Origin of the sequence: Streptomyces sp. NPDC058457 (assembly GCF_042720695.1) — a bacterium.
Classification (GTDB): Bacteria; Actinomycetota; Actinomycetes; order Streptomycetales; family Streptomycetaceae; genus Streptomyces.
The window spans coordinates 1-57,226 of the sequence record NZ_JBHXLU010000008.1; the positions used below are offsets into that span (position 1 = coordinate 1).

Annotated in this window: 50 protein-coding genes, 1 tRNA gene and 2 pseudogenes (1 of these 53 cut by a window edge); 9 read left to right on the forward strand and 44 right to left on the reverse strand. The window is 70.2% G+C overall.

Annotated features, from left to right (window positions below; all coding sequences use genetic code 11):
• Positions 1-46: 46 nt before the first annotated feature.
• The 13 genes from nusB to ACFWPS_RS09085 form a co-directional block, all read right to left on the reverse strand.
• On the reverse strand, positions 47-478 hold the full coding sequence (gene nusB / locus ACFWPS_RS09025; RefSeq protein WP_383702647.1) for a transcription antitermination factor NusB: 432 nt from the start codon (positions 476-478) through the stop codon (positions 47-49).
• Positions 479-480: 2 nt separating this feature from the next.
• Complete coding sequence (efp, locus tag ACFWPS_RS09030; protein WP_217553253.1) at positions 481-1,047, reverse strand: elongation factor P; 567 nt, start codon at positions 1,045-1,047, stop codon at positions 481-483.
• Positions 1,048-1,099: 52 nt separating this feature from the next.
• Positions 1,100-2,206: an aminopeptidase P family protein gene (locus tag ACFWPS_RS09035; RefSeq protein WP_383702649.1), complete on the reverse strand. Its 1,107-nt coding sequence runs from the start codon at positions 2,204-2,206 to the stop codon at positions 1,100-1,102.
• Positions 2,207-2,464: 258 nt separating this feature from the next.
• Positions 2,465-3,289, reverse strand: a complete 825-nt coding sequence (locus tag ACFWPS_RS09040) for a Pro-rich N-terminal domain-containing protein (protein ID WP_383702651.1) — start codon at positions 3,287-3,289, stop codon at positions 2,465-2,467.
• A 142-nt stretch (positions 3,290-3,431) separates the two neighbouring features.
• Positions 3,432-4,523, reverse strand: a complete 1,092-nt coding sequence (gene aroB / locus ACFWPS_RS09045; protein WP_383702653.1) for a 3-dehydroquinate synthase — start codon at positions 4,521-4,523, stop codon at positions 3,432-3,434.
• Positions 4,520-5,002 carry a shikimate kinase gene (locus tag ACFWPS_RS09050; RefSeq protein ID WP_383702988.1) on the reverse strand — a complete coding sequence of 161 codons (483 nt, stop codon included), beginning with the start codon at positions 5,000-5,002 and terminating at the stop codon, positions 4,520-4,522. The genes aroB and ACFWPS_RS09050 overlap by 4 nt, the downstream gene beginning before the upstream one ends.
• 32 nt (positions 5,003-5,034) lie before the next feature.
• Positions 5,035-6,219: a chorismate synthase gene (gene aroC / locus ACFWPS_RS09055; RefSeq protein ID WP_383702655.1), complete on the reverse strand. Its 1,185-nt coding sequence runs from the start codon at positions 6,217-6,219 to the stop codon at positions 5,035-5,037.
• Positions 6,220-6,388: 169 nt separating this feature from the next.
• The gene (locus tag ACFWPS_RS09060) at positions 6,389-7,228 is read right to left on the reverse strand and encodes a shikimate dehydrogenase (protein ID WP_383702657.1); all 840 of its coding nucleotides are present in this window, start codon (positions 7,226-7,228) and stop codon (positions 6,389-6,391) included.
• Entirely contained in the window at positions 7,209-8,921 is a 1,713-nt protein-coding gene (gene mltG, locus ACFWPS_RS09065; RefSeq protein WP_383702659.1) for an endolytic transglycosylase MltG, read from the reverse strand. Before mltG ends, ACFWPS_RS09060 begins: the two co-directional genes overlap by 20 nt.
• A 123-nt stretch (positions 8,922-9,044) precedes the next feature.
• Positions 9,045-9,509 carry a Holliday junction resolvase RuvX gene (ruvX, locus tag ACFWPS_RS09070; RefSeq protein WP_089103244.1) on the reverse strand — a complete coding sequence of 155 codons (465 nt, stop codon included), beginning with the start codon at positions 9,507-9,509 and terminating at the stop codon, positions 9,045-9,047.
• 13 nt (positions 9,510-9,522) lie between these two features.
• Positions 9,523-12,195: an alanine--tRNA ligase gene (gene alaS / locus ACFWPS_RS09075; RefSeq protein WP_383702662.1), complete on the reverse strand. Its 2,673-nt coding sequence runs from the start codon at positions 12,193-12,195 to the stop codon at positions 9,523-9,525.
• The gene (locus tag ACFWPS_RS09080; protein WP_383702664.1) at positions 12,195-12,542 is read right to left on the reverse strand and encodes a hypothetical protein; all 348 of its coding nucleotides are present in this window, start codon (positions 12,540-12,542) and stop codon (positions 12,195-12,197) included. Before ACFWPS_RS09080 ends, alaS begins: the two co-directional genes overlap by 1 nt.
• Positions 12,543-12,554: 12 nt before the next feature.
• Positions 12,555-12,995, reverse strand: a complete 441-nt coding sequence (locus ACFWPS_RS09085; protein WP_089103241.1) for a DUF948 domain-containing protein — start codon at positions 12,993-12,995, stop codon at positions 12,555-12,557.
• A gap of 180 nt (positions 12,996-13,175) precedes the next feature.
• Between ACFWPS_RS09085 and ACFWPS_RS09090 the strand changes: the two genes are divergently transcribed.
• Entirely contained in the window at positions 13,176-15,338 is a 2,163-nt protein-coding gene (locus ACFWPS_RS09090) for an ATP-binding protein (RefSeq protein WP_383702666.1), read from the forward strand.
• A 27-nt stretch (positions 15,339-15,365) separates the two neighbouring features.
• Here the strand turns inward: ACFWPS_RS09090 and rpsD are convergent, their stop codons facing one another.
• The 3 genes from rpsD to ACFWPS_RS09105 form a co-directional block, all read right to left on the reverse strand.
• A complete protein-coding gene (rpsD, locus tag ACFWPS_RS09095; protein ID WP_089103239.1) occupies positions 15,366-15,980 on the reverse strand; it encodes a 30S ribosomal protein S4 in 615 nt (204 codons plus the stop codon).
• A gap of 303 nt (positions 15,981-16,283) precedes the next feature.
• On the reverse strand, positions 16,284-17,639 hold the full coding sequence (locus tag ACFWPS_RS09100) for a replication-associated recombination protein A (protein ID WP_383702668.1): 1,356 nt from the start codon (positions 17,637-17,639) through the stop codon (positions 16,284-16,286).
• 59 nt (positions 17,640-17,698) lie between these two features.
• On the reverse strand, positions 17,699-18,355 hold the full coding sequence (locus ACFWPS_RS09105; protein WP_383702670.1) for a vitamin K epoxide reductase family protein: 657 nt from the start codon (positions 18,353-18,355) through the stop codon (positions 17,699-17,701).
• Positions 18,356-18,544: 189 nt separating this feature from the next.
• Here ACFWPS_RS09105 and ACFWPS_RS09110 point away from each other — a divergent pair.
• Positions 18,545-18,688 (forward strand): annotated as a pseudogene (locus tag ACFWPS_RS09110) (ABC transporter ATP-binding protein); the annotation flags it as partial.
• A 71-nt stretch (positions 18,689-18,759) separates the two neighbouring features.
• Here the strand turns inward: ACFWPS_RS09110 and hisS are convergent.
• Both hisS and ACFWPS_RS09120 read right to left on the reverse strand, forming a co-directional pair.
• Positions 18,760-20,022 carry a histidine--tRNA ligase gene (hisS, locus tag ACFWPS_RS09115; protein WP_383702672.1) on the reverse strand — a complete coding sequence of 421 codons (1,263 nt, stop codon included), beginning with the start codon at positions 20,020-20,022 and terminating at the stop codon, positions 18,760-18,762.
• Between the two features lie 11 nt (positions 20,023-20,033).
• The gene (locus ACFWPS_RS09120; RefSeq protein WP_383702674.1) at positions 20,034-20,744 is read right to left on the reverse strand and encodes an MBL fold metallo-hydrolase; all 711 of its coding nucleotides are present in this window, start codon (positions 20,742-20,744) and stop codon (positions 20,034-20,036) included.
• Between the two features lie 180 nt (positions 20,745-20,924).
• Between ACFWPS_RS09120 and ACFWPS_RS09125 the strand changes: the two genes are divergently transcribed.
• Together ACFWPS_RS09125 and ACFWPS_RS09130 are read left to right on the forward strand one after the other, a co-directional pair.
• On the forward strand, positions 20,925-21,746 hold the full coding sequence (locus tag ACFWPS_RS09125; protein ID WP_383702676.1) for a peptidylprolyl isomerase: 822 nt from the start codon (positions 20,925-20,927) through the stop codon (positions 21,744-21,746).
• 135 nt (positions 21,747-21,881) lie between these two features.
• Positions 21,882-23,111 (forward strand): DUF349 domain-containing protein, encoded by a 1,230-nt coding sequence (locus tag ACFWPS_RS09130; protein WP_383702678.1) that lies wholly within the window; start codon positions 21,882-21,884, stop codon positions 23,109-23,111.
• A 63-nt stretch (positions 23,112-23,174) separates the two neighbouring features.
• On the opposite strand, the gene ACFWPS_RS09135 is transcribed toward ACFWPS_RS09130, so the two are convergent.
• On the reverse strand, positions 23,175-25,715 hold the full coding sequence (locus ACFWPS_RS09135; protein WP_383702680.1) for a RelA/SpoT family protein: 2,541 nt from the start codon (positions 25,713-25,715) through the stop codon (positions 23,175-23,177).
• A gap of 316 nt (positions 25,716-26,031) precedes the next feature.
• Here ACFWPS_RS09135 and ACFWPS_RS09140 point away from each other — a divergent pair, with 316 nt between their 5' ends.
• Positions 26,032-26,355: a hypothetical protein gene (locus tag ACFWPS_RS09140; RefSeq protein ID WP_383702681.1), complete on the forward strand. Its 324-nt coding sequence runs from the start codon at positions 26,032-26,034 to the stop codon at positions 26,353-26,355.
• 101 nt (positions 26,356-26,456) lie between these two features.
• Here ACFWPS_RS09140 and ACFWPS_RS09145 read toward each other — a convergent pair whose 3' ends face one another.
• From ACFWPS_RS09145 to pgsA, 14 genes and pseudogenes are all read right to left on the reverse strand, one after another.
• Positions 26,457-26,996, reverse strand: coding sequence for an adenine phosphoribosyltransferase (locus ACFWPS_RS09145; protein ID WP_383702684.1), 540 nt, complete (start codon positions 26,994-26,996; stop codon positions 26,457-26,459).
• Entirely contained in the window at positions 26,993-28,102 is a 1,110-nt protein-coding gene (gene secF, locus ACFWPS_RS09150; protein WP_383702686.1) for a protein translocase subunit SecF, read from the reverse strand. The genes ACFWPS_RS09145 and secF overlap by 4 nt, the downstream gene beginning before the upstream one ends.
• Positions 28,103-28,105: 3 nt before the next feature.
• Positions 28,106-29,908: a protein translocase subunit SecD gene (gene secD, locus ACFWPS_RS09155; protein WP_383702689.1), complete on the reverse strand. Its 1,803-nt coding sequence runs from the start codon at positions 29,906-29,908 to the stop codon at positions 28,106-28,108.
• A 141-nt stretch (positions 29,909-30,049) separates the two neighbouring features.
• Complete coding sequence (yajC, locus tag ACFWPS_RS09160; protein WP_383702692.1) at positions 30,050-30,586, reverse strand: preprotein translocase subunit YajC; 537 nt, start codon at positions 30,584-30,586, stop codon at positions 30,050-30,052.
• 564 nt (positions 30,587-31,150) lie between these two features.
• Positions 31,151-32,224 (reverse strand): Holliday junction branch migration DNA helicase RuvB, encoded by a 1,074-nt coding sequence (gene ruvB / locus ACFWPS_RS09165; RefSeq protein ID WP_351960524.1) that lies wholly within the window; start codon positions 32,222-32,224, stop codon positions 31,151-31,153.
• A gap of 27 nt (positions 32,225-32,251) precedes the next feature.
• Positions 32,252-32,857, reverse strand: a complete 606-nt coding sequence (gene ruvA / locus ACFWPS_RS09170; RefSeq protein ID WP_383702694.1) for a Holliday junction branch migration protein RuvA — start codon at positions 32,855-32,857, stop codon at positions 32,252-32,254.
• On the reverse strand, positions 32,854-33,393 hold the full coding sequence (ruvC, locus tag ACFWPS_RS09175) for a crossover junction endodeoxyribonuclease RuvC (RefSeq protein WP_383702696.1): 540 nt from the start codon (positions 33,391-33,393) through the stop codon (positions 32,854-32,856). The genes ruvA and ruvC overlap by 4 nt, the downstream gene beginning before the upstream one ends.
• 151 nt (positions 33,394-33,544) lie before the next feature.
• On the reverse strand, positions 33,545-34,297 hold the full coding sequence (locus ACFWPS_RS09180; protein WP_383702698.1) for a YebC/PmpR family DNA-binding transcriptional regulator: 753 nt from the start codon (positions 34,295-34,297) through the stop codon (positions 33,545-33,547).
• A gap of 52 nt (positions 34,298-34,349) precedes the next feature.
• The gene (gene pdxT / locus ACFWPS_RS09185) at positions 34,350-34,955 is read right to left on the reverse strand and encodes a pyridoxal 5'-phosphate synthase glutaminase subunit PdxT (protein ID WP_383702700.1); all 606 of its coding nucleotides are present in this window, start codon (positions 34,953-34,955) and stop codon (positions 34,350-34,352) included.
• A 20-nt stretch (positions 34,956-34,975) separates the two neighbouring features.
• Entirely contained in the window at positions 34,976-35,881 is a 906-nt protein-coding gene (pdxS, locus tag ACFWPS_RS09190) for a pyridoxal 5'-phosphate synthase lyase subunit PdxS (protein WP_383702702.1), read from the reverse strand.
• 104 nt (positions 35,882-35,985) lie between these two features.
• Positions 35,986-36,537, reverse strand: a complete 552-nt coding sequence (locus ACFWPS_RS09195) for a hypothetical protein (RefSeq protein WP_383702704.1) — start codon at positions 36,535-36,537, stop codon at positions 35,986-35,988.
• Between the two features lie 139 nt (positions 36,538-36,676).
• Positions 36,677-37,837 carry a glycosyltransferase family 4 protein gene (locus ACFWPS_RS09200; protein ID WP_383702706.1) on the reverse strand — a complete coding sequence of 387 codons (1,161 nt, stop codon included), beginning with the start codon at positions 37,835-37,837 and terminating at the stop codon, positions 36,677-36,679.
• A complete protein-coding gene (locus ACFWPS_RS09205; RefSeq protein ID WP_383702708.1) occupies positions 37,834-38,742 on the reverse strand; it encodes a phosphatidylinositol mannoside acyltransferase in 909 nt (302 codons plus the stop codon). Before ACFWPS_RS09205 ends, ACFWPS_RS09200 begins: the two co-directional genes overlap by 4 nt.
• Positions 38,739-39,474 (reverse strand): annotated as a pseudogene (gene pgsA / locus ACFWPS_RS09210) (phosphatidylinositol phosphate synthase). The gene ACFWPS_RS09205 and the pseudogene pgsA overlap by 4 nt, the downstream one beginning before the upstream one ends.
• 220 nt (positions 39,475-39,694) lie before the next feature.
• Between pgsA and ACFWPS_RS09215 the strand changes: the two are divergent.
• Together ACFWPS_RS09215 and ACFWPS_RS09220 are read left to right on the forward strand one after the other, a co-directional pair.
• Positions 39,695-41,893, forward strand: a complete 2,199-nt coding sequence (locus ACFWPS_RS09215) for an elongation factor G-like protein EF-G2 (RefSeq protein ID WP_383702710.1) — start codon at positions 39,695-39,697, stop codon at positions 41,891-41,893.
• A gap of 195 nt (positions 41,894-42,088) precedes the next feature.
• Entirely contained in the window at positions 42,089-43,732 is a 1,644-nt protein-coding gene (locus ACFWPS_RS09220; protein WP_383702711.1) for a hypothetical protein, read from the forward strand.
• A gap of 113 nt (positions 43,733-43,845) precedes the next feature.
• Here ACFWPS_RS09220 and ACFWPS_RS09225 read toward each other — a convergent pair whose 3' ends face one another.
• Entirely contained in the window at positions 43,846-44,409 is a 564-nt protein-coding gene (locus ACFWPS_RS09225; RefSeq protein WP_383702713.1) for an HIT family protein, read from the reverse strand.
• Positions 44,410-44,476: 67 nt separating this feature from the next.
• Here ACFWPS_RS09225 and ACFWPS_RS09230 point away from each other — a divergent pair, with 67 nt between their 5' ends.
• Positions 44,477-45,136, forward strand: coding sequence for a potassium channel family protein (locus tag ACFWPS_RS09230; protein ID WP_383702715.1), 660 nt, complete (start codon positions 44,477-44,479; stop codon positions 45,134-45,136).
• A 27-nt stretch (positions 45,137-45,163) separates the two neighbouring features.
• Here ACFWPS_RS09230 and thrS read toward each other — a convergent pair whose 3' ends face one another.
• The 3 genes from thrS to ACFWPS_RS09245 form a co-directional block, all read right to left on the reverse strand.
• Positions 45,164-47,140: a threonine--tRNA ligase gene (gene thrS, locus ACFWPS_RS09235; RefSeq protein ID WP_383702717.1), complete on the reverse strand. Its 1,977-nt coding sequence runs from the start codon at positions 47,138-47,140 to the stop codon at positions 45,164-45,166.
• Positions 47,141-47,250: 110 nt separating this feature from the next.
• Complete coding sequence (locus ACFWPS_RS09240; RefSeq protein WP_383702719.1) at positions 47,251-48,486, reverse strand: hypothetical protein; 1,236 nt, start codon at positions 48,484-48,486, stop codon at positions 47,251-47,253.
• The gene (locus ACFWPS_RS09245; protein ID WP_352366764.1) at positions 48,483-49,049 is read right to left on the reverse strand and encodes a DUF4365 domain-containing protein; all 567 of its coding nucleotides are present in this window, start codon (positions 49,047-49,049) and stop codon (positions 48,483-48,485) included. Before ACFWPS_RS09245 ends, ACFWPS_RS09240 begins: the two co-directional genes overlap by 4 nt.
• Before the next feature lie 168 nt (positions 49,050-49,217).
• Between ACFWPS_RS09245 and ACFWPS_RS09250 the strand changes: the two genes are divergently transcribed.
• Positions 49,218-49,943: a 3'-5' exonuclease gene (locus tag ACFWPS_RS09250; RefSeq protein ID WP_383702721.1), complete on the forward strand. Its 726-nt coding sequence runs from the start codon at positions 49,218-49,220 to the stop codon at positions 49,941-49,943.
• A gap of 281 nt (positions 49,944-50,224) precedes the next feature.
• Here ACFWPS_RS09250 and ACFWPS_RS09255 read toward each other — a convergent pair.
• The 7 genes from ACFWPS_RS09255 to ACFWPS_RS09285 all read right to left on the reverse strand — a co-directional run.
• A tRNA-Val gene (locus ACFWPS_RS09255) sits at positions 50,225-50,299 on the reverse strand.
• Positions 50,300-50,338: 39 nt separating this feature from the next.
• Positions 50,339-50,785 (reverse strand): SRPBCC family protein, encoded by a 447-nt coding sequence (locus ACFWPS_RS09260; protein WP_383702723.1) that lies wholly within the window; start codon positions 50,783-50,785, stop codon positions 50,339-50,341.
• Positions 50,786-50,908: 123 nt separating this feature from the next.
• Positions 50,909-53,644 carry a Tat pathway signal sequence domain protein gene (locus ACFWPS_RS09265; RefSeq protein WP_383702725.1) on the reverse strand — a complete coding sequence of 912 codons (2,736 nt, stop codon included), beginning with the start codon at positions 53,642-53,644 and terminating at the stop codon, positions 50,909-50,911.
• Positions 53,645-53,805: 161 nt separating this feature from the next.
• Positions 53,806-54,393, reverse strand: coding sequence for a hypothetical protein (locus ACFWPS_RS09270; RefSeq protein WP_383702727.1), 588 nt, complete (start codon positions 54,391-54,393; stop codon positions 53,806-53,808).
• Positions 54,394-54,400: 7 nt separating this feature from the next.
• Positions 54,401-55,273 carry a carbohydrate ABC transporter permease gene (locus ACFWPS_RS09275; protein WP_383702729.1) on the reverse strand — a complete coding sequence of 291 codons (873 nt, stop codon included), beginning with the start codon at positions 55,271-55,273 and terminating at the stop codon, positions 54,401-54,403.
• Positions 55,270-56,244 (reverse strand): carbohydrate ABC transporter permease, encoded by a 975-nt coding sequence (locus ACFWPS_RS09280; RefSeq protein WP_383702731.1) that lies wholly within the window; start codon positions 56,242-56,244, stop codon positions 55,270-55,272. The genes ACFWPS_RS09275 and ACFWPS_RS09280 overlap by 4 nt, the downstream gene beginning before the upstream one ends.
• Positions 56,244-57,226: the 3' portion of an extracellular solute-binding protein gene (locus tag ACFWPS_RS09285; protein WP_383702733.1), read on the reverse strand. 304 nt of this gene lie beyond the right edge of the window; 983 of the gene's 1,287 nt are visible here — the last part of the coding sequence; the start codon falls outside the window, past its right edge; the stop codon is at positions 56,244-56,246. The genes ACFWPS_RS09280 and ACFWPS_RS09285 overlap by 1 nt, the downstream gene beginning before the upstream one ends.

Consider the following 57,226-nt stretch of genomic DNA (forward strand, 5'->3'; position numbering starts at 1 on the left):
AAGCCCACAGCGAGGCACGCTGCGGGCCCTCCGGCGTTCTGTCGGCTCACGCCTCGCGGCGCAGCGACGGCTTCAGCTCCTTCAGACGCCCCAGAAGCCCGTTCACGAACGAGGGCGACTCGTCCGTCGAGAACTCCTTGGCGAGCTGCACCATCTCGTCGAGGACGACGGCGTCCGGCGTCGCGTCGACCCAGATCAGCTCGTAGGCGCCCAGGCGCAGGATGTTGCGGTCGACGACCGGCATCCGGTCCAGCGTCCAGCCGACCGAGTACTGGGCGATCAGCTCGTCGATCCGCTTCGCGTGCACGGCGTAGCCCTCGACCAGCTGCATCGTGTACTCGCTCACCGGCGGCTGCCGGGTGTCGTCCCGGGACAGCCGGATCCAGTCCGCGAGCACGGTCAGGACGTCGGCCCCGCGCTGGTCGCCCTCGAAGAGAATCTGGAAGGCACGCTTGCGGGCCGTGTTGCGGGCAGCCACGGTTAGCTGTTCACCCGGCCGAGGTAGTCGCTCGTGCGGGTGTCGACCTTGATCTTCTCACCGGTGGTGATGAAGAGCGGGACCTGGATCTGGTGACCGGTCTCCAGGGTGGCCGGCTTGGTGCCACCGGTGGAGCGGTCGCCCTGGACGCCCGGCTCGGTCTCCTGGATGGTCAGCTCGACGGCGGCCGGGAGCTCGACGAAGAGCACCTCGCCCTCGTGCTGGGCGACGACGGCCGTGAAGCCCTCGATCAGGAAGTTCGCGGCGTCGCCGACGGCCTTCGGGTCGATGTGCAGCTGGTCGTACGTCTCCATGTCCATGAACACGAAGTACTCGCCGTCCATGTACGAGAACTGCATGTCGCGCTTGTCGACAGTGGCCGTCTCGACCTTGACGCCGGCGTTGAAGGTCTTGTCGACCACCTTGCCGGACAGCACGTTCTTGAGCTTGGTGCGCACGAAAGCGGGGCCCTTGCCGGGCTTGACGTGCTGGAACTCGACGACGGACCAGAGCTGGCCGCCTTCGAGCTTGAGCACCAGGCCGTTCTTGAGGTCGTTCGTGGAAGCCACGGTTGCGGAATCTCCTGGACTGACGTGGACGACCCCGGGGCGCGCACCTTGCCTAGAGTGCGAGCAGCTCCTTGGTCGTGATGGTGAGTAGCTCGGGTCCGCCGTCCGCCTCGGGGCGCACGACGAGCGTGTCATCGATCCGGACGCCGCCCCGGCCCGGGAGGTGGACCCCCGGTTCGACGGTGACCGGCACGCAAGCGTCCAGTTTACCCATGGCTGAAGGGGCGAGCTGCGGGTCCTCGTCGATTTCGAGTCCGACACCGTGTCCGGTGAGGGGCTGCAGGCCCTCCGCGTGGCCCGCGGAGTCCAGAACCTGGCGGGCGGCGCGGTCGACGTCGCGGCAGGCGGCGCCGGGCACGAGGCTCTCCCGGCCGGCCCGCTGGGCGGCGAAGACGAGGTCGTAGAGCTCGATCTGCCAGTCGGCGGGCGAGGTGCCGATCACGAAGGTACGGCCGATCTCGCAGCGGTAGCCGCGGTAGGTGGCGCCGAGACAGACGGAGAGGAAGTCGCCCTCCTCGACCCGCCGGTCGGTGGGGCGGTGGCCGCGACGGCCGGAGTTCGGGCCGGTCGCCACGGAGGTGGCGAAGGCCGGGCCGTCGGCGCCGTGGTCGACCAGGCGGCGCTCCAGTTCCAGGGCGAGATGCCGTTCGGTACGGCCGACGAGGATCGACTCCAGCAGCTCGCCGAGGGCCTGGTCGGCGATCTCGGCGCCGATGCGGAGGCAGGAGATCTCCTCCTCGTCCTTGACGATCCTGAGCTGCTCGACGGCGCTGCCCAGGTCGGTCAGACGGAGGTGGGGGGCGACGGAGGCGAGGGCACGGTGCCGGGCCACGGTGAGGTGGTGCTCCTCGACGGCGAGGGCGTCGGCGTCCTGGGCGACGGCGAGGTCGGCGGCGGCGACGGCGGGGTCACCGCCGGGGCCTTCCAGGAGGTGCGGCCGCAGGGACTCGTCGGGGCGGGCCCCGGTGGGGCGGTCGTCCGGCGGGCCGGGGCAGACGAGGAGATCCTCGCGTTTGCCGAGGAGCAGGACGGAGCCGTTGGGTGCGGCGCCGGCGAGGTATCTCACGTTGGCCGGGTGCGAGATGACGGCGGAGTGGCTGCCGGCCGCGTGGCAGCGTTCCCTCAGCCTGGTTCGGCGGGCCGCGTACACGTCTGACATGAGTCGAGCGTAGGAGGGGTGGGCGGTTTGTGCCGGTTGAAGGGGGCCGAGTGGGGTGGCTGGGCGCCGTTGTCGGGTGCGGGTCCGTGGGATTTTTTGCGCAGTTCCCCGCGCCCCTCAGGACACCGGTCACCTGTCGGCCGCGGGCCGGTGGGGCCGAGCGCGCAGTTCCCCGCGCCCCTCGAAGACGGGCCGGTGGGGGTTGCTCACACCGTTCCCCGCGCCCTCAAGAACAAGAAGGTGGGTGCAGTCCCCCGTTTACCAGTTCGGGGGGCTTGCTATCGCTCTTGCCAGGACGTCGTCCAGGACTCGGGCTGTGGTCGGAACATCCAGCTGGGAGTTGTCGATGATCGGGAGGCCCGAGCCGTACCAGCCGGCCATGCGGCCGTGGATGCGGGCCACCTCCTCGTCGGTGAGGCGGCGGTTGCCGGTGCGTTCCGCGTTGCGTTCCAGGACGATGTCGAGGCCGGGGAGGAGGACGACGGGGAGCAGGCCGGGGCCCACGTGGCGCTTCCAGCCGCCGAGACCGACGACCGGACGGTCCGGGAAGACCGCGTCGTCGAGGATGCACGAGATGCCGTTGGCCAGGAAGTTGCGCGCGGCGAAGCCGCAGGTGCGGCGGGCGAGGCGGTACTGGGCCTCGGAGTGGTCGTTCCAGCCGGACTGGGGGTCGGCGAAGCCCGAACGGACCCACTCGCGGACGTCGTCGAGGCTGATGTGGGCGGTGGGGACCCGGCGGTGGTCGGCCCAGTACTTGGCCACGCTGGTCTTGCCCGCACCGGCCGGGCCGATGAGGAGGACGGCCAGGGTGGTGGTGGTCGGGTCGGGCGCGGTGGGCGCGCTGGGGATGCCCACCGGGGCGCCCGGCGGCAGCGGGACGTGGCCCGTGGTGTCGGGCGGCGGCGGGGCCGAGGGAAGCGGGGGAACCGGCGGAACCGAGGGCTGCGGCGGCGCGGCCGGCGGTGGCGGCACGGGCACGGAGCCCTGCGGCGCTCCCGGGTGCTGTGCGGCCGGCTGCCAGCCGGTCGGTCCCTGCCCCGGCTGATGGGGCGGCGGCAGCGGAGATCCCACTGCGTGCTGCATCCGGTGCCACTCCGTCTCGTCATGTTCGGCTGCGCTCGTTACCGAACGGTACCGCCCGCGGTCGTCCTTTGGTGAAACGGCCGGGGGCGGCCCGAAGTGCCCGCGTCGCCAGGCGAATCGGGCGGAAGGAACAGCGGCGGACCTACTGCCCGACCTCGCCGTACGCGGCGAGCAGCACGGCCGGGTCCGGGCCCTCCAGGACCGTCGGTTTGGCGAGGCCGTCCAGGACGATGAAGCGGAGCAGGTCGCCGCGGGACTTCTTGTCGACCTTCATCGTCTCGACCAGCTTGGGCCACTGGTCGTAGCGGTAGTGCAGCGGGAGACCGACGGACTCCAGGACCGTACGGTGGCGGTCGGCCGTCGCGTCGTCCAGGCGGCCGGCCAGCCGGCCCAGCTCGGCGGCGAAGTGCATGCCGACGGCGACCGCGGCACCGTGCCGCCACTTGTAGCGCTCGTTCTTCTCGATGGCGTGGCCGAGCGTGTGGCCGTAGTTGAGGATCTCCCGCAGACCGGACTCCTTGAGGTCCGAGGAGACGACCTCGGCCTTCACCCGGATGGAGCGCTCGATCAGCTCGGCCGTGTGCGGGCCCGCCGGGGTGCGCGCGGCCTCGGGGTCGGACTCGATGAGGTCAAGGATCACCGGGTCGGCGATGAAGCCGGCCTTGATGACCTCGGCGAGCCCGGAGACGTAGTCGTTGACCGGGAGCGAGTCGAGGGCGGCGAGGTCACAGAGGACGCCCGCCGGCGGGTGGAAGGCACCCACCAGGTTCTTGCCCTCGGCCGTGTTGATGCCGGTCTTGCCGCCGACCGCCGCGTCCACCATGGCGAGGACGGTGGTGGGGATGGCGATCCAGCGCACGCCCCGCAGCCAGGTGGCGGCCACGAAACCGGCCAGGTCGGTCGTCGCCCCGCCGCCCACGCCGACGATGACATCGGAGCGGGTGAAGCCGGACTGGCCGAGCGCCTTCCAGCAGTAAGCGGCGACCTCGACGGTCTTGGCCTCCTCCGCGTTCGGCACCTGGATGGCGACGGCCTCGTAGCCCTGCCCGGCCAGGTCGGCGCGGAGCGCGTCGCCGGTCTCGGCGAGCGCCTCGGGGTGGACCACCGCGACCCGCTTGGCCTTCTCGCCGATCAACCCGCCCAGTTCGCCGAGGAGCTGACGGCCCACCAGGACCTCGTACGGCTCGGTGCCCGCGGTGCCGCCGACCTGGATCCGGGTGACTGCCTCGCTCATGCTTCCTTCAACTCCAGTGCGTCCAGGGCTGCTTGGGTGACCTCTTCGGGCGTACGGCCGTCGGTCGCGACGACGGCCGTGGCGACCTCCTCGTACAGGTGCCGCCGGGCTTCCATCAGCTCGCGCCACTGCTTGCGCGGGTTGATGGCGAGCAGCGGCCGGGCCGCGTTCAGGCCGGTGCGCTTGACGGCCTCCTCGACGTCCATCGAGAGGTAGACCACCCGGCGGTCGGCGAGCAGGCCGCGGATCTCCGCGTCGAGGATCGCGCCCCCGCCGAGCGCGAGGACACCCTCGTGCTCGGCCAGCGCCGCCTGGACCGCCCGCTTCTCGATCGCCCGGAACACCGGCTCGCCCTCGGCCACGAAGATGTCCGCGATGGCACGGCCCTCGGCGGCGACGATGTCCTCGTCGGTGTCCCGGTAGCCGACGCCGAGCCGCTCGGCGAGCAGCTGCCCGACCGTGGACTTGCCGACGCCCATCGGCCCGACCAGAACCAGCCTCGGTGCGCCGGTCACCGGATGGCCAGGTTGTCGAGGTACGACTGGACGTTGCGCCGGGTCTCGGGGACCGAGTCGCCGCCGAACTTCTCCGCTACCGCGTCCGCGAGGACGAGCGCGACCATCGCCTCGGCGACGATGCCGGCGGCCGGCACGGCGGAGACGTCGGAGCGCTGGTGGTGGGCCTGGGTGGCCTCGCCGGTGGTGACGTCGACGGTCTGCAGGGCACGCGGGACGGTGGCGATGGGCTTCATCGCGGCCCGGACCCGGAGCAGCTCACCCGTGGACAGCCCGCCCTCGGTGCCGCCGGCCCGGCCGGAGACGCGGCGGATGCCCTCGGGGGTGTTGACGATCTCGTCGTGCGCCTTGGAGCCGGGCACCCGGGCCAGTTCGAAGCCGTCGCCGATCTCCACGCCCTTGATCGCCTGGATGCCCATGAGGGCGCCGGCGAGCCGGGCGTCCAGTTTGCGGTCCCAGTGGACGTGCGAGCCGAGGCCGACCGGGACGCCGTACGCCAGCACCTCGACCACTCCGCCGAGGGTGTCGCCGTCCTTGTGGGCCTGGTCGACCTCCGCGACCATCGCCTTCGACGCGTCGGCGTCGAGGCAGCGCAGCGGGTCGGCGTCCAGCTTCTCGACGTCGGCCGGGGTCGGGTACACACCCTGCGGGGCCTTCACGGAGCAGAGCTCGACGACGTGCGAGACGATCTCGATGCCGGCCGTCTCCTTGAGGTACGAGCGGGCGACGGCGCCGAGCGCCACGCGGGCCGCGGTCTCCCGCGCGGAGGCGCGCTCCAGGACCGGCCGGGCCTCGTCGAAGCCGTACTTCTGCATGCCCGCGAGGTCGGCGTGGCCGGGGCGCGGGCGGGTCAGCGGGGCGTTGCGGGCGAGGCCCGCGAGGATCTCGGGGTCGACCGGGTCGGCCGCCATGACCTGCTCCCACTTGGGCCACTCGGAGTTGCCCACCATGATCGCGACCGGGGAGCCGAGGGTCAGGCCGTGCCGGACGCCGCCGAGGAAGGTGACCTCGTCGCGCTCGAACTTCATGCGCGCACCGCGGCCATAGCCGAGCCGCCGTCGCGCCAGGTGGTCCGCGACCATCTCGGTCGTGATCGGCACGCCGGCGGGAAGGCCCTCCAGCGTCGCGACAAGTGCGGGACCGTGGGACTCCCCCGCGGTCAGCCAACGCAGCCTGCTCAACGATGCTCCTCAGTGCTCGCGCCCTGGTGCTACTGCCCTGCGTACGCGCGTCCTCGCGTACGGCGACGGCCCGACCGGGTGCGCGGCCCCGGTCCGCCACCTCCGATCCTCCCACGTCCGGGCGGTGATCCCGGCCGCCGGTCCAGCAGGCGGACGCGGACATGCCCGGTCAGCGCTCGGCGAGCGCCTTCTCGCCGGCCCTGCGCATGGCGTCCAGCGGTGCCGGGGTGCGGCCGGTCATCTGTTCGACCTGGAGCACGGCCTGGTGCACCAGGAGGTCCAGTCCGCCGACCACGGCTCCCCCGAACATGGACCAGCGGGCGGCGAGTGCGGTGGGCCAGGGGTGGTAGAGGACGTCGAAGAGGGTGGTGGGCCGCTCCGGTACGGCGGTGGCGAGGGCGTCGGTGGTGCCGGCGGGGGTGGTGGCGATCACCAGGGGGGCGTGCAGGGCCTGTTCGGCGTCGGCCCAGTCGGCGGTGCGCACCTCGACGTCGAGCCGCTCGCCCCAGTGCCGCATCTCGGCGGCGCGCTCCTCGCTGCGGACATAGGCGACGACCTCGCCGGTGCAGATCCGGGCGAGCGCGGCCAGCGCGGAGGAGGCGGTGGCACCGGCGCCGAGGACGGCAGCGGAGTCGACCTGTTCGATGCCGTGCTCGCGGAGCGCGGCGACCATGCCCGGGATGTCGGTGTTGTCCCCGAGTCGTCGGCCGTCCTCGGTGAAGACGACGGTGTTGACCGCGTCGACCGAGGCGGCCGTCTCGCTGATCTCGTCGACCAGCGGGATGACCGCCCGCTTCAGCGGCATGGTCAGCGACAGCCCCGCCCACTCCGGTCCCAGCGTCCCGAGGAAGCCGGGCAGCCCGGCCTCGTCGACCTCGAAGCGCTCGTACGACCAGTCGGTGAGCCCGAGTTCGTCGTACGCGGCCCGGTGCAGCACCGGGGAGAGGGAGTGGGCGATGGGCTTACCGAGCACAGCGGCCCGGCGGGCATCAGTTGCCCGAGTTGGCATTGAATTTGTCCTTGAGCTTCTCGAATTCGGCGTTGGTCTTGGCGAATTCGGTGTTGTTCACGCCGTCGGTCGCCACGAAATACATCCAGCCGTCGTCGGTCGGATTCAGTGCCGCCTTCAGTGCGTCCTCGCCGGGGTTGCCGATCGGACCGGGCGGAAGCCCCTTCTGGGTGTACGTGTTGTACGGGTCCCTGTTGCTGTTGATCTCCGACTCGCTGATGTGGATGTTGCTGGTGCCCTTCAGGTAGTTGAAGGTCGAGTCGAATTGCAGCAACCGGTTCGTCTCGGTGTTCGTGGCCTTGAGACGGTTGTAGACCACTTCCGCCATCTTGCGGAAGTCGTCGTGCGTCTTCCCTTCGGCCTGGACGAGGCTCGCGACCGTGATGACCTGCAACGGATTGTCCAGGTCGTACTTCTTGGCCTCCGCCGCGAGGTCGTAGTTGGCGTACTCCTCCTTGGCCGCGGCGACCATCTGTTTCAGGATCGCGTCGGGCTTCATGCCCTTGGCCGCGGGATAGGTACCCGGGTAGAGGAATCCTTCCAGCGGGTCCATGATCTTGCTGTTGGCGTTCGCGTAGCTCGGCAGACCCAGGTTCTTGTATTCGGCTCTGGCGACCTTCTTGGAGGTACCGGCGGAAAGGCCGAGTTTCTTGTCCAGGGCCACATAGACGGCCGCCGCGCGCTCGCCCGGGGTGACGATGACATTGGCCTTGCTGCTCGGTTCGAGCATCAGCAGCACACAGCTCGCGGCGGACATCTCCTTCTTGAGGGTGTAGGCGCCCGCCTGGATCGTGTCGCCCTTCGGATTCTGCGTCTGCGCGTGGACGAACGCGTCGACGCTCTTGACGACGCCGGCCTCCTTCAGCCGCCGCCCGATCTCGTATCCGCCCGCGCCCTTGGGGATCTGGACGGTCACGGTCTCGCTGCTGCCGCTGCCCGCGTAGTCCGGGGCCGCGCCGAAACGATTTTGGTAGAAGTGCCAGCCGAAGTAGCCGACGGTGGCCGCGCCGCCGCCGAAGACCAGGCACACCACCAGGCAGGCGCAGCCGCTGCGGCGCTTCTTGGCCCCCTTGCCGCCCTTTGCGTCCTTGCCGCGGCCACCACCGCGGCGTCCTTTCGGATCGTCGTCGTCCGCATCGTCATCGCCGTCGTCCGCGCCCGTGAAGAAGGGGTGCTGCTCTTCCTCCTCCTCGACGGCGGGCTCCGGCTGCGGTTCCGGCTCGGGGCGCCGGCGGCCGGGCGGCTCCGGCGGCGGGTAGGCGTCCTCGGTGCCGTAGAAGTCGGGCTGCTCGCCGCCGTAGGCCACGGGCTGCTGGCCGTAGGGGTCGCCAGGGTCGGCGGCGTAGGGAACGTGACCATGGGTGCCGGTCGCGTCCCAGCCGCCCTGGTGGTACTGCTGCTGGGCATGACCGACGTACTGCTGGTCGTACTGCTGCTGACCGTACCCGTCGGCGTACTGGAGTTGGCCCTGCTCGTCGTAGTACGCGTACTGCTGCTGGTCGTACCCGCCCTGCGGGTGCTGGCCCCAGTCGCCGTACTGCTGCTGCGGCTGCTGCGGGTAGTGCTGCGGCTGACCGCCGTAGGGGGACTGCTGGCCCACGTGGGCCTGCTGTCCCTCCCATCCGTCGTCCCCGTACAACGGGTCCTCCGGATGCCACGGTTCGGAGCCTGGGCCCCGGCCATACTCAGTCATCGATCCCCTAGAGCCGCGAGACGGCGCGCCACGCGGCTGGTGGGCCGGTTGACCGTTCCGCCTCTTACTGTGCGGTGGCTGTTCGAAAACCATCGCATCGCGCGGAACGTTACCGTATCGCGATCAGATGACTACTTCGACGCCCTCGCCGGGTGGTTTACCTGACACCCGTTCGGATTCCAGCGCCTGCTGGAGGATGATCACAGCGGCGGCCTGGTCGATGACCGAGCGCCCCTTCTTGGACTTCACCCCCGACGCGCGCAGTCCCTGACTGGCCGTCACGGTCGTCATCCGCTCGTCGACCAGCCGGACCGGCACCGGCTCGATGCCCTTGGCCAGCTCCTGGGCGAAGGCCCGCACCTTGACGGCGGCCGGGCCCTCGCCCCCCTTGAGGGAGCGCGGGAGCCCGACGACGACCTCGATCGGCTCGTACTCCTCGACCAGTTGCCGCAGCCGGCGGTGGGCCGCCGGGATGTCCCGGCCGGGAACGGTCTCGACCGGGGTGGCGAGGATCCCGTCGGGGTCGCACGAGGCGACCCCGATCCGGGCGTCCCCGACGTCGATCGCGAGTCGACGTCCTCTGCGCATTCCGACCGATTCCTTACTTGGCGGTCTCGTCGACGAGGCGCTCGACGGCGTCGATGGCCTCACCGACGGCGGCCGGGTTCTGGCCGCCGCCCTGGGCGACGTCCGGCTTGCCGCCACCGCCGCCGCCGAGGGTCTTGGCAGCGGTGCGGACCAGGTCACCGGCCTTCAGGCCGCGGTCGCGGGCCGCGTCGTTGGTGGCGATGACCGTGAGCGGCTTGCCGTTGTTGACCGTGAACAGGGCCACCACGGCGGCGCGTCCGCCCTGGATGCGGCCGCGCACGTCGAGGACCAGCTTGCGCAGGTCGTCCGGGGTGGTGCCGTCCGGGACCTGCCCGGTGACGACGGCGATCCCGCGGACGTCCTTGGCGGACTCGACGAGACCGGCGGCGGCCTGCAGCACCTTCTCCGCGCGGAACTTCTCGATCTCCTTCTCGGCGTCCTTCAGCTTGCCGAGCATGGCGGAGACCTTCTCCGGGAGCTCCTCCGGACGGCCCTTGATCAGCTCCTGGAGCTGGGCGACGACCGTGTGCTCACGGGCCAGGAAGTTGTAGGCGTCGACGCCGACGAGGGCCTCGATACGGCGGACACCCGAGCCGATCGAGGACTCGCCGAGCAGCTTCACCAGGCCCAGCTGGGAGGTGTTGTGCACATGGGTGCCGCCGCACAGCTCCTTGGAGAAGTCGCCGATGGTCACCACGCGGACCCGCTCGCCGTACTTCTCGCCGAACTCGGCGATGGCGCCCTGCTTCTTGGCCTCGTCGAGGCTGAGGATCTCGGCGTGCACGTCCAGGTCGCGGGCGAGCACCTCGTTGATCTTCTGCTCGACGTCGGTCATCACGGCCGTCGGAACGGCGGACGGCGAGCCGAAGTCGAAGCGGAAGCGGCCGGGCTGGTTCTCGGAACCGGCCTGGGCGGCCGTCGGGCCGAGCGCGTCGCGCAGGGCCTGGTGGGTGAGGTGGGTGGCCGAGTGGGCGCGGGCGATGGCGGTCCGGCGCCGGGAGTCGATCGAGGCGTGGGCCTTGGCGCCCACCGTCACCTCGCCGACCTGGACGACGCCCTTGTGGACGTAGACGCCCGGGACCGGCTTCTGGGTGTCGCGGATCTCGATGACGGCACCGGTGTCGACCCTGATCCGGCCGGTGTCGCCGATCTGGCCGCCGCCCTCGGCGTAGAACGGGGTGCGGTCCAGGACGATCTCGACCTCGTCGCCCTCGCCGGCGGCCGGGGAGGAGACGCCGTCGACGAGGATGCCCACGATCGTGGTCTCACCCTCGGTGTCGGAGTAGCCGATGAAGTCGGTCTCGCCGGTCCTGTCGGCGATCTCGCGGTAGGCACCGGCGCCGGCGTGCCCGGTCTTCTTGGCCTGGGCGTCGGCCTTGGCGCGGTCCCGCTGCTCCTTCATCAGGCGGCGGAAGCCGTCCTCGTCCACGGCGAGGCCCTGCTCGGCGGCCATCTCCAGGGTGAGGTCGATCGGGAAGCCCCAGGTGTCGTGGAGCAGGAACGCCTTGTCGCCGGCGAGGACCGTGCCGCCGGCGTCCTTGGTCTCGGTGACGGCGGTGTCGAGGATGTTGGTGCCGGCCTTCAGCGTCTTGAGGAAGGCGTTCTCCTCGGCGACGGCGACCTTCTCGATGCGCTCGCGGTCGGTGACCAGCTCCGGGTACTGCTGCCCCATCATCCGGATCACGGTGTCGATCAGGTCGAGCACTACCGGTCCGGTGGCACCGAGCAGGCGCATGTTGCGGATGGCGCGACGCATGATGCGGCGCAGCACATAGCCGCGGCCCTCGTTGCCGGGGGTGACGCCGTCGCCGATGAGCATCACCGACGTACGCATGTGGTCGGTGACCACGCGCAGCGAGACGTCCGAGTCGTGGGCGTCGCCGTAGCGGACGCCGGTCAGCTCGGTGGCCTTCTCGATGACGGCCATGGAGGTGTCGATCTCGTACATGTTCTGCACGCCCTGCAGAATCATGGCGAGACGCTCCAGGCCGAGGCCCGTGTCGATGTTCTTGCTGGGCAGTTCGCCGAGGATCTCGAAGTTGTCCTTGCCGATGCCCTCGCCGCGCTCGTACTGCATGAAGACCAGGTTCCAGATCTCCACGTACCGCTCGTCGTTGACGGCGGGGCCGCCCTCGACGCCGAACTCGGGGCCGCGGTCGTAGTTGATCTCGGAACACGGGCCGCAGGGGCCGGGGACGCCCATGGACCAGTAGTTGTCCTTCATGCCGAGGCGCTGGATGCGCTCCTTCGGCACGCCCACGACGTCCTGCCAGATGCGCTCGGCCTCGTCGTCGTCCTTGTAGACGGTGATCCAGAGCCGGTCCGGCTCCAGGCCGTAACCGCCCTTGTCCTGGGGGCTGGTGAGCAGCTCCCAGGCGTACTTGATGGCGCCTTCCTTGAAGTAGTCGCCGAAGGAGAAGTTGCCGCACATCTGGAAGAAGGTGCCGTGGCGGGTGGTCTTGCCGACCTCTTCGATGTCGGGCGTACGCACGCACTTCTGCACGCTGGTGGCGCGCGCCCACGGCGGCTTGACCTCACCGAGGAAGTACGGCTTGAAGGGCACCATGCCGGCCGGGACGAGGAGCAGAGTCGGGTCGTCCGCGATGAGCGACGCCGAAGGGACGACGGTGTGACCGCGCTCCTCGTAGAAGCTCAGCCAGCGGCGGCGAATCTCGGCCGACTCCATCAGTGGTCCTCATTCCGGTTGTACGAGTACGTCGTCCTGTCATCGGCGTACTTCGGGTTGCTGCGGTTCTCGATGGCGGCGAGCCGCCGGGGCGCGGGGAGTTCGGGGTCCGCGTTGATGCCCAGCGCGTCGCCCAGCTCTTCCTCCCGCTGGGCCATGTTGTCGCGGACGTCGAGCGCGAAGCCGACCGCCCGGTCCTTGATCCGGTGGCCCGTCTCCAGCGCCTTGTTCGCGGCGGTCGCGGCGAGGCTCTCCGGGGTCAGCTGCCTCAGCTTGCGGTTGACCTTGGTGGTGGCCCAGACACCGGCGGCGACACCGGTGGTGAACCAGAACGTGCGGCGGAACATATGGCCTGGCTCCTACTTTCCCCGGTTCTTCCGCCGTGCGGCCGGGACCGTCCGGCCCACGATCACCGTACGCCTGGGCTCCTTCACGGGCACGTCCGCCTTGCGGCCGGCCAGCGCCCGGCGCACGCCGTAGCCGAAGGCGGCGACCTTGACCAGCGGGCCGCCGAAGGTGGAGGCGACGGTGGTGGACAGCGCGGAGGCGTTGGACGTGACCTCCTGGACGTCGGACGCGATCGCGTCGACCCGGTCGATCTGGGTCTGCGCGGAGCGTACGGCCGCGGAGGCGTCGGCGAGCAGCGGGACGGCCTGGTCGGTCACGTCCGCCACGAGTTTGGTGGTCGCCTTGAGCGTCTGGGCCAGCCTCACGAGAGCCACCGCGAGGAAGGAGACCAGGATCGCCCAGAAGACGGCCACCAGGATCCCGGCCACCTCTCCACCGGACACCGCGCGCACCCGCTCCCTGTCTCGTGCCTGAACGATGTGGATCAACTACAACGTGGATCAACATCGAAAAGTCTGCACCGAGCCTATCGCGCCGGGCATCGGACTCCGTACCGGATTAGCGCGCGCGGAAGGCGGAGTTGCGGGAAGCGATTGTACGGAACGAACACGGTTAAGTACGCTCCGTGTCCCATGCGAGGTCCTCAGCGCCCCGGCCCTTCGGCGGACGGCAATCTGCCCCTGGAACTGACCGCCTTCGTGGGCCGCTCGGCCGAACTGGGCGAGCTGTCCCGGGCCCTGGAGTCCGGCCGGCTGGTGACGGTGACCGGGGCCGGCGGGGTCGGCAAGTCCCGGCTCGCGGTCCGGGCGGCGGCCGGCGCGGCGCCCCGGGACGGGGTGTGGCGGGTGGAGCTGGCGCCGGTGCGCGATCCGGAGTTCGTGGACTACGCGGTCGTGGAGGCGCTGGGCCTGACCGACCACACCACCCGGCCGCCGCGCGAGACGCTGCTTGAGCACCTGCCGGACCGCAGGATCCTCCTGGTTCTCGACGGGTTCGAGCATCTGGTCGACGCGTGCGCGGAGCTGGTGGCCGAGCTGCTGCGGCAGTTGCCGGACCTGGCCGTGCTGGCGGTGGGCCGGCGGCCGCTCGGGGTGGCGGGCGAGCGGTTGTTCCCGCTGGCGCCGCTCGGCGAGGACGAGGCGGTGGAGCTGTTCGCCGAACGTGCCGGGCGGCAGGGGCTGGACGTGCGGGACTGCGCGGAGGTGCGGGAGGTGTGCCGGCGCCTGGACGGGATCCCGTTGGCGGTCGAGCTGGCGGCGGGGCGGCTGCGGGCGCTGTCGCCGGGGCAGTTGCTGGAGCGGCTCGATGACCGGTTCCGGCTGCTGACCGGGGGCGGACAGGACGCGCTCCCCCGGCACCGGACGCTGCGCACGGCGATCGGCTGGAGCCATGAACTGTGCACGCCCGCCGAGCGGTTGCTCTGGGCGCGGCTGTCGGTGTTCGCGCAGACCTTCGACCTGGAGGCCGCCGAGTACGTGTGCAGCGGGGACGGGCTGGCGTCCGAGGAGGTCCTGGACGTGCTGGCGGAGCTGCTCGCCCAGTCGGTGGTGTCCCGTGAGGAGGCGGGGTCGGGTGTGCGCTATCGGATGCTCGACACCGTGCGGGCGTACGGCGCCGACTGGCTGGCGGCGACGGGGGACGCGGGGCGGCTGCGGCGCCGGCACCGGGACTGGTTCATGGGGTTGGCGACCTGGTGCGAGCTGGAGTGGTTCTCGCCGCGGCAGGGCGAGGTGGCCGCGCGGGTCGAGGCCGAGCTGCCGAACCTGCGGTCGGCTCTGGACCACTGCCTGACCGAGCCGGACGAGGCGCATCTGGGCCAGTACCTGGCGGGCTCGCTGTGGTTCTACTGGGCGGGCTGCGGGCGGCTCTCGGAGGGGCGGCGCTGGCTGGAGCGGAGTCTGGAGCTGGACTCGGAGTATCCGCAGTCCCGGCTGAAGGCGTTGTGGGTGCTCGGCTATGTGGCGATCCTCCAGGGCGACGCGGTACCCGCGCTGGCCGCGCTCCAGGAGTGCCGTGAGGAGGCCGAACTGGCCGCCGATCCGGCGGCGGCCTACGCGGAGCACCGCACCGGCTGTCTGGCTCTGGTCACGGATGACATGGCACGCGCGGAATCGCTGCTGCGCTCGGCCCTCGACCGCTACCAGGAGATCGGCGAACTCAACAGCAATGTCCTGATGGCGCAGGTCGAGCTGGCGATGACCAGGGCGTTCCTCGGCGATCTGCCGGACGCGGTACGGCTGTGCGAGGACGTGCGCCGGGTCTGCGAGGACCACGGCGAGCGCTGGGCCCGCTCGTACGCGCTGTACGTGCTGGCCTACGCGGCCTGGCAGGACGGCGATCACACGGCCGCCCGGGAACTGCTGACCGACTGCCTGGGCCATGCACACGGTTTCCGGGACCTGCTCGGCTCGGTTCTGTCGATCGAGCTCCTTGCCCTGGTGACGGTGGCGCAGGGCGATCCGGCGGAGGCGGCGGTGCTGCAGGGCGCGGCCGGGCGGATGTGGCCGTCGGTGGGCCTGCCGCTGTTCGGCTCGGCGTACTACAACGCCCCGCACGAGCTGTGCGAGGCGACGGCCCGGCAGGCGCTGGGCGACGAGCGGTACGCGGAGTGTGTACGCCAGGGGGCGCTGCTGGACCGGGAGGCGGCGGTGGCCCGGGCGCTGGAGTACCTCGGAGGACGGCCGCTGGACGCGCTGCCCGCGCCGCGCGGGCCGGTACGACAGCGGCGGGACGGCACCGACATGCGGAAGCCCGCCGCCTCGCCCACCCGGAAGGACGGGGAGACGGCGGGCTGACGCTGAGGTGCTACACCCGGCTGGTGATCAGCGGGCGTAGTACTCGACGACGAGCTGCTCGTCGCAGATGACCGGAACTTCCTTGCGGTTCGGCTCGCGGTCCAGGCGGAAGGCCAGGGCGCGGAGGTTCACCTGCAGGTAGCGGGGGGTCTCGCCGTCGGGGGCGAAGCCACCCTCACGGGCGATCTGGAAGAGCGTCTTGTCCTTCGAGCGGTCGCGGACCTGGATGACGTCGTCCGGACGCACGCGGTAGGACGGCTTGTCGACCTTCTGACCGTTGACCTGGATGTGGCCGTGGACGACCATCTGGCGGGCCTGGTAGATCGTGCGGGCGATGCCCGAACGCAGGACCAGCGCGTCGAGGCGGCGCTCCAGCTCGATGATCAGGGCCTCACCGGTCTTGCCCTGCACCTTGGAGGCACGCTCGTAGGCGCGGACGAGCTGACGCTCGGACACGTCGTACTGCGCGCGCAGACGCTGCTTCTCCAGCAGACGGACCTTGTAGTCCGAGTTCTGCTTGCGGCCGCGGCCGTGCTCACCCGGCGGGTAGGGGCGGGCCTCGAAGTACTTGACGGCCTTCGGGGTCAGCGCGATGCCGAGGGCACGCGACTTCTTGACCTTGGGGCGGGACTGGTTCGCCACTGTCTCTTTCTTCCTTCTGATATTCGGCTTGTCAGGGTTGAGGGAGGTCGCAATCCGCAGCCGGGGAAACCCGCCGGAACCCGTTGCCGGGTCTGGTGGGCAGCCGCTCCCCTGGTCTGGGCACATACGTGCAGCACGCGAGTGGCCCACCGACCGGTCCCGCCGTGCGGCGGATGGTGGTGGGCTGCCCGCGACACCGATCGACGGTGCGCGACGCTCCTGGATCCCCCTGACGGGGGTTCCGGCCGACTGTCCCGCTCTGACTGCGCGGGACTCGGCGCTTCGAGGGATTCTACAGGCTGCTCAGGACCGCCTGCGACCGAGGTGCTTCCTGGTCCACTCGACGGCGTCGGCGTACCGCGCCTCGGCGCCGTGCCGGGTCGGGGTGTAGTACTCGCGGTCCCTGACGGTGTCCGGGGCGTACTGCTGCTCGGCGATGCCCTCGGGCAGGTCGTGCGGGTAGACGTAGCCCTGGGCGTGCCCCAGTTTGGCGGCGCCCTTGTAATGGCCGTCGCGCAGATGCGGGGGCACCTGGCCGGCCAGTCCCTTGCGGACGTCCTCCATGGCGGCGCCGATCGCGGTGGTCGCGGAGTTGGACTTGGGGGCCAGGGCGAGGGCGATGGTGGCGTGGCTGAGGGTGAGGGCGGCCTCGGGGAAGCCGATCATGGCGACGGCCTGGGCGGCGGCCACGGCTATCGGGAGGGCGTTGGGATCGGCCAGCCCGATGTCCTCGCTCGCCGAGATCATCAGGCGGCGGGCGATGAAGCGGGGGTCCTCGCCGGCCTCGATCATGCGGGCCAGGTAGTGCAGGGCCGCGTCGACGTCCGACCCCCTGATGGACTTGATGAGGGCGCTGGCGACGTCGTAGTGCTGGTCGCCGTCGCGGTCGTACTTCACCGCGGCCCGGTCGACGACCTCCTCCAGGGTCCCCAGGCCGATCTCCGTCTCGCCCTTGTCGAGGGCGGCTCCGGCGGCGGCCTCCAGGGCGGTCAGGGCGCGGCGGGCGTCGCCGCCGGCGATGCGCAGCAGGTGCTCCTCGGTGTCCTCGGGGAGGGTGACGGCCTCCCTGAGGCCCCGCTCGTCGGTGCGGGCCCGGCGCAGCAGCCCGCGGACGTCCTCGTCGGTGAGCGGTTCGAGGGTGAGGAGCAGGGAGCGGGACAGGAGCGGGGAGATCACCGAGAAGTACGGGTTCTCGGTGGTCGCGGCGATCAGGGTGACCCAGCGGTTCTCGACGGCCGGGAGCAGGGAGTCCTGCTGGGCCTTGCTGAAGCGGTGGATCTCGTCGAGGAAGAGGACGGTCTCCTTGCCGTATCCCCCGGTGGCGCGGCGGGCGCCGTCGATGACCGCGCGGACCTCCTTGACGCCGGCGGTGATCGCGGAGAGCTCCACGAACCGCTTGTCGGTCGCCTTGGAGACGACGTACGCGAGGGTCGTCTTGCCGGTGCCGGGCGGCCCCCAGAGGATCACGGACGACGGTCCGGCCGGGCCGCCGGAACCCGCGCCGACCAGTCTGCGCAGCGGGGATCCCGGCTTCAGCAGATGCTGCTGGCCCACCACCTCGTCGAGGGTGCGCGGGCGCATCCGCACCGCCAGGGGGCTCCCGGTCGGGTCCTTCTCCTGGCGTTCTTCTGCGGCGGCGGTGAACAGGTCGGGTTCCACGCTGAAACCCTAAGTCACGGCACTGACAATCCCGCCCGGGCCGTCGGCGGCCCCGGTGGTCAGCTGGTCCAGAAGTCCCACCAGCGGGTCAGGATCAGCATGCCGATGATGCCGATGTGCAGGACCGGCAGCACCCAGGTGAACTCGCCGAAGAAGGACTTCAGCCAGTTCGGGGTCGGCAGGAAGCCCTTGCGGATGTTGAACGAGGTCACGTACCAGAACATGGTGATCGTGGCGACCCAGGCCAGCGAGCACCACAGGCAGAGCGCGTTGATCCGGTACAGGGACTGGAACTGCAGCCAGGTGCAGAAGGCCACGCCGAAGAGGGTGCCGAAGTTGAAGGTCAGCCAGTACCAGCGCGGGAAGCGGGCGCGGGCCAGCAGGCTCATGCCGACGCAGATCACGATGCCGTAGCAGACCAGGCCGAGCATCGGGTTCGGGAAGCCGAAGGCGGCGGCCTGCTTGGACTCCATGACGCTGCCGCAGGAGACCACCGGGTTGAGGCTGCACCCGGGGGTGAACGTCTTGCCCTCGACCTTGGCTTCCAGCAGCTTGAACTTGTCGATCGTGATGACCCAGGCGGCCAGCAGGCCGGCGGCGCCGGTGATGATCAGCAGCAGCGCGAAGGCGAGACTGCCGCCCTCGGTGCGCGGTGCCGCGGAGGCGTGCTCGGGCTCGGGCTCGGTGGAGACGTCCTTGACTGTCGTCTTGCTCATCACGCCGATTCCGTCTGTTTGAGAGTTGGAACTTCTTCGGGCAGGGGCCATTGTGCCGCACGAGGCGCCCTGTCCACCGTTCGGTGGACATAAGGAAGTACGCACGATCGCCCCGGAGAGTTCGGTTCCGGCCGATGCCCGGGGTCATGGCAGCGCACGGATACGAACCCGGGCATCCGGTGGGGCGTGGTCCTGGGCGCGGACCCGGCGTCGGGCACACGCGCGTGGCGGTCCCGGGTCGGTTTCGTCCGGCAGGGCGAATCGGCACCCGCCGAGTTGACGGTCCGCGAGACGGTACGGCACCTCGCGCACTACTGCCCGAGGCCGCGCGAGTGATGGACGGACAGGGGCGGCGGGGGCGGTGAACACCCCGGCGCCGCCCCGGCCGACCCCTCACCGGCCGCTCAGCCCAGCCGGGACTCCAGCTCCGCCACGATCTCGTTCACGCCGATCGCCGACTGCTCGCCGGACTCCATGTCCTTCAGCTGGACGACGCCGTCGGCGAGGTCCCGTTCGCCGGCGACGATCGTGTAGCGGGCGCCGCTGCGGTTGGCGTTCTTCATGGCGCCCTTGAGCCCCTTGGCGCCGTAGGAGAAGTCCGCCGCGATGCCGACCCGGCGCAGCTCCGTGACCTTGGCGAAGAGGACGCGACGCGCCTCCTCGCCGAGCGGTACCGCGAAGACGCTGGTGGCGGACGGGATGTCGAGTTCGACGCCCTCCGCCTCCAGCGCCAGGACCGTGCGGTCGACGCCCAGCGCCCAGCCGACGGACGGGAGCGCCGGGCCGCCGATCATCTCGGAGAGGCCGTCGTAGCGGCCGCCGCCGCCCACCGCGGACTGGGAGCCCAGGCCGTCGTGGACGAACTCGAAGGTGGTGCGGGTGTAGTAGTCGAGGCCGCGGACCAGCTTCGGGTCGTCCTCGAAGGAGACGCCCGCGGCCGTGATCAGCTCACGGACCTCCTCGTGGTACGCCTTGCAGGCGTCGCAGAGGTAGTCGCGCAGGAGCGGGGCGTCGCCCAGTTGTTTCTGGACCGACTCCCGCTTGTCGTCCAGGATGCGCAGCGGGTTGATCTCGGCCCGGCGCAGGGTGTCCTCGTCCAGGTCCAGGCCGCGCAGGAAGTCCTGGAGTGCCGCGCGGTACACCGGACGGCACTCCTTGTCGCCGAGGCTGTTGAGCAGGATGCGGAAGTTGCTCAGGCCCAGCGATCGGTACGCCTGGTCGGCCAGGATGATCAACTCGGCGTCCAGGGCCGGGTCCTCGGCACCGATCGCCTCGGCACCGACCTGTGAGAAGTGGCGGTAACGGCCCTTCTGCGGGCGCTCGTAGCGGTAGTACGAGCCGGAGTACCAGAGCTTGACGGGGAGGTTCCCGGCCTTGTGGAGGTTGGCCTCCAGAGCCGCGCGCAGGACGGAGGCGGTGCCCTCGGGGCGCAGCGCCAGCCGGTCGCCGCCCTTGGTCTCGAAGGCGTACATCTCCTTGGTGACGATGTCGGTGGACTCGCCGACACCGCGCGCGAAGAGCTCGACGTTCTCGAAGCCCGGGGTCTCGATGTAGCCGTAGCCGGAGTTGCGCAGCGGGGCGGCGATCGCCTCGCGGACGGCCAGGTACTTGGCGCTCTCCGGCGGGATCAGGTCGTACGTGCCCTTGGGGGCCTGAAAGGTGCTCACGGAAGTTCTCGTCACATTCCTCGTCGGGGAGCGTCGGCTTGCGCTCCCTGGCCGGCGGCCACCTGCCGCAGATAGGGATTGGTGGCGCGCTCCTGACCGATGGTCGTCTGGGGCCCGTGGCCGGACAGCACCACGGTGGAGTCGTCGAGCGGCAGGCACACACGGGCCAGCGACAGCAGCATGTCGTCCATGGAGCCGCCCGGCAGGTCCGTGCGTCCGATGGAGCCGGCGAAGAGCAGATCGCCCGAGAAGAAGACCGAGGGGATCTCGGCCGTCTCCGGCATCTGGAAGGCCACCGACCCCCTGGTATGGCCCGGCGCGTGCGCGACGGAGAACTCCAGTCCGGCCAGCGCGAGTTGCGCGCCGTCGGTCAGTTCCTTCACCTCGTCCGGCTCCCCCACCGTCAGCTCGCCCATCAGCGGCATGCCGATGGACCGGCCGAGCGCCTTCTCGGGGTCGCTCATCATGTACCGGTCCTCGGGGTGGATCCAGGCCGGTACGTCGTGCGCACCGCACACGGGGACGACCGAGGCCACGTGGTCGATGTGGCCATGGGTGAGGACGACTGCGACGGGCTTGAGCCGATGCTTCTTCAGTGCTTCCTCGACGCCTTCGGCGGCCTGGTGGCCGGGGTCGATGATCACGCACTCCTCACCGGCGGCGGGGGCGACGAGATAACAGTTCGTCCCCCAGGCCCCGGCGGGGAACCCGGCAATGAGCACGATCGTCCTTCGTTGTGTCGATTCGGGTGGCCACAAGCTGTGGCCCAGAGCCTACCGGCGCTGCCGTTTCCTCAGCGAACCCATATACGGTACGGGGCTACACGCAGTGGTCGGCTCACACAGCGCACAGGACGCACGCGTACCGGTCGACATATACGACACGCATGAGGAGAGAACCCGGTGGTCACCCAGGAGCAGCGGCGGCGTCAGCTCGCCCGGGAGAAGTTCTTGCGGCAGCAGCAGCGGCGTACCAGCGCACGCCGCAAGGCACGCATGCGCAACTCCGTGATCGCGTCCGTGCTCGGCGTGATCGTGATCGGCAGCGTCGCGCTGTACACGACCGGCGTGCTGAAGAACGACGACAAGGCGAACGCCAGCTCGGAGACGACGCCCAGCGCCACGCCCAGCGCCAGCAAGGCGCCGGACCCGTGCGAGAAGGCCGCGGCCGGCAAGGTCCAGAAGCTGAGCTGGAAGAAGGAGCCGGCGATGACGATCGACACGTCCGCCGACTACACCCTCAAGCTGGCGACGACGTGCGGTGACATCGGCATCGCACTCAAGACGTCGGCGGCCCCGCACACCGTGAACTCGTTCGACTTCCTCGCGTCGAAGGGCTACTTCGACCACACGAAGTGCCACCGGCTCACCACCAACGGCATCTACGTGCTGCAGTGCGGCGACCCGACGGGCACCGGAAGCGGCGGTCCCGGGTACACGATCCCCGACGAGAACCTGAAGGACAAAAGCCTGAAGGGCGGCATCTACCCGGCGGGTACGGTCGCGATGGCCAACACGGGCCAGAAGCACACCGGTGGCAGCCAGTTCTTCCTGGTCTACCAGGACAGCCAGTTGCCGGCCAGCTACACCCCGTTCGGCACTGTTGACGCCGCCGGACTGAAGGTCCTGAAGAAAATCGCCGCCGCGGGTGAGAACACTGGCCAGGGCGACGGAGCCCCCAACGCAACGGTCGTGATCAACAAGGCCACGGTCACGAAATCCTGACCACCAACTGCGAAATTTCGGTCGCGCGGGATGCGGACAGGCAACCCGCCGGTCGCCTATGTTGGCCGTGACGAAACTGTGGACGATGCCCGGGGGCGCTGAGGCCCCTCGCGGGCATCATGTGGAGGAGGCGCTGTGAGCAGCGACCCGTGGGGCCGCGTCGACGAGACGGGGACCGTGTACGTGCGTACGGCCGACGGCGAGCAGGTCGTCGGTTCCTGGCAGGCCGGCTCCCCCGATGAGGCGCTGGCCTACTTCGAGCGCAAGTACGAGGGCCTGGTTGTCGAGATCGGCCTCCTCGAGAAGCGAGTACAGACCACCGACCTGTCCGCGAAGGACGCCCAGGTCGCCATCGACCACCTGCGCGAGCAGGTGGAGGCGCACCACGCGGTCGGTGATCTGGAGGCGCTGCGGGCCCGGCTCGGCGAGCTGGTGAAGACCGTCGACTCGCGTCGCGAGGAGCGTCGGGCACAGCGTGCCAAGCAGTCCGACGAGGCTCGCCAGGCCAAGGAGGACCTGGTAGTCGAGGCGGAGCAGCTGGCGCAGTCCGACCAGTGGCGGGCGGCCGGGGAGCGGCTGCGGTCCCTGGTGGACACCTGGAAGGGCCTGCCGCGTCTCGACCGCAAGTCGGACGACGAGCTGTGGCACCGCTTCTCGCACGCCCGGTCGGCCTTCTCCAAGCGGCGCAAGGCGCACTTCGCGCAGCTCGACGCGCAGCGCGAGGACGCCCGCAAGGCCAAGGAGAAGCTGGTCGCCGAGGCGGAGTCGCTGTCGGACTCGACGGACTGGGGTCCGACGGCCGCGCGCTACCGCGAGCTGATGTCGGAGTGGAAGGCCGCCGGCCGTGCCCAGCGCGAGCACGAGGACGACCTGTGGAACCGCTTCCGCGGCGCCCAGGACGTGTTCTTCGCGGCGCGCGGGTCCGCCTTCGCCGAGCGGGACGCGGAGCAGACCGAGAACCTCAAGCTGAAGGAGGAGCTGGCCGCCGAGGCCGAGAAGCTCCTGCCGATCAGCGACCTGAAGGCCGCGCGGTCCGCCTTCCGCTCGATCAACGAGCGGTGGGAGGCCATCGGCCACGTGCCGCGCGACGCGCGTCCGAAGGTCGAGGGCCGGATGCACACGGTCGACCGGGCCATCCAGGAGGCCGAGGAGGCCGAGTGGCGGCGGACCAACCCGGAGGCACGCGCGCGTGCCGCGGGTCTGACCGGCCAGCTGCAGGCGGCCGTGGACAAGCTGGGGGCGCAGATCGAGCAGGCCCGAGCCCAGGGCAACGCGTCGAAGGCGGAGAAGCTGGAGCGTGAGCTGGAGGGTCGCCAGGCGCTCCTGGACCAGGCTCTGAAGGGCCTCCAGGAGTTCGGCGGCTAGATTCCCCCTGACACCGAGAGGGGCCCCGTACACGGGGCCCCTCTCGTCGTATCCCATGCCTCGCTACGACCGGTTGCGCGCCGAGGTGACCCGGTAGACGTCGTACACGCCCTCCACGCCCCGTACGGCCTTCAGGACGTGGCCCAGGTGCTTGGGGTCGCCCATCTCGAAGGTGAAGCGGGAGGTGGCCACCCGGTCGCGGGAGGTCTGGACGGCCGCGGAGAGGATGTTGACGTGCTGGTCGGACAGGACGCGGGTGACGTCCGACAGCAGCCTGGAGCGGTCCAGGGCCTCGACCTGGATGGCGACCAGGAAGACCGAGGACTGGGTGGGCGCCCACTCGACGTCGAGGATGCGCTCGGGCTCGCGGGACAGTGACTCGACGTTGACACAGTCGCTGCGGTGAACCGATACACCGCTACCGCGCGTGACGAAGCCGATGATCGGATCGCCTGGCACCGGCGTACAGCAGCGGGCCAGCTTGACCCAGACGTCGTCGACGCCCTTGACGACCACACCGGGGTCCTGGCTGCTGCGCCGCTTGCTGCGGCGGCCGCGGGTCGGCGGGACCGCCTCGTCGATCTCCTCGGTGGCCGCCTCCTCGCCGCCGAGCGCCTGCACCAGCTTCTGCACGACGTTCTGCGCGGCCACATGGCCCTCGCCGATCGCCGCGTACAGCGAGGAGATGTCCGGGTAGCGCATCTCGTGCGCCAGCGTGACCAGCGAGTCGCCGGTGAGGATGCGCTGGATCGGCAGGTTCTGCTTGCGCATCGCGCGGACGATGGCGTCCTTGCCCTGCTCGATCGCCTCGTCCCGGCGCTCCTTGGAGAACCAGCCGCGGATCTTGTTGCGGGCGCGCGGGGACTTGACGAAGCCGAGCCAGTCGCGGGAGGGGCCGGCGCCGGGTGCCTTGGAGGTGAAGACCTCGACCAGGTCGCCGTTGTCCAGGGTCGATTCGAGCGGCACCAGGCGGCCGTTGACCCGTGCGCCTATCGTCCGGTGGCCGACCTCGGTGTGGACGGCGTACGCGAAGTCGACGGGGGTGGCCCCGGCCGGAAGCGCTATGACGTCGCCCTTGGGCGTGAAGACGAAGACCTCGTTGCGGGACAGGTCGAAGCGCAGGGACTCCAGGAACTCGCTGGGGTCCTCGGTCTCCTTCTGCCAGTCCAGCAACTGCCGCAGCCACGCCATGTCGTTGAGATGGTCGTCCTTGCCCTTGCCGGACGACTTCGGCACGTCGGTGCGGACCTTGGAGGCGCCGGCGACGGCCTCCTGCTTGTACTTCCAGTGCGCGGCGATGCCGTACTCGGCGCGGCGGTGCATGTCGAACGTGCGGATCTGGAGTTCGACCGGCTTGCCGTTGGGGCCGATGACCGTCGTGTGCAGCGACTGGTACATGTTGAACTTGGGCATCGCGATGTAGTCCTTGAAGCGCCCCGGAACCGGGTTCCAGCGCGCGTGGACGGTGCCCAGGGCCGCGTAGCAGTCGCGGACGGTGTCCACCAGGACGCGGATGCCCACCAGGTCGTAGATCTCCGCGAAGTCCCGGCCGCGGACGATCATCTTCTGGTAGACGCTGTAGTAGTGCTTCGGGCGGCCGGTGACGGTCGCCTTGATGCGGGCGGCGCGCAGGTCGGCCTGGACCTCGTCGGTCACTATGGCCAGGTATTCGTCGCGCTTCGGGGCGCGCTCGGCGACCAGCCGGACGATCTCGTCGTACATCTTGGGGTAGAGGATCGCGAACGCGAGGTCCTCCAGTTCCCACTTGATGGTGTTCATGCCCAGGCGATGGGCGAGCGGCGCGTAGATCTCCAGGGTCTCGCGCGCCTTCTTCTCCTGCTTCTCGCGCTTGAGGTAGCGCATGGTGCGCATGTTGTGCAGGCGGTCGGCGAGCTTGATGACCAGGACGCGCGGGTCCTTGGCCATGGCGACGACCATCTTGCGCACGGTCTCGGCCTGCGCGGCCTCGCCGAACTTGACCTTGTCCAGCTTGGTGACGCCGTCGACGAGCAGTGCGACGACGTCACCGAAGTCGCGGCGCAGGTCCTCCAGGCCGTACTCGGTGTCCTCGACGGTGTCGTGCAGCAGGCCCGCCATCAGGGTGGCCGGGTCCATGCCCAGCTCGGCGAGGATGGTGGTCACCGCGAGCGGGTGCGTGATGTACGGGTCGCCGCTCTTGCGCTTCTGGCCGCGGTGCCAGCGCTCGGCGACCTGGTAGGCGCGCTCGATCTGGCGCAGGGTGGCGTTCTCGATCTTGGGGTCGTTGCTGCGGACTATGCGCAGCAGCGGCTCCAGGACCGGGTTGTACGGGTTCGCGCGCTGCACACCGAGGCGGGCGAGGCGGGCGCGGACTCGGTTGGAGGAGCCGGAGCGTGCGGGCTGGCCCGCGTTCGGGCGGACCGCGGGCGCCGTTTCGGGGTGCTCGGGCGGGGCCGGCTTGGGACGCGACTGCTCGGCCGACTTGTCGACGGGCGCGGACTGGGCGTGCTCCACCGGCCCGCGGGCGTCGTTCGTCGCGTGCGGCGTGCTCGGCGCGGGCTTGTCCGCAGCCGCCGAGCCGGACTCGGGCTTGGCGGCGGTCAGGTGCTGGGCCTCGTCTGGCAAGAGGACTCCTCGTGCGCGATCCGGGTCCCCCAGTCAGGCCCCGGACAACCATGGTAGCGATCCGGCCGCCACCGAACGTGCGGAGCCTGTCCGGACTGCCGACGCGGACCATCGGAACCTGCGGAATCAACTGACCAATATGCGGGATTTGCCCCTTCAGCGGAAAGTCGCCAATTAAACCAATTAAGCAGGGCAAGAAAGCGGAAGCAACTAATTCCGTTGACTCGAACATCAGACGCCACATAAGATCAACTTCGACCAGAAGCGGAAGAATTGACCACATTTCCGCTTCGAAAAAACAGAAACGGGACAGAGCATGAAGATACTCGGCAAGGCAGTGGCGGCCGCGGCCCTGACGGCGGGCCTGAGTGCGGCTTTCGCACTTCCCGCGCAGGCTGCCACCGTGACCCCGATGTCCACGCACCGGGGCAGCGTGCCGTGCTTCAACTGGTCGTGGGCCGACGGGACCTCCACGACGACCATCTACTACCACAACACCTGCGACACGACGCAGCACCTGTGCGTCTGGTGGAAGGACGGCCAGGAGAACAACCTGCATCGCATCACCGCCGCGGCCGATGAGAAGGGTCACCTCAAGGAGCCCGGCACCATCAAATCCCAGGACATCGAGAACTGCTGATTTCGCAGTCCGCCGGATGGCCTGAATAAGCGCGGAAAAAACGAAGCAGCCCCGAGTGCGAACACGTCGCACTCGGGGCTGCTTCGTTCCCGGAACTCTGCTCAGACCGTGAGTACGGCCTCAAGGGGGGCTCCCCCGAGCGCCGGTTCCAGGCGAGCCCGGCCGCCCAGGAACCCCAGCTCCATGAGGACGGCGAGACCCGCGACCTCGGCGCCCGCCCGGCGGATGAGCTGGAGGGAGGCCTCCGCGGTGCCGCCGGTGGCGAGGACGTCGTCGACGACCATGACGCGGTCGCCCGCGGACAGGTCCTCCGCGTGCACCTCGATCTCGGCGGAGCCGTACTCCAGCTCGTACGCCTGGCGGAGGGTGGCTCCGGGGAGCTTGCCCGCCTTGCGTACGGGGATGAAGCCGAGCCCGGCGCGGACGGCGACCGGGGCGCCCAGGATGAAGCCCCGGGCCTCCAGGCCGACCACCTTGGTGGCGCCGGTGCGCTCGGCGATCTCCGCGAGGGCGTCGATGAGCGCGGTGAACGCCGCCGGGTCCGCAAGCAGCGGCGTGATGTCCTTGAACATCACGCCCTGCTCCGGGTAGTCCTCGACGTCCCGGATGCGGCTGAGCAGCAGCTCCTTGATGTCGGTCATCGGCGCTTCCCCGAGGGCCGGCCGCGGCCGCCCCGGTTACGGGACGCGGGCTGGTTACGCGGGCCGACGACGGCCGGAGCGGCGTCCTCGGGGTCCTCGGAACCGCCGACCCGGACCTCGGCCCTCTCCTCCTCGGCGGCGGCCTGGGCGCGCTTGGCCAGGACGCGCTTCTTCAGGGCCTTCATCTGCGGCTCGGCCTCCTTGAGGTCGGCGACGAGCGGCGTGGCGATGAAGATCGAGGAGTAGGCACCGGCGGCGAGGCCGACGAACAGCGACAGCGAGATGTCGTTGAGCGTGCCCGCGCCGAGGAAGCCACCGCCGATGAACAGCAGGCCCGCGACCGGCAGCAGTGCGACGACCGTGGTGTTGATCGAACGGACCAGGGTGCCGTTGATCGAGTGGTTGGCGATGTCGCTGTAGGTGAAGCGGGTCTGCTTGGTGATGTCCTTCGTCTGCTCCTTGAGGCTGTCGAAGACGACGACCGTGTCGTAGAGCGAGTAACCGAGGATCGTCAGCAGACCGATGACCGTGCCGGGCGTGACCTCGAAGCCGACCAGGGCGTAGATGCCCGTCGTAATGGTGATGTCGTGGATCAGCGCGACCAGGGCCGCGAGCGCCATCCGCCACTCGAAGGCGATCGCCAGGTAGATCACCACGAGGACCATGAAGACGCCGAGGCCTTCCCAGGCCTTGTTGGCGATCTCGTCACCCCAGCTCGGGCCGACCAGGTCGGAGTTGATGGACTCGGGGTCCACCTTCATGTCCGTGGCCAGCTTGGCCTTGGTCGCGTCCGACTTCGCGGTGTCCATGCCGGCGATCTGGATGCGCAGACCGCCCGTGCCGAGCTTCTGCACGACCGCGTCGTGGCCGGAGGCCTCCTTCGCGTAGGTCTCCGCCTGGGACACCGAGACACTGGTCTTGGAGGTGGTGAAGACGGCGCCGCCCTGGAAGTCGATGCCCATGTTCAGGCCGCGCACCGCCAGGCCGACGATGGCCGTGATGGTGATCAGGATGGAGACGCCGTACCAGATCCTGCGCTTGCCGACGAAGTCGTAGCTGATCTCGCCGCGGTGGAGTCGGGCGCCGAGGTTGCCGAGTTTCGACATCGCTCACGCTTCCTTCGGGTCGACAGGGCCGGCGACGGGACCGGCGGGACGGCGGGTGCGGCGCAGCGGGGCCTTGGCGCCCAGGCCCTTCGGGTCGAGGCCGGACCACTTGTGGCCGCTCGCGAAGAACTTACGCCGGGCGAGGAGCGTCATCAGCGGCTTGGTGAAGAAGAAGACGACGACCACGTCGAGCACGGTGGTCAGACCGAGAGTGAAGGCGAAGCCCTGGACCTTGCCGACGGTCACGATGAACAGCACGGCGGCGGCCAGGAACGACACGAAGTCGGACACCAGGATGGTGCGCCGGGCGCGCGGCCAGGCCCGCTCGACGGCGGGGCGCAGCGTGCGGCCCTCGCGGATCTCGTCCCGGATGCGTTCGAAGAACACGATGAACGAGTCCGCTGTGATACCGATCGCGACGATCGCACCGCAGACGGCCGGCAGGTTCAGCGCGAAGTGGATCGTGGGGCCGAGCAGCGACATGATCGTGTAGGTGAGGATCGCGGACACCAGCAGCGAGGGGATCGCGACGATCGACAGGCCGCGGTAGAAGGCCACCAGGTAGATGATGACCAGCGCGAGACCGATGGCACCGGCCAGCAGACCGGCGTGCAGCTGCTGGCCGCCGAGGGCCGCGGTGACGGTGGTGACGCTCTCCGTCCTGAAGGACAGCGGGAGCGCGCCGTACGACAGCACGTTGGCGAGGCTCTGGGCCTCTGTCTGGGTGAAGCTGCCGGAGATCTCCGCCGAGCCGCCGGTGATGGACTGGCTCACGGTCGGGCTGGAGACGACCTCGCCGTCGAGGACGATGCCGAACTCGTTCGTCGGCTGGGAGGCGTTCTTGGCGAGCTCGCCGGTGACGTCCGCGAACTTCTTGGCTCCGCCGGAGGTGAAGGTCATCTGGACCTGCCAGCCGGCGGCGCTCTGCGTGTCGTAGACGGCCTGGGCCTTCTTGACGTCGGTGCCGTCGACGCGGGCCGGGCCGAGCACGTACTTGTACCAGACGCCGGAGATCTGGCCGCAGGCCACGGTGGTGTCGGTCGGCTTGGCGTTCTTGCCGGCGGTGGCGCGCTGCGTGGCCTTGGAGCAGTCCAGCGCGGTGTACTCGGCCTCCAGCTTCGAGGCCGCGGCGGAGGCGCTTGCGGAAGCACTCGCGTCGGCCGACGAGGTGGCGGAGGGGCTCGCCGACGAGGAGGCGGACGCCGAGGACGACGGCGTGGAGCCGGCCTTCAGGGCGTCGGTGACCGCGCGGCCCTGCGAGGTGGCGGAGGACGACGGCGAGGCGGAGGACGACCCGGTCGCCTTCTCGGACGACGACGCGCTGCTCGACGGGGAGGCGCTCGGGGAGGCGCTGGAGCTGCCGCTGGCGGACGCGCTCGGGGAGGCGCTCGCCGCGGTGCCGGCGCTGGCCTCCTGGGCCAGGACCGGGCGGAAGTACAGCTTGGCGGTGGTGCCGACCTGCTGGCGGGCCTCTGCGGAGTTGGTGCCCTTGGGGATGTTGACGATGATGTTGCTGGTGCCTTGGGTCTGAACCTCCGTTTCGGACACGCCCAGACCGTTGACACGGCGGTTCATGATTTCGACCGCGGTGTTCATGTTGGTCTTGTTGATCGCGGACCCTTGGTCGGCCTTCGCCTGAAGCGTGATGCTCGTACCACCGGCCAGGTCGATACCGAGACGCGGAGTGGTGTTTCCGGAGGCGAACATTCCTCCGGTGAGCGCCACGATGGCGATCAGGATGAGGGCCAGCGAGCGCCCTGGCTTGCTCTGGGCGCTCGCGCTCCGGCCCCTCTTAGGTGCTGCCACCTTCTCGTACTCCCTCTCGGGCCGCCGCGCGCCTGGTCGGTGCGGTCGGCCATGACATGGTGTCGGGAACCCGTGCGGGAAACAGACGCGCCCGGGGCACGGGGTGCGCGTGGGACGCGCGCACCGCTCCCCGGGTCACGGCTACTTCGCGTCGGAGTCGCCGTCGGTCTTCTTCGGCTCTTCGTCAGCCTTCGCCTCGGCGGTCGCGGCCTCCTCGGCCGGTCCGTCGGTCTCGTCCTCCGCGTCCTCCGTCTTGTCCTCGGCGGCGTCCTTCTTCCCGAGGTCGACGGCCTTGTCGTCGGAGGCGGCGGCAGCGTCGGCGGACTCGCCGTCGGTCTCGGTGAGGGAGGAGGCGTCGTCCGGGACGACGTCGGCGTCGGACTTCAGGTCGTGCTCGACGCCGTGCACGATGCGGTTGTACTCGTCGTCCGTGAGGATGGCGCCGATCGCGTTCTTGGCGAAGAGGAGGTCGACGCCCGGGCCGGCGTCGAGGAGGACGGTGTCCTCGTTCACTTCCTTGACCGTCGCGTACATGCCCCCGATGGTGCGGACCCCGTTGCCGGGCTGGATCTCGTTCCGCATCTGCGTGGCCTGCTGCTGGCGCTTCCTGGTGGAACGCGTCATCAGGAACATGGCCGCGATGAGGACGATGAACACGAGAAGAGGCAAGCTATTCACGGGACGGAATTTCCTTCGCGCAGCCGCGGCGGTGAGCGGCCTGGATGATGGGGGTGTGGTCGGCGCCGCCCGCAAAGGCGGCATCGGCGGAGTCTAAGCGAGTCCGCGCGCATGGAACAACGTTCAGCATGGCACCTGGGTTCCTGGGCCCGCCAATGCCCCGCCGTCACGAAGCGATCACGTCTGCGGCCGGGGCCTGGTCGAAGGGCGCCGAGGCGTCCGGGCCGGGGCTGGGCGAATCCGGGCCGGTCCCAGGATACGGCGAACACTGCGCATTCCCGTCGGCAACGCCCCTGGCACCCGACCTGCACGGGGTCGGACCCGGACGTCCGCGGGGTCGGGACCCGGACGTGCGCTAGGTCGGGACCTGGACATCCACGGGCCGCTCGGTGCGGGTTCTGACGGGTGTGGCAGGACGCCGGACCGGGCTTGCGTCGCCGGGCCGCCCGCCGCCGAGGGCAGCGGAAGCGGCGGACCTCCGCATGGGATGGGATCCCGTGCGCAGGTCCGGCGTGACGCACCGTGGTGGTTCCGCGGGACGGCCGGGCCGTCGCCGCGTCGGTGTCAGGTGCCGAACAGATCCTGCTGGCCGGTTCCGCCCGCCGCGCCGCGCGGGGCGGTCAGGCCCAGGTGGGCCCAGGCGGCGGGGGTGGCGACGCGGCCGCGCGGGGTGCGGGCCAGCAGGCCCTCGCGGACCAGGAAGGGCTCGGCGACCTCCTCGACCGTCTCGCGCTCCTCCCCCACCGCCACCGCAAGCGTCGACAGGCCGACCGGGCCGCCGCCGAACAGCTTGAGCAGCGCCTCCAGGACGGCGCGGTCCAGCCGGTCCAGGCCGCGCTCGTCCACCTCGTAGACGGCGAGCGCCGCGTGCGCGATCTCGCGCGTGATCAGCCCGTCCGCCTTGACCTGGGCGTAGTCGCGGACCCGGCGCAGCAGCCGGTTGGCGATACGGGGCGTGCCGCGCGAGCGGCCGGCGATCTCTGCGGCACCGGCCGGCTCGATCTCGACGTCCAGCAGATTCGCCGAGCGGTGCACGACCCGCTCCAGCTCGCGGGGTTCGTAGAACTCCATGTGCGCGGTGAAGCCGAAGCGGTCGCGCAACGGGGGCGGCAGCAGGCCCGCGCGCGTGGTGGCGCCGACCAGGGTGAACGGCGGCAGTTCGAGGGGGATGGCGGTGGCACCCGGCCCCTTGCCGACGATCACGTCGACCCGGAAGTCCTCCATCGCCATATACAGCATCTCCTCGGCGGGCCGCGACATCCGGTGGATCTCGTCGAGGAAGAGCACCTCGCCCTCCTGGAGGGAGGAGAGGATCGCGGCCAGGTCGCCGGCGTGCTGGATGGCGGGGCCCGAGGTGATGCGGATCGGGGCGCCCATCTCGGCCGCGATGATCATGGAGAGGGTGGTCTTGCCCAGGCCGGGGGCGCCGGAGAGCAGCACGTGGTCGGCGGTGGCGCCACGCGCGCGTGCGGCGCGCAGCACCAGGTCGAGCTGCTCGCGGACCTTCTCCTGGCCGATGAACTCGCCCAGGTCCTTGGGGCGCAGGGCGGCCTCGACGGCCTGGTCCTCACGGTCGGCGACGGCGCCCACCAGCCGCTCCGCGTCGGCGCCGGTGTCGGTCGGGTCGTCCCAGTTCATAAGTGATGTGCCTCAGCGGTGGTGGGGTCAGCGGGCGCGGTTGAGGGTCTGCAGAGCCGCCTTGAGCAGCTGGCCGACCTGGGGCGGGCCCCCGGCGGCCTCGGCCTGCGGGGCGACGGCGGTGACGGCCTCGTCGGCCTCCCGGGTCGCGTAGCCGAGCCCGATCAGGGCGGCGTGCAGCTGATCTCGCCAGCCCTGGGTGACCGGGGCGCCGATCGCGGGGGCGCCGACGGGTTCGCCGAGCCGATCCTTCAGTTCGATGAGCAGCTTCTGCGCGCCCTTCTTGCCGATGCCGGGGACGGCGATCAGCGCCTTCTCGTCACCTGTGGCGACCGCGCGGCGCAGCGCGTCGGGGCTGTGCACGGCGAGCATCGCCTGGGCGAGCCGCGGGCCGACACCGCTGGCGGTCTGCAGCAGCTCGAAGACCTGGCGCTCGTCGTCGTCGACGAACCCGTACAGCGTGAGCGAGTCCTCGCGGACGACCAGGGAGGTGGCCAGCTTGGCCTGCTGGCCCATGCGCAGCCCGGACAGGGTGTTCGGGCTGCACTGGACGGCGATGCCGATCCCGCCCACCTCGACGACCGCGGAGTCCGGGGCGAGGGCGGCGACCGGGCCGCTGACGAAGGCGATCATGCCGTACGGCCTTTCGTTGCGTTGGCTGCGTGCAGGGCGACGGCCTGCTGGAGTCGGTTCTGTGCGGGGGCGCGCCAGATGTGGCAGATGGCGAGCGCGAGGGCGTCGGCGGCGTCGGCGGGCTTGGGCGGGGCGCTCAGTCTGAGCAGCCGGGTGACCATGGCGCCGACCTGGGCCTTGTCTGCGCGTCCGGAGCCGGTGACGGCGGCCTTGACCTCGCTGGGGGTGTGCAGGGCGACGGGGATGCCCCGGCGGGCGGCGCACAGCATGGCGACGGCGCTGGCCTGGGCGGTGCCCATCACGGTCCGTACGTTGTGCTGGCTGAACACCCGCTCCACGGCGACGGATTCGGGCCGGTGCTCGTCCAGCCACTGCTCGATGCCCTGCTCGATGGCGACGAGGCGATGACCGAGCTCGGCGTCCACCGGCGTCCGTACGACCCCCACGGCGACCATGGTGAGCGGCCGCCCGGCGACGCCCTCGACGACACCGACACCGCATCGGGTCAGCCCGGGATCCACCCCCAGTACGCGCACCGCGCCCCCTCCCTTCGGTCTCCCCCAGCTATCGCTGGGAGGTGCCCCCAGTTTGTGCAGGCTAGCGGGTGCCACCGACAACGGCCGACATGACGACGGGCCGACGGGTGTGTCCCGTCGGCCCGCTCGGTCGGCTCAGCCCGCGGCAGCGTTACGCGTCGACCTTCTCCATGACCTCGTCGCTCACGTCGAAGTTGGCGAAGACGTTCTGCACGTCGTCGCTGTCCTCGAGGGCGTCGATCAGCTTGAAGATCTTCTTGGCGCCGTCCTCGTCCAGCTCGACCTGCATGGTCGGGACGAAGTTGGCCTCGGCGGAGTCGTAGTCGATCCCGGCGTCCTGGAGGGCGGTGCGGACGGCGACCATGTCGGTGGCCTCGCTGATCACCTCGAAGGACTCACCCAGGTCGTTGACCTCCTCGGCGCCCGCATCGAGGACGGCACCCAGGACGTCGTCCTCGGACAGCTCGCCCTTGGGGACGATCACGACGCCCTTGCGGTTGAAGAGGTACGACACCGAGCCCGGGTCGGCCATGTTGCCGCCGTTGCGGGTCATGGCGACGCGGACGTCGGAGGCGGCGCGGTTGCGGTTGTCGGTGAGGCACTCGATGAGCACCGCGACGCCGTTCGGACCGTAGCCCTCGTACATGATCGTCTCGTAGTCGGCGCCACCGGCCTCGAGACCACCGCCGCGCTTGACCGCGGAGTCGATGTTCTTGTTCGGGACCGACTGCTTCTTCGCCTTCTGGATGGCGTCGTAGAGAGTCGGGTTGCCCTCGATGTCGACGCCGCCCATACGGGCCGCCACCTCGATGTTCTTGATCAGCTTCGCGAAGAGCTTGCCGCGCTTGGCATCGATCACGGCCTTCTTGTGCTTCGTCGTAGCCCATTTAGAGTGGCCGGACATCTGCCTGTCTCCTTCGCGTAACCCATCCAAACAACGAACGCCAGAGATCCTACTAGGACTCGGTCGCCCGGTTCGCGTGCACCATGTCGACGAACAGGGCGTGCACACGGTGGTCGCCGGTCAGTTCCGGGTGGAACGACGTGGCGAGCGCGTTGCCCTGGCGGACCGCGACGATGTGGCCGTCGTGCTCGGCGACCACCTCGGCCGCGGCGCCGACGGACTCGACCCAGGGGGCGCGGATGAAGACGCCCTCTACAGGATCGCCGTCGATCCCGCGCACGTCGACCGCCGCCTCGAACGACTCGTTCTGCCGCCCGAAGGCGTTGCGGCGCACGATCATGTCGATGCCGCCGATGGTCTCCTGGCCCGAGCGCGGGTCGAGGATCTTGTCGGCGAGCATGATCATGCCGGCGCAGGTGCCGTAGACGGGCATGCCGGCCCGCACGCGCGCGCGGAGGGGCTCCATCACGCCGAACAGGACGGCCAGCTTGGAGATGGTGGTGGACTCGCCGCCGGGGATGACGAGGCCGTCCACCTCGGCGAGTTCCTCGGGGCGCCTGACCGGCCTGGCCACGGCGTCGGCCGCGGCCAGGGCGATGAGGTGCTCCCGTACGTCGCCCTGGAGGGCCAGGACGCCTATGACAGGTGCGTCGGTCATGTGTGAGAAACCCTTTGGCCTTACCAGCCGCGGTTGGCGTAGCGCTCGGCCTCGGGGAGGGTGTCGCAGTTGATGCCGACCATGGCCTCGCCGAGGTTGCGGGACGCGTCCGCGATGATCTTCGGGTCGTCGTAGAAGGTGGTCGCCTTGACGATGGCGGCGGCGCGCTTGGCCGGGTCGCCGGACTTGAAGATGCCGGAGCCGACGAAGACGCCCTCGGCGCCGAGCTGGCGCATCAGGGCCGCGTCGGCCGGGGTGGCGACGCCGCCGGCGGAGAACAGCACCACGGGGAGCTTGCCGAGCTCGGCGACCTCCTTGACCAGCTCGTAGGGGGCGCGCAGCTCCTTGGCGGCGGCGTACAGCTCGTTGTTGTCGCAGCCGCGCAGCTTGGCGATCTCGGCCTTGATCTGGCGCAGGTGGCGGACGGCCTCGACGACGTTGCCGGTGCCGGCCTCGCCCTTGGAGCGGATCATGGCCGCGCCCTCGGCGATCCGGCGCAGGGCCTCACCGAGGTTGGTGGCACCGCAGACGAAGGGGGTGGTGAAGGCCCACTTGTCGGAGTGGTTGACCTCGTCGGCCGGGGTGAGGACCTCGGACTCGTCGATGTAGTCGACGCCGAGCGACTGCAGGACCTGGGCCTCGACGAAGTGACCGATCCGGGACTTGGCCATGACCGGGATCGACACGGCCTCGATGATGCCCTCGATCATGTCCGGGTCGGACATCCGGGCCACGCCGCCGTCCTTGCGGATGTCCGCCGGGACCCGCTCCAGGGCCATCACGGCGACGGCGCCCGCGTCCTCGGCGATCTTCGCCTGCTCCGGCGTGACGACGTCCATGATCACGCCGCCCTTGAGCTGCTCGGCCATGCCGCGCTTCACGCGGGCGGTGCCGGTCTCGGGGGTCTGGTTCTCGATGGTGGACACGGGTGACCTCACTCGCTGAAAGAGGGTTTCTGCAAACACCGAGGAAACGCGAGTGGACCAGGCCACAGCAAGGGCCAATGGGTAGCCGGTGGATCGTTTTCCGGTCAGGCCGTGCGCTCGACCAGCGCGGCGGGCGGTTCGTCGTCCATCTCGAAGGCCAGCGGGAAGGGGGCGTGTCCGGCCAGCCGGAACCAGCGGACCTTGCGGTGTTCGCGCAGCCGGCGGGCCGCGCCGACGGCGTCGTTGTGGAAGCGGCGGGCCATCGGGACCCGGCGTACGGCCTCGGCCAGCTCGCCGGCGGCGGCCTCGCCGCCGGGGGCCTCCCGGACCTCCTCGACCTGCTGCGGGTCCTCGAAGACCGCACGCAGGGCCTGGCTCAGCTCGCTCTCGGCGACCTCCCGCTGTTCCTCCTCGGCCTGCCGGGCGGCGTGCGCGGCCTCGTACAGCACGATCGAGGAGGCCGGATCCAGCACCCCCGAGGTCGCCAGCTCCTGGGCCACGGAGGCGCGCCGCAGCAGCTGGGCGTCGAGAGCGGCCCGGGCGGCGTCGATCCGGGCGTGCAGCCGGTCCAGCCGGCCGGCGGTCCAACTGAGGTACAGGCCGGTCACCACGAGGGCGGCGAGAATCCAGAGCGTCCAGACGAGCGTTGCGGTCACGGGCGGAACGCTATAGGAAGCGCCCGCCACAGCGCCCCGTCAGGGGCGCGGGGCCGTATCCGATATGCGGCTACCGCCGCGTGGGCGCGACCAGCCACGACGGCGCCGCAGACGGCAAACGGCCCTCCCGGCGAAGCGCTCAGTCCCGCGCCAGCCCGAACCTCGCGCGCAGTCCCGACCGCTCGTCGGCCGCCACCGCCGCCGCGCCCGCGGTCACCGTCTCGTAGACGGACAGGATGTCCGCACCCACGGTGGACCAGTCGAAGCGACGTACGTGCACGCTGCCGCGTGCGCGCAGCCCGGCCCGGCGCTCCGGGTCCTCCAGGAGCCGTACCGCCGCTTCGGCCAGCGCGTCCGCGTCCTCGTTGGCGAAGAGCTCGCCCGCCGCCCCCTGGTCCAGGACCTGGGCGAAGGCGTCGAGGTCGGAGGCGAGGACGGGAGCGCCGGCGGACAGGGCCTCCACCAGGATTATCCCGAAGCTCTCGCCCCCCGTGTTGGGCGCGATGTACAGGTCGAGACTGCGCAGGAAGCGGGCCTTGTCCTCGTCGCTGACCATGCCGAGGAACTCGACGCGGGAGCGCACTTCGGCGGGGAGGGACTCGACCGCGGCCTCCTCGTCGCCCCGGCCGGCCACCAGGAGCCGGGTCTGCGGGCGGGCGGCGAGGATCTTGGGCAGGGCCTTCATCAGGACCGGGAGGCCCTTGCGGGGCTCGTCGATGCGGCCGACGAAGCCGATCGTGTCGCCCTGCCACTCGGGCCGCGGCTCGGCCTTGGCGAAGAAGTCGACGTCCACGCCGTTGGGGATCACGACGGCGTCCCCGCCGAGGTGCTCCACCAGGGTGCGGCGGGCGTACTCGCTGACCGCGATCCGGGCGCTGATCTTCTCCAGGGCGGCCTGGAGGATCGAGTACGCGGCGATCATCGCGCGGGAGCGCGGGTTGGAGGTGTGGAAGGTCGCCACCATCGGGCCCTGGGCCGCCCAGCAGGTCAGCAGGCCGAGGGACGGGGAGGTCGGCTCGTGGATGTGGACCACGTCGAACGCGCCGTCGTGCAGCCAGCGGCGCACCCGCGCGGCGGACAGGAAGCCGAAGTTGAGGCGGGCCACCGAGCCGTTGTAGGGCACCGGGACCGCGCGGCCCGCGGAGACGACGTAGGGCGGCAGCGGGGTGTCGTCGTCGGCGGGGGCCAGGACGGAGACGTCGTGGCCGTGGCGGATGAAGTACTCGGCGAGGTCGCGGATGTGGAACTGGACGCCACCCGGGACGTCCCAGGAGTAGGGGCAGACGATGCCGATCCTCACGACGGCCCCTTCGCGGGGTCCAGGTCGGCGAGCCACAAGCGCTGCAGCATGTGCCAGTCCTCCGGATGGTCGGCGATCCCGGTGGCGAAGGCGTCGGCCAGCGCCTGTGTCATGACAGACGTCTTCGCGGCCTTGTCACCTGACTCGGGTACCTCGATCGGGGCGTGGACGCGGCCCTTCATGACGGGGGTGTCGTCGTACCAGAGCGTCACGGGCAGGAGGATCGCGCCGGTCTGCTGGGCCAGCAGGGCGGGTCCGGCGGGCATCCGCGCGGTGTCGCCGAAGAAGCCGACCTCGATGCCGGAGGCGGACAGGTCGCGGTCGGCGACCAGGCAGACCAGGCCGCCGTCGCGCAGCCTGCGGGCCAGGGTGCCGAAGGCGGTGCCGCCGCTGTGCGGCAGGACCTCCATGCCGAGGCCCTCGCGGTAGGCGACGAAGCGGTCGTACAGCGTCTCGGGCCTGAGCCGCTCGGCGACCGTGGTGAACGGGGTCTTCAGCTCGGTGGTGACCCAGGCGCCGGCCAGGTCCCAGTTGGCCAGGTGCGGCAGCGCGAGGATCACACCGCGGTCGGAGGCGAGGCCGTCGGTGAGGTGGTGGACGTCCTTGGGGACGAAGCCGGTGCGGATCCGTTCCTCGCTCCAGGACGGCAGCCGGAAGGACTCCATCCAGTAGCGCAGATACGACCGCATCCCCGCGCGCGAGAGCTCGCGCAGCCGCTCCGGGCTCGCGTCGGGCCGCACGCGCGCGTAGTTGGACTCAAGGCGCTGGACACCCTTGCCGCGCTGCCGCCAGGCGAGGTCCGCGACGGAGTTGCCGAGGCGCACGGCGACCGGCTCGGGGAGCTTCTTGACGGTGCTCCAGCCGAGACCGTACAGAGCGTCGGTGAGCCGGTCGGCGGCGCTCACTGCGCGGCCTCGCTCCCGTGGGAGGCCTTCTCCCGCTCGGCCGCGGCCTCCGCCTCGGCGGACTCCCTGCGGACCGTGACGACCCGCTGGACCAGGGTGACCAGGCTGCCCACGGCGACGATCCACAGGGCGATCGGCAGCAGGATCTGGATGCCCGGGACACCGAACTTGTGCAAGCCGGCCAGACCGGCCGCCACCAGCGAGATCACCAGGCGCTCGGCGCGCTCCACGAGCCCGTTGACGGCCACCGGCAGCCCGATGGACTCGCCGCGCGCCTTGGTGTACGACACCACCTGGCCGCTGGCCAGGCAGAAGATGGAGACGGCGCACAGGACGTTGTTGTCGCCGTTGCCCGCGTACCAGAGGGCGAAGCCGCCGAAGATGGCGCCGTCGGCGACCCGGTCCAGGGTGGAGTCCAGGAAGGCGCCCCAGCGGCTGGTGCGGCCCAGCTGGCGGGCCATGTTGCCGTCCACCAGGTCCGAGAACACGAAGAGCGTGATCACGATCGTGCCCCAGAAGAACTCGCCCCGGGGGAAGAAGACCAGCGCGCCCGCGACCACTCCGGCCGTGCCGAGGAGCGTGACCGTGTCCGGGCTCACGCCCCGGCGGATGAGAAACGCGGCGAACGGTGTGAGGACACGCGTGAAGAATGCACGCGCGTACTTGTTCAGCATGGCCTTCCTGACGGTCGTTGCGCCGTGCGGCCCCTGCTGGCCACCCCGGCTGGCCCATCGTAGCCACGCGCGCGTGTGTGCGACGGGTGGGCACTCGCAGTGGGGACCGGCCGCCGGGCCGGAAGGGTCCCGGGAGCACGATCACGTCCTTCGTATGGACGCACCGTGACGGGAGTGGAAAGCTCGAATAACCGCGGGCGTCATCGGAGCCGCCACCGCACGCGGCGCCATGCTCGCCCGCGCCCACAGAGACCTCACCGTGCACGGGAGGCAAAACCATGGGCGACAAGGTCAAGGAACACCCCGGAGCCGCCGGCAGGGCAATGGCGGCCGACCACCCCGCGTCTGTACGGAATGTGGTGCTGGTCGGCCACTCCGGATCGGGCAAGACCACATTGGTGGAGGCTCTCGCGCTGACCGCGGGAGCGGTGAACCGGGCGGGCCGGGTGGAGGACGGCGGAACCGTCTCGGACTACGACGACATCGAGCACCGGCAGCAGCGCTCCGTACAGCTGTCGCTGGTACCGGTCGAATGGAACGGATTCAAGATCAACATCCTGGACACCCCGGGATACGCCGACTTCGTCGGTGAGCTGAGGGCCGGTCTGCGCGCCGCGGACGCGGCCCTCTTCGTCGTCTCCGCCTCGGACGGAGTGGACGGCTCGACCCGGATGGTGTGGGAGGAGTGCGCGGCCGTCGGGATGCCGCGGGCGATCGTCGTCACGCACCTGGAGGCCGCCCGCGCGGACTTCGCGGAGATGACCCGGGTGTGCGCCGAGGCGTTCGGCGCCGACGACCCCGACGCCGTGCTCCCGCTCTACCTGCCGCTGTACGGGCCGCAGGGTCCGGACGGGCACGCGCCGGTGTCCGGTCTTGTCGGACTGCTCACGCAGAAGCTGTTCGACTACTCCACCGGCGAGCGCAAGGAGTCCGAGCCGGGCCCCGACCAGCTGCCGGACATCGAGGAGGCCCGCAACCGGCTCATCGAGGGGATCATCTCGGAGAGCGAGGACGAGACGCTCATGGACCGCTATCTGGGCGGCGAGCAGATCGACCTCAAGACGCTGATCGAGGACCTGGAGCGGGCCGTGGCACGCGGGGCCTTCTTCCCCGTCCTGGCCGCCGCCCCGGCCGCCGACGGCGCCCGCCAGGGTCTCGGCACGGTCGAGCTGCTGGAACTGGTCACCGGTGGTTTCCCGACGCCGTTCGAGCACCCCACGCCCGGAGTCACCACCATCGACGGCACCCCGCGCGAGATCAAGCCGTGCGACACCGGCGGCCCGCTGGTCGCCGAGGTGGTGAAGACCGCCTCCGACCCGTACGTCGGCCGGGTCTCGCTGGTCCGGGTCTTCTCCGGCACGCTGCGCCCCGACGAGACGGTCCATGTCTCCGGGCACGGCCTCGGCGACCGCGGCCACGAGGACCACGACGTCGACGAGAAGATCGGCGCCCTGTCCACACCGTTCGGCAAACAGCAGCGGCCGGTCACGCATGTCATCGCCGGTGACCTCGCGTGCGTGGCGAAACTCGGCCGCGCGGAGACCGGGGACACCCTCTCCGGCAAGGACGACCCGCTGCTCATGGAGCCGTGGGAGATGCCCGACCCGTTGCTGCCGCTCGCCATCGAGGCGCACAGCAAGGCGGACGAGGACAAGCTCTCCCAGGGCCTGTCCCGCCTTGTCGCCGAGGACCCGACCATGCGCCTCGAACAGAACCAGGACACCCACCAGGTGGTGCTGTGGTGCCTCGGGGAGGCGCACGCGGACGTCGCGCTGGAGCGGCTGCGCAGCAGGTACGGCGTCCAGGTCGACGTCGTACCGCACAAGGTGTCCCTGCGGGAGACGTTCGCCGGCCGGTCCGCCGGGCGGGGCCGGCACGTCAAGCAGTCCGGCGGACACGGGCAGTTCGCGATCTGCGAGATCGAGGTGGAACCGCTGCCGGGCGGCTCCGGCATCGAGTTCGTCGACAAGGTGGTCGGCGGCGCGGTGCCCCGGCAGTTCATCCCGTCCGTCGAGAAGGGCATCAGGGCCCAGGCCACCAAGGGGGTCGCCGCCGGCTACCAGCTGGTGGACGTGCGGGTCACGCTGCTCGACGGCAAGGCGCACTCGGTGGACTCCTCCGACGCCGCCTTCCAGACGGCGGGCGCACTGGCCCTGCGGGAAGCCGCGGCGGACGCGAAGATCCATCTCCTCGAACCGGTGGCCGAGGTGTCCGTGCTGGTCGGCGACGACTACGTGGGCGCGGTGATGAGCGACCTGTCCGGACGGCGCGGCCGGGTGCTCGGCACCGAGCAGACCAGCGGCGGACGCACCCTTGTCAGGGCCGAGGTACCGGAGTTCGAGATCGGCCGGTACGCGGTCGACCTGCGCTCCCTCTCGCACGGCACGGCCCGGTTCAGCCGCTCCTACGCACGGCACGAACCGATGCCACCGCAGATCGCCGAGAAGATTCGCGAACAGGCCAAAGAGACCTCCTAGTTGGTCTCGCGGTGGACAACGGGGGACGGCAACGGCCGACAACGGTCGGCAACGGGATCGTCCGGCGGGCGGCTTCGGCCGTCCGCCGACGGTCTGTCGGTGGCTGGAGATACCCTGAGTACTTGATCAACAGGTGTGCGGAGTACGGAAGTCGGGAAGGCCGCAGAAGCGGGACGGCGGCAAGTGGGGGCGGGAATGAGCTTCGAGGACTTCTTCGGGCCACAGGTGCCCAGGCCGGGCGGCGAGGCGCAGGCACCGACCTACGCCCTGGCCTCGGCGGCCTACCGGGACACACCGATGGAGGAGATCAAGAAGGCCGACAACGAGTGGCACCAGTCCACGGTCAGCGAGGGCCGCAAGTGGGCGAAGATATTCCGGCCCAACTTCGGTGAGGCGTACTCCCAGGCGGTCATCGACCGCATGCTGGGCGTCGGCCGCAAGCCGCTCATCCAGTCCTTCGGCAGCGAACCGCAGGTGGTCGTCGAGCACTGCCTCGCGGCCAACCGCATCCGCAAGGAACGCGACCAGCGGCTGACCGCCGTCATGTTCCTGTGCGGCGTGCTGTTCCTGCCCGGCCTGGTGGTCTGGTTGCTGGTCTTCCAGCTCCGGGCGACCATGCTGAAGGCCGACAACAAGCGGGTCTCCGGGCTCGGCAGCGCCTTGCTGGCCGCCGTCGGCGTCGTCGCGGTGATCTTCCTGATCCGGATGCCGCTCACCGGCTTCTGGGGATGGTACGCGCGCGGCTGCATCGTGCTCCCCGTCGCCGGCTGGTACCTGGCCAAGCGGCTCTGCGAGCGCACCGCGAAGGACCTGCGCGAGGCCTGGGACGGCCTGCTGTCCGGCGGCAGCGTCGGCGCGAAGGTCCCCGAGGCGGTGCCGACCAGCCCCGACCAGGCCGCGGCCGAGCAGCTGCGCCAGTCCCTGGCCCGGCTCAGTGCCGAGCAGCAGTCCAACTCGGTCTTCTACGCCGGCCCCAAGGGCATACTCGGCATGGGCACCCGCTGGGGCTCCTGGCACCTCGCGGAGGAGCTGGTCCCGCTCGATCCGGTCAAGGGCGTCCACGAGTTCCGCGCCTGGACGGTCGTCCGGGAGATCGAGAAGGAGCTGAGCGTGCTGCACCGGCAGCACCTGAAGACCGGCGGCTTCCCGGAACCGCAGGTCAAGCACTGGATCGTCACCCATGTCGGAGAGGGCGCCAAGGCGGTCTCCAGGCCCGAGGGGACCGACTACAAGGTGGGGCCCGCCGACGTCGAGCGGATCTGCAACAGCAACCACTTCGACAAGGGGGAACGGCACTACCTGGGCGTGCAGTGGCCGTACCTGTGGGACGGCGGTCTGATCATCACGATGATGACCACCGTGACCGTGCTGAAGGAGACCCTGCGGATCGAGGTCACCGGACACGCCCTCGGCCCGGTCAACGGCTTCTTCAGCGGCAAGCCCGAGGCGCCCACCAAGACGGTCGCCAAGACCGTCCGGTTCTGGGAGACCCGGACCGTCAAGCTGCCCCTGGTCACCCCGGACGAGGTGGTCCGGCTGGCCGCGCGGGCGATGATCAGCTGGTATCCGCCGCTGCTGAAGTGGCTCGGCGGCTCCATAGGCCTGCCCGAGCCGTTCGGCCTCCGGCACGCCTGGGCCGACCAGCCCTGGAAGCACCGCTTCATGGCCGACGACGCGCTGCGCGCGGCCACCCCGGTGCTCCGGGCGGTGCACCGGGCCGCGTTCACCGTGCTCAAGGAGCACGACGTCAACATGGACAAGTTCAACTCGCGGGCGGGAGCGCTCAGCGGGTCGGTCCAGGACGCGTCGCCGAAGAAGGCGGACACCTACGACGCGTGAGCCCCGGCGGTTCGGCCGAAGGAGCGGGTGCGGGCACCGGCCCCTGGGGGCCGCCGCCCCCAGTCCCTCGCTTCGGCCTGGAGGGCCTCGTCCTCAAACGCCGGACGGGCTGCTCAATGTGACGTCGGCCAGGCCTCCGCGAGCATCTTCCGGGTGTCCGCCAGCAGCTGCGGCAGCACCCGGGTGTGGCCCACCACCGGCATGAAGTTCGTGTCGCCGCCCCAGCGCGGGACGATGTGCTGGTGCAGGTGGGCGGCGATGCCGGCGCCCGCCACCGAGCCCTGGTTCATGCCGATGTTGAAGCCGTGGGCGCCGGACGCCGTGCGCAGCGCGGTCATCGCCTGCTTGGTCAGCTCGGCCAGTTCGACCGTCTCCGGGGCGGTCAGGTCCGTGTAGTCGGCGACATGGCGGTACGGGACCGTCATCAGGTGGCCGCCGTTGTACGGGTAGAGGTTGAGCACCGCGTAGACGTGCTCGCCGCGCCGGACGATCAGCCCGTCCTCGTCGGACTTGGCCGGGATCGAGCAGAAGGGACAGCCGTCGTCGGCCCCCGGACCGGTCGGCTTGTTCTCACCCTGGATGTAGGCCATCCGGTGGGGTGTCCACAGGCGCTGGAACGCGTCCTGCGTCCCCACTCCGATCTGCTGCTCGGGCTCACTCGTCATGCTAGGCAGCATATGGCTTCGCCCGTTCGCGGCGTGTCGCCGGGGCCGGGGGAAACGGCTCGGCAGCGAAGCTGGGCGGATGGACGACCAAAGCCGGCTGACCCGCTGGGTCCGGAAGACCGACCTGACGCTGGGCATCGCGTCGCTGGTCTTCCTCGGCTCGTACGCGGTGCATGTGCTGGCGCCCGGGATGCCGAAGGCCGCGCACGCCTTCTTCCTTTCGCTGATGTACGCGGCCTGGGCGATGTTCGCCGTCGACTACACGGTGCGCTGGCGGCTCAGCGGCGAGGGACCGGGGTTCGTACGACGGCACTGGCTGGACACGGTCGTCCTGGTGCTGCCCCTGCTGCGGCCGGTGCAGGTCGTGCGGACCTACGAGGCGATGCAGCGCCGGCGCGGGGAGCCCCGGCTGGCGCTGCACGCGCGCGTGGCGGCCTACTCGGCGTTGTCGATCTCACTGCTGGGCTTCTCCGGCGCCCTCGCCGTCTACCAGGCCGAACGCTCGGCCCCGAACGCCAACATCCGCACCTTCGGCGACTCCCTCTGGTGGACCTGCTCGACCCTCTCCACGGTCGGTTACGGCGACTACGTCCCGGTGACCACCCTGGGGCGGTTCATCGCCGCGGGGCTGATGGCCTGCGGTCTGGCACTGCTGGGCACGGTCACCGGGTCGTTCTCGTCCTGGATGCTGCAGCGGTTCTCGCTGAACGAGGACGAGAGAAGGCCCCCGGAGAACTGATCTCCGAGGGCCCCTGGCGGAGGCGGATCAGACCTGGGCCCGCTCCTCGACCACCTTCACGATCTTGGCGATGGCCTCGTCGAACGGGATGCCGTTCTCCTGCGAGCCGTCGCGGTAGCGGAAGGAGACCGAGCCGGCCGCCATGTCCTCGTCGCCCGCGATGACCATGAAGGGCACCTTCTGCTTCTGGGCGTTGCGGATCTTCTTCTGCATACGGTCCGAGGACGCGTCCACCTCGACCCGCAGGCCCTTCTTCTTCGCCTCGGCGGCGAACTTCTGCAGGTACTCGACGTGCCCGTCCCCGATCGGGATGCCCACCGCCTGGACCGGCGCCAGCCACGCCGGGAAGGCGCCCGCGTAGTGCTCCAGGAGCACCGCGAAGAACCGCTCGATGGAGCCGAACAGGGCACGGTGGATCATCACCGGACGCTGCTTGGAGCCGTCGGCGGAGGTGTACTCCAGGTCGAAGCGCTCGGGCAGGTTGAAGTCGAGCTGGACGGTCGACATCTGCCAGGTACGGCCGATGGCGTCCTTGGTCTGCACGGAGATCTTCGGGCCGTAGAAGGCGGCGCCGCCCGGGTCGGGGACCAGCGGCAGGCCCTGCTTCTCGGCGACCGAGCGGAGCGTCTCGGTCGCCTCCTCCCAGACCTCGTCGGAGCCGACGAACTTCTCCGGGTCCTTGGTGGACAGCTCCAGGTAGAAGTCGGTGAGGCCGTAGTCGCGCAGCAGGTTCAGGACGAAGGTGAGCGTCTTGTCGAGCTCCTCCGCCATCTGCTCCTTGGTGCAGTAGATGTGCGCGTCGTCCTGGGTGAAGCCGCGGGCCCGGGTCAGGCCGTGCACGACACCCGACTTCTCGTACCGGTACACGGTCCCGAACTCGAAGAGGCGCAGCGGCAGCTCACGGTAGGACCGGCCGCGCGCGTCGAAGATCAGGTTGTGCATCGGGCAGTTCATGGGCTTGAGGTAGTAGTCCACGCCCTCGTCGAGCTGCATGGGCGGGTACATGCCGTCGGCGTACCAGTCCAGGTGCCCGGACGTCTCGAAGAGCTTCCCCTTCGTGGCGTGCGGGGTGTAGACGAACTCGTAGCCCTCCTCCTCGTGCCGACGGCGCGAGTAGTCCTCCATCACGCGGCGGACGACGCCGCCCTTGGGGTGGAAGACGGCGAGGCCGGAGCCGATCTGCTCCGGGATGGAGAACAGGTCCAGCTCGCTGCCCAGCTTGCGGTGGTCGCGCTTCTCGGCCTCGGCGAGGAAGTCCAGGTACTCCTTCAGCTCGTCCTTGGACGGCCAGGCGGTGCCGTAGATGCGCTGGAGCATCGGGTTCTTCTCGCTGCCGCGCCAGTAGGCGGCCGCGTTGCGCATCAGCTTGAACGCCGGGATCAGACGGGTCGACGGCAGGTGGGGACCGCGGCAGAGGTCCTTCCAGCACAGCTCGCCGGTCTTGGCGTCCAGGTTGTCGTAGATCGTCAGCTCACCGGCGCCGACCTCGACGTCCGCGCCGTCGTCGTGCGAGGCCGAGCCCTTGAGGCCGATCAGCTCCAGCTTGTACGGCTCGTCCGCCAGCTCCTCGCGGGCCGCCTCCTCGGAGACGACACGGCGGGAGAAGCGCTGGCCGCGCTTCTGGATCTCCTGCATCTTCTTCTCGATGGCCTTGAGGTCATCGGGGTGGAAGGGCTTCTCCACGTCGAAGTCGTAGTAGAAGCCGTCCTTGACCGGCGGGCCGATGCCCAGCTTGGCCTCGGGGAAGAGCTCCTGGACGGCCTGGGCCATGACGTGCGCGGTGGAGTGGCGCAGGATGTTGAGACCGTCCTCGGAGGCGATCTCGACGCCCTCGACGGTCTCGCCGTCCTGCACCTCGTACGCGAGGTCCTTGAGCTCACCGGCCACCCGGGCGGCGATGATCGAGCGCTCGCCGGCGAAGAGCTCGGCGGCCGTAGTGCCCGTAGTCACCACGCGCTCGTCCCGCTCGGAATCGCGTTGGATGATCACACGGACGTCTGACACCGGTCTCTCCTGACTGAAGGCGGATGCGGCGCCATACCAGGAGCGCGCGCAATAGGGGATCGTACCGACCCCGGCCCTCCGTCCGCGAAACGGTTACCGACAGTCCCCGGTCAGTCGCAGTCGTCCCCGGTGCACGCCTCCTCGAAGAAGTCGAGGTTCTCCTGGAGGGACTTCATCAGCCGGTCCCGCTCGGCCTCCTCCACCTGGACGGGCACGACCCCGTAGGCGCCGGACAGCCGCCGGAAGCCGCCCCGGCTCTCCAGCCGCCCGTGCACCCGCACCGGGAGTCCGACGAGGTGGGCCTGCCCGGCGATGCGGTAGTCCTCCTCGTCGAGGGTGACCCGGACGTACGGCACCTCGGCCCCGGCGATCACCCGCAGCCGTACCGCGCCGTCGCCGCGCGGATCGGAGCGGCGCATCCGGACGACGGTGCCGGTGACCCGGACCGCGACGGAGGGTTCGTCGCGCAGGTAGCGGGCGCCGGCCTCGCGCAGCACGGGCAGGTCGCCGGGCGAGAACTCGACGGGCTCGGCGGTGGCCGCGCAGTCGTCGGGGACCCCGGCGCCCGGCGCCCACTCGACGGAGATGCGGGCGCCCTCCGTGCCGCGCACGAGCGTGACGAGGGCGTCGGTCAGTTCCCGGCTCACACCGGCCTCGACCGCGCCGTCGAAGGCGTCCATGCCGCCGGTGGCCCGCTGGTAGTCGATGGCCTCGCGGGCGGCGTACAGGGCCTGGTGCAGGCGTACGGCGAGGGGCCGGCCGGTGCCGACCGGCACGAAGGCGGTCAGACCGCGCCCGCCCTCCGCCGAGCCGACGAGGACGGACTCCAGCAGGGTGACGGCCGCGCGCCTGTGCCGGGCGCCGTAGTACCCGGCACGCGCGCGAGTGGCCAGCGCGCCCGCCAGCAGCGTCTGCCGGGCGGCGGTGCGCAACTGCTCCTCGACCGTCCAGGACGCGGTGTCCGCCGGCCCGCTCGGCACATCCCGCCACCAGCGGATCTCGTCGCTGGGTACGGCGAGCCCGACCAGTACCTCACGCGCGGCGGGCGTACCGCTGCGCACCAGAGCCGTGAGCGCCTCCCCGAGCAGGTCGTCACTGTCCGGGAAGGCGCGGCTCTCGGGTACCAGCAGGCTGGTGCCGGTGTTGCCCGGCCCGGGTGGGGTCCAGCGGCCGTAGCGCCCCGGGGCTCCCCCGCGCCGCTGCCAGCCGTGCCGGCGCAGCAGGGCGCCGAGCACGACGGGATCGACGTCGGCGGGCTCGGGGGGATGGTTCCAGTGGGGCCGATGGACGTCGTCGGGATGCGGCCGGACCTCCCGCAGCTGCTCCTCGTACGGACGGTGCCTCATGGTCGTCCTCCCGTCCCGACCCGCGTCATGATCTCGCAGAGCGCCCGGTCGTCGAAGATGCGCGCGGTCGGAACCCGCACGGTGGTCCGGTGCCGGCCGGTGATCGGGTGCCCTGCCAGGTTGACCCAGTAGCAGCAGTGGCGCAGATCGAGCCGGTCGTGGCTGGCGCGGAGCCAGTCGTCCTGGGAGCGCGGTACCAGCATCACCACCAGGATCTTGTGCACCGACACCGGTGTGCGGGCGAGCTTGCGCAGGTGGTCGTTGTCCAGCGTGAAGGAGAAGAAACGTCCCGGCGGGTTCGGTGCGATCTGGTAGGTGCACTTGAGCTGCACCTTTATCGTCACCTCGTCGTCGACGGTGTGACCGGGAGAGCCGTGGCTGACGTGCCAGTCGATGCCGTTGTCCGGGAACGGCTGCGACAGCGAGCAGCCGGCCGCCGCCGCGACGGCATGCAGATAGCCCACCTGCAATGTCTCCATGCAGGCGGTGGTCGCGAGTGTGCCGCGATGGGGGCCCGTACGTTCGGGCAGCAGCCCGCCCCGTTCGGGCTGCGCTATCGCCATGACCAACAGCCTTCCCAGCCAAGAGTTTCCCCGTGACGGGCCGCTGAACTGCAAAGACCCGCACTCCTGTTGTGTCCTTCCGGCGTACGTCGCAAACGGCCCGGGTATCACCAAACGGGCAGAAGACGGTACGTCATCTGCCGTGGGTGAACGAGGAGTTGTATTGGCATGACGTGCTGGTACGAGGGGCCCCTGGCGGCCTTCGACACGGAGACCACGGGCGTGGACGTGGAGACCGACCGCATCGTGTCCGCCGCGGTCGTCGTCCAGGACGCCCCGGGCACCCGACCCCGGGTGACCCGCTGGCTGGTCAACCCGGGCGTGCCGGTGCCGGAAGCGGCGACGGCGGTGCACGGGCTGACGGACGAACACCTGCAGCGCAACGGCCGTTGGCCGGCGCCGGTGATGCATGAGATAGCCGAGGAACTGGCCGAGCACGCGGCGATGCACCGCCCGCTGGTGGTGATGAACGCGCCGTTCGATCTGACCCTGCTGGACCGCGAGTTGCGCCGCCATCGGGCGTCCTCGCTGGACCGCTGGTTCGAGGCGAGCCCCCTGCTCGTCCTCGACCCCCGGGTCCTGGACAAGCATCTGGACCGCTACCGCAAGGGCCGCCGGACCCTGACCGACCTGTGCGCGCACTACGAGGTCACCCTCGAGGGCGCGCACGACGCGGGCGCGGACGCGCTCGCGTCCCTGGAGCTCGTACGGGCGCTGGGCCGCCGTTTCGCGGCCCGCCTGGAGCGCCTGACCCCGGCCGAACTGCACACGTTGCAGACGACCTGGCACGCGGCGCAGGCCCGTGGCCTCCAGGCGTGGTTCGCCCGCAGCGGCACACCGGAGACGGTGAGCACGGACTGGCCGCTGCGGCCGGAACTGCCGACGGCGGCGTGACGGAGGGGGCGCCGCGACCGGCGCCCCCTCCGATCAGGCCTCCGGGTCTCGTGCGCCACGCGCTGGTCGGCGAATTCCATGATGCTCACCGAGTACGACGGCACACCGTCGTAGATGATGACGCATTCGCTGACCCGGAAACGCCCAGTGGCGGCGCCGGCCTAGGCACCCCGGACGCGGCCGGCCTAGGGGACAGGCGGGCGCTGGCCGTCGGGTCCGCCGTTCGGCCGGACCGCGGAACGGCAAAAGGCCGGTCTGCAGAGGCAGACCGGCCTTCCCGGTGGTGGGCGATACTGGGTTCGAACCAGTGACCTCTTCGGTGTGAACGAAGCGCTCTCCCACTGAGCTAATCGCCCGGGAACGCAGTGAACGATACAGGTACCGGCGGGCTGCGTTCAAACCGCTTGGAGGTGCCTGAGCAGTCCACGCCGTCCGGAGCGCATCATCAGCCGGTGGTTGAGCCGGAAGAACGGCCGCCCCAGCAGGGCGAGTCGTCGCAGCAGCGGCTTGTTGACGTCGACGACCTGGTCGTAGCGGGCGAGGGTGCCGGTGCCGTCCGACGTGATCGTCCACCGGGCCCAGCCCTCGATGTCACCGGTCATCGAGATCTCCAGCACGCCGGCCTCGGGATCGCGCCGCGCCTCGCGTGCGGTGAACGTGAGGTCGTACGGGATGAACGATCGGATGGTGAGGACGGCGACGGCGTCGTCGAGCTGGTTCACCGAGCGCACCTGGGGCCACCAGCGGGGGTACTCGTCCACCGTGCGCAGCGCCTCGTACACGGTGGTGAGCGGTACCGGGAGGGGCCACAGGCTGCGGAAACGGTAGTGGTTCCAGTCCATGGCCGCAGTCTGTCGCACACCGTGGATCTGAGTACGCGTACTCATGCCCGCACGAAGTGACCCGGACCACACTCGGCGTTACGAGCGCCGCCGCCCGTGCGACGGCGCTCCCCCACCTCTCCGTCAGGGCATCCTGTCGCCGAGCAGGGACAGGTTCTCGATGGCGGCCAGCCCGTACAGCGCGGTGTCGTTGGAGGACACCCAGCTCGCCTCGGCGCCCGCGACGAGCGCGACCGGGCCGGACAGCGGCTCGGTCTTCCACGGCGAGGACTCCGTGTAGCCGTCGGAGCTGTAGAACTTCGTCCACGCGCGCTTGGCGAGCGTCGCGTCGCCGGTCTGTACGGCGGCGTACGCGTCGAGGCGCGAGTGGCCCTGGAAGAGCAGCAGGGTGCCGAAGTTGGAGCCGTAGCGTGCCGCCTGTTCCGCCTTGGTGGCGTTGAAGTAGCGGCAGTAGTCGAAGTACGCCTCGTTGAACTCCGGCATGTCGGTCAAGTAGATGAGTTCGGCGCAGAGTTCGTTGAGGCCGAAGACCGCCGAGAGGTGGGAGACGGAGACCACCGGGGCGGCGGCGGTCGCGAACTTTCCGGTGTCGAGGTCGTAGAGGCCGCTGCCCTGGACGAAGCCGTTGGGCTGGGCGGCGATGCCCTCCATGGTCGACAGGACGCGGGCCCTGGCCTTCTCCCACTTGGGGCCCTTGCGTTCCCACTCGGTCAGCCAGGCCGACACCAGGCCGCTCCAGTCGGTGCCGAAGCCGATGGAGAGGGCGTGCCGGTCGGGCGTGTAGGGGTCGGTGCGGACCTTGCGCTGCGGGTCGAGGACGAGGAAGGTCTCGTCGGAGTCGACGTTGGCGGCCATGAGGTCGCCGACGCGCTCGTCGGCGGTGAGGAAGTAGTAGAAGCGCCGGTAGGTGGTGTTGGAGATGCGCTGCTGCTTGGCGCTGTCCGCGTAGTGCTGGATGCCGTGCCGGGTGCCGAGCCCGGCCCACTGGCCGATGTGGTAGACGTCGACCTCGCCGGTGTGCCGGGTGAGCGCCTCGGCGAACCGGAAGATGTCCGAACGGCCGCTTCTCAGGTACGCGTACCAGAGCCAGAGGTCGGGCGAGAGCTCGGAGTTGTCCCAGGCGTAGCCGCCGACGTCGTACCGCCACTGGTGGCGCACGGTGTCGTAGGTGTGCATGAAGTCGCCGTAGTCCCAGAAGCCGTACCAACGGCGTTGCTCCACCTGGTCCTTGTAGTAGGTGAAGAGGAAGTCGAGGTGGTCCTCGATCTTCGCCTTGGCGGCGGTGGAGCGGTCGGGCTCGGAGAACAGGCCGGGGCCGAAGACCTTGGCCTTGATGAGCTGCTTGGGCGGAGCGGTGAGCTGCGGCAACGTCCGTACTGCCTGGACCTGTTCGGCCAGCACGTCCGCCGAAGGGGTCGACTCGTTGGCCCAGAAGAGGAGTTCGGAGGTCCGGGCGATGCCGTACGGCGTGCCGAACTCGGGCTCGTAGTCCTCGTAGGTGATGTTGAGGCCTTCGAGCTGTTCGGCGTACGTGTCCTGGCCCATGCCGTCGTGGTAGAAGCGCAGGTCCATCGGCTGGGCCTCGGGCGACCAGAGCCAGAGGGTCACCTCGGCCGTGTCGGTGTGGGCGTCGCGGATGTCGAGCTGGGCCGGGAACTTCTCCCAGAAGTCCCGCAGGCCGAAGGAGAGTCCGCCGCTCGCCCCGCCGACGTAACCGAACCCGGAGGCCCGGCTGCCGCCGCCGGCCGCGATCCAGCCGTACCCCTTCTTCGTGCGCTTGCGCAGGGTGAAGCCGTCGGCGGAGAGCTGGGCGAGGGTGTAGTCGCCCCAGTGCGGGATGTACTGCAACCGTGTCGTCACCCGCTGGTCCCAGGTGGACGGGTCGGGCAGCTTCTCGCCCGCGTACTGGGCCGCCTGGACGGCCGCGCCCGGGTCGCGGCGCAGGCCCGTGACGCCCTGGACGGCCTCCCGCAGCAGGCCGGTTCCCTCACCGCCGATCCGCACATGCCGGTCGTACGCCTCGTCGCGCATCGGCACGCTGAAGCGCACGCCGAGCCCGCGGATGAAGTCCCCGCCGGCCTTCCCCGGCTCCTGGGTACCGTCGTAGGTGATCGTGTGGACCATCCGGAAGGAGTCGGCGCCCGCGTAGAAGTAGAGGCGGATCGAGAACGGCAGCCAACTCCGGTTTCCCTTGCGGTGCTTGCCGTAGATGCGGATGACGGCCCGGACCGGGCCCTCCTGCTCGACGGTGACGGAGTCGATCGCGCCGTCGAAGCGCTCGGTCCTGACCGCGCCCTGGTCCTCGTCCTCGATCTCGGGCTGGCGGATGAGGACCAGCCGCCCGTTCCTGGCGATCTCGGCGGAGCCGCGGGTGACGGACTTGACGATCGTCGAGCCGTTCTTGCCGATCCTCACGGAGATCACGCCCGTCGACACGTCGATCGTGCCGCCGCTCCTGTCGACGGTGACCTTCCCGTCGGGGGCGGCCGGCTCGCCTGCCGCGAGGGTGAGCTTGCCGTTGCCCGAACCGACCGCGTGGGCGGTCCACTTGAGGGAGCCGTCCGGCCAGTAGGCGATCGGCCAGGACTGGACGGGCACGTCCTTGCCGTCCTCGTCGGTGAGCGCGAAGGTCTGGTCCTCCTGGAACGTGCCCATCGGCCAGGGCACGCCCACGGTCGAGCCGGGCGCGGCGCCGAGGCCGCCGTCCTCCAGCCAGTCCAGGGTCACCGGATCCGCGTCGGCGGCCTCGGCGCCGGGCGCGGCCTGCGCGTCCTTCGCGCCCAGGGCCCAGCTGAACTGGGCGGCGGCGCCGGCGACGGCGGCCGCCTTGAGGAGGGACCTGCGGGGGATGGGAGACATGGTCCGCCTTTCCTTTCCGTGCGGGTGCAGGGGCGGTCGTAGGGAGCAGAGCAGAGAGCAGGGAGCCGAGCAGGGAGCCGAGCAGGGAGCCGAGCAGGGAGTGTCAGGGGCATGACAGAGAAAGGTGTGGCGTCGGGGCGTCCACCCCGGTGCGGGGCCGGTCAGCCGTGGCGGCGCCGGTGACGCTCCTCCACGGCGACGGCCGCCGCCGCGAGGGCACCCAGGACGGGCACCGCCAGCGGCGCGATGAGCAGGGCGGAGCAGACCACGAGGACCGCTCCCCCGACGAGCAGGAAGGATCCGCCGGGGTCGAGGACGGTACGGCGGCCGGCCGCCGCGAGCAGGGTGCGCCAGCGGTCGCCGGGCGCCCAGACGGCCGCCGCGCGGAGCCCGGCGACCGCGAGGCCGATCACCGCGAACAGGCCCACCGCCCCGACGAGCGGCCCGCCGGGCAGCCCGGCCCGCACGGCCTGGACATCCAGCCAGGCGGCCGCGACAGCACCCCATCCGGCGAGCCCGACGAGCAGGCCGCCGGGCAGCGCGGCCCGGAAGTCGCTGACGAACTCCCGCCAGCCGCCGCCCACCTGCCCGGTACGGCGACGCAGGTGCCTGGCGCCGGCGGCGAAGGCGGCCGGGTAGGTCACCACCCCCAGGGAGGCGATCGCGATCCACACCCCGGTGAGCAGACATTCGGCGAAGACGGCGAACCTCTCCGCGAAGACGGACGGCTTTGCGCGCGCGTCGGCCACGACGTCATCAGCCCTTCAGTCCGGAGGTCGCCATTCCGTCGATCAGATAGCGCTGGAAGGCGAGGAAGAACAGCAGCACGGGCAGCAGCGCCACGAGGGACATGGCGATCATCCCGCCGTAGTTGGCGGCCACGCCGTCCGAGTCGCGGAACATCATCAGGCCCAGCGAGACCGTGTACTTGCCGGGCTCGTTGAGATAGATCAGCGGGCCCATGAAGTCGTTCCAGGCGTTGATGAAGGTGAAGATCGCGCTGGTGATGAGGGCGGGCCGGCACAACGGCAGGACGATCGACCAGTAGATGCGGAAGTGCCCGCAGCCGTCGAGCCGGGCCGCCTCGTCGAGTTCCCTGGGCAGGTTCCGCATGAACTGCACCATCAGGAAGACGAAGAAGGCCTCGGTGGCGAGGTACTTCCCGATCAGCAGCGGGGCGTAGGTGTTGATCCAGCCGAGCTTCTGGAACATCACGTACTGCGGGATCAGCAGCACGTGGTACGGCAGCAGGAGCGTGCCGATCATCAAGGAGAAGAGCAGGTTGCGGCCGGCGAAGCGGATGCGGGCGAAGGCGTAGGCGGTGAGGGAGCAGGAGATCAGCACGCCGACGACGGCTCCGACGGCATAGAAGAGGGAGTTCTGGAAGAACGTCCAGATGCTGATGTCCGCTATGCCGTCGGCCAGGCCCTTGAAGTTGGACAGGATCGGGTGGGCCGGGAACAGCTGGAGACTGTTGATGATGTCCTTGCTCGGCTTGAAGGACGCCCCGATCACCCAGACCACCGGGTAGAGGATGACCGCGAGGATCGCCAGGGCGCCGAGGTGCCAGCCGAGTGACCCGGTCCGGCGGCGGCTCAGCAGGGGCGGCTTGGTGGTGGTCGCGCTCATCGGGCGTCCTCCTCGTAGTGCACCCACTTCTTCTGGGACCAGAAGAGGACGGCCGTCACCAGGGCCACGCCCAGCAGCAGCATCCAGGCCATCGCGGCGGCGAAGCCCATCCGGGCGTTCTGGAAGCCCTGCTGGTACAGGTAGCAGGTGTAGACGAGCGTGGCGTCGGCCGGTCCGCAGGTGCCGTTGGAGAGGACGTAGGCCGAGCCGAAGATCTGGAAGGAGTGGATGGTCTCCAGGAGCACGTTGAAGAAGAGCACCGGGGAGATCATCGGCAGGGTGATGTTCCAGAACCTGCGCAGCGGCCCGGCGCCGTCCATCTCGGCCGCCTCGTAGAGCTCCCTCGGCACCTGCTTCAGGCCCGCCAGGAAGATGACCATCGGCGCGCCGAACTGCCACACGGTCAGTGCGACCAGGCCGTACAGCACCCAGTCGGCGTTGCCGACCCAGCCGCCGACGTGCCAGCCGAAGAAGGACTGGGTACGGTCCACGATCGCGTCGTCGGAGAAGAGCGACCGCCAGACGAAGCCGACGGAGACGCTCGCGCCGATGAGCGAGGGGGCGTAGAAGGCGGCCCGGTAGAAGGCCTGGCCGCGCCGGCTCTGGGCCAGGAGCATCGCCACCCCGAGGGCGAGGAGCAGCTTCAGCGGGGTGCCGATGACCACGTACTTCGCGGTCACCTCCACCGACCTCTGCCAGCGGGGGTCGTCGAACATCGTGGTGAAGTTGTCGAACCCGACCCACTTCGGGGTGTTGAAGAGGTTGTAGTCGGTGAACGCGAAGTAGAGCGAGGCGACCATCGGGCCCGCGGTCAGCAGCAGGAAGCCCGCGATCCACGGGGACATGAAGAGGTAGCCGGCGAGGTTCTCACGCCGGCGGCCGGGCCGCCGCCCCTTGGTGGCGGAGGCGGCCGGGCGCGTCTTGCGGGCGGTGGGCAGGGAATCCTCGACGAGCGTCACGGCCGGTCCCATCAGGCCTGGAAGGCGGCCTCGGACTCGGTGAAGAACTGCTTCACCGCGTCCGCGACCTTGGTCTTGCCCTGGCCGAGGTCGCCGCCGATGCGCAGGAAGGCGGCCTCGATGGTGTCGGCACCGGAGGGGTGCGGGGTGATCGTGCCGAGGACGCCGGCCTTGGCGGTGTCGTCCTCGTACTGCGCGATCTCCTTGTTCACCGCGTCCGTGGGCTTGAACGCCGCGTACTGCTCGGTGCTCGCGAGGATGCCCCGGTCGTAGCCCATGATCGTGCCGACCTCGGGGTCGTGGACCATGAAGTCGATGAACTTCGCGACCTCCTTGGGGTGGGCGGTGCGGGCGGAGGCGCTCAGCATCAGGGAGGCGAGGTACTGCCCGGTGTGCTTGCCGTCCATGGTCGGGATCGGCGCGAGGCCGTACGTGCTGTTGCCTTCGGCCGAGTAGCGGACGGTGAAGTTGTCCCAGGTGAACTCCGAGGCGCCGTGTCCGGCGGAGAGGGAGGACTTGGGGGTGTCCTGCTGGACGACCTTCGGGTCCGTGACGATGCCGGCCTTGACGCGGCTGTAGCCGTCGGCCCACCACTCCGTCAGGTCGGCCTTGTCGAAGCCGAGCCCGTCGGCGGTGTAGAACGCCTTGCCGTTCTGACGGAGGTAGAGGTCGTAGAGGTACATGATGGCGAAGTAGCCGGTGTCCCCCGCGACCTTCGTCTTGTCATGGATGGTCTTCAGGGCCTTGAAGTAGTCGTCCCAGGTCCAGCCCGTGTGCGGCTCCACGCCGGCTTTCTCGAAGACCTTCCTGTCGATGACCAGCGCCATGGTGTTGGAGCCGACGGGGATTCCGAGCTGCTTTCCGTCGACCTCGCCGACCTTCGTCACTCCGGCCCGGAAGTGATCCAGGCTCAGATTTCCTGCCTGAACCTGTGACTTGAGATCGAGGAGAATTCCTCGCTTGTCGTACTTCCGGAGAAAGGTGACGGCATTTT

Bases quoted from the DNA above. Each gene is read 5' to 3' on its own strand.
- ACFWPS_RS09035 (WP_383702649.1), bottom strand. From the start codon at position 2,206: ATGTCAGACGTGTACGCGGCCCGCCGAACCAGGCTGAGGGAACGCTGC.
- ACFWPS_RS09040 (WP_383702651.1), bottom strand. From the start codon at position 3,289: ATGCAGCACGCAGTGGGATCTCCGCTGCCGCCGCCCCATCAGCCGGGG.
- aroB (WP_383702653.1), bottom strand. From the start codon at position 4,523: ATGAGCGAGGCAGTCACCCGGATCCAGGTCGGCGGCACCGCGGGCACC.
- ACFWPS_RS09050 (WP_383702988.1), bottom strand. From the start codon at position 5,002: ATGGGCGTCGGCAAGTCCACGGTCGGGCAGCTGCTCGCCGAGCGGCTC.
- ACFWPS_RS09060 (WP_383702657.1), bottom strand. From the start codon at position 7,228: ATGCCAACTCGGGCAACTGATGCCCGCCGGGCCGCTGTGCTCGGTAAG.
- mltG (WP_383702659.1), bottom strand. From the start codon at position 8,921: ATGACTGAGTATGGCCGGGGCCCAGGCTCCGAACCGTGGCATCCGGAG.
- ruvX (WP_089103244.1), bottom strand. From the start codon at position 9,509: ATGCGCAGAGGACGTCGACTCGCGATCGACGTCGGGGACGCCCGGATC.
- alaS (WP_383702662.1), bottom strand. From the start codon at position 12,195: ATGGAGTCGGCCGAGATTCGCCGCCGCTGGCTGAGCTTCTACGAGGAG.
- ACFWPS_RS09080 (WP_383702664.1), bottom strand. From the start codon at position 12,542: ATGTTCCGCCGCACGTTCTGGTTCACCACCGGTGTCGCCGCCGGTGTC.
- ACFWPS_RS09090 (WP_383702666.1), top strand. From the start codon at position 13,176: ATGCGAGGTCCTCAGCGCCCCGGCCCTTCGGCGGACGGCAATCTGCCC.
- ACFWPS_RS09105 (WP_383702670.1), bottom strand. From the start codon at position 18,355: ATGAGCAAGACGACAGTCAAGGACGTCTCCACCGAGCCCGAGCCCGAG.
- ACFWPS_RS09140 (WP_383702681.1), top strand. From the start codon at position 26,032: ATGAAGATACTCGGCAAGGCAGTGGCGGCCGCGGCCCTGACGGCGGGC.
- ACFWPS_RS09145 (WP_383702684.1), bottom strand. From the start codon at position 26,996: ATGACCGACATCAAGGAGCTGCTGCTCAGCCGCATCCGGGACGTCGAG.
- secF (WP_383702686.1), bottom strand. From the start codon at position 28,102: ATGTCGAAACTCGGCAACCTCGGCGCCCGACTCCACCGCGGCGAGATC.
- ruvB (WP_351960524.1), bottom strand. From the start codon at position 32,224: ATGAACTGGGACGACCCGACCGACACCGGCGCCGACGCGGAGCGGCTG.
- ruvA (WP_383702694.1), bottom strand. From the start codon at position 32,857: ATGATCGCCTTCGTCAGCGGCCCGGTCGCCGCCCTCGCCCCGGACTCC.
- ACFWPS_RS09180 (WP_383702698.1), bottom strand. From the start codon at position 34,297: ATGTCCGGCCACTCTAAATGGGCTACGACGAAGCACAAGAAGGCCGTG.
- pdxT (WP_383702700.1), bottom strand. From the start codon at position 34,955: ATGACCGACGCACCTGTCATAGGCGTCCTGGCCCTCCAGGGCGACGTA.
- ACFWPS_RS09215 (WP_383702710.1), top strand. From the start codon at position 39,695: ATGGGCGACAAGGTCAAGGAACACCCCGGAGCCGCCGGCAGGGCAATG.
- ACFWPS_RS09220 (WP_383702711.1), top strand. From the start codon at position 42,089: ATGAGCTTCGAGGACTTCTTCGGGCCACAGGTGCCCAGGCCGGGCGGC.
- ACFWPS_RS09225 (WP_383702713.1), bottom strand. From the start codon at position 44,409: ATGCTGCCTAGCATGACGAGTGAGCCCGAGCAGCAGATCGGAGTGGGG.
- ACFWPS_RS09230 (WP_383702715.1), top strand. From the start codon at position 44,477: ATGGACGACCAAAGCCGGCTGACCCGCTGGGTCCGGAAGACCGACCTG.
- ACFWPS_RS09240 (WP_383702719.1), bottom strand. From the start codon at position 48,486: ATGAGGCACCGTCCGTACGAGGAGCAGCTGCGGGAGGTCCGGCCGCAT.
- ACFWPS_RS09245 (WP_352366764.1), bottom strand. From the start codon at position 49,049: ATGGCGATAGCGCAGCCCGAACGGGGCGGGCTGCTGCCCGAACGTACG.
- ACFWPS_RS09250 (WP_383702721.1), top strand. From the start codon at position 49,218: ATGACGTGCTGGTACGAGGGGCCCCTGGCGGCCTTCGACACGGAGACC.
- ACFWPS_RS09260 (WP_383702723.1), bottom strand. From the start codon at position 50,785: ATGGACTGGAACCACTACCGTTTCCGCAGCCTGTGGCCCCTCCCGGTA.
- ACFWPS_RS09265 (WP_383702725.1), bottom strand. From the start codon at position 53,644: ATGTCTCCCATCCCCCGCAGGTCCCTCCTCAAGGCGGCCGCCGTCGCC.
- ACFWPS_RS09275 (WP_383702729.1), bottom strand. From the start codon at position 55,273: ATGAGCGCGACCACCACCAAGCCGCCCCTGCTGAGCCGCCGCCGGACC.
- ACFWPS_RS09280 (WP_383702731.1), bottom strand. From the start codon at position 56,244: ATGGGACCGGCCGTGACGCTCGTCGAGGATTCCCTGCCCACCGCCCGC.